We start from the raw sequence: 57671 nt of genomic DNA, 5'->3' as shown, positions 1-57671 counted from the left end.
CGGCCGTCGCGGTGCCCAGTGCGGCCCGCAGGATCGAGCTGGGCGCGGGCCGCGGGCGCCCGGCGCCCTGACGCCGTCCGGCTACGATCAGCCGACCGGTACCGGTGAGGGGAGCCGCCATGGAGGACCGTACGGGATCGCTGCGGGGCAGGACAGTGCTGGTCACGGGGGCGTCCAGCGGGATCGGGGCCGCCGCCGCCACGCTGTTCGCGGCCGAGGGGGCGGCGGTGGTGCTGATGGCCCGGCGCGAGGAGCGATTGCGCGCCCTGGCCGAGGAGATAGCCGCCGCCGGCGGCCGGGCCGCGGTGGCGGCGGGGGACGTGACCGTCCCGGCGGACGTGGACCGCGCGGTCGGCACCGCGGTGCGCGACTTCGGCGGGCTGGACGGGGCGTTCAACAACGCCGGCTGGGGGAGCATCGGCAGCGAGCTGCACGAGACGGACGACGCCGTCTTCGACCAGATCATGGACGTCAACGTGCGGGGCGTGTGGAACTGCCTGAAACGGGAGATCCCGGTCATGCTGCGGCAGGGCGGGGGCGGAGCGATCGTCAACACCTCCAGTACCGCCGGTGTGTTCGCCACCGGCGCGGTATCGCCTTATGTGGCCGCCAAGCACGCCGTGCTGGGTCTGACGCGGGCGGCCGCGGCCGAGTACGGTCAGCGGGGCATCCGGGTCAACGCGCTGGTGGTCGGCGCGACCCGCACCGAGCTGATGGAGGGTGCCATCGCCCGGGTGCCGCCTCTGGAGCAGGCCGCCGTGGCGCGGGCCGTCCAGCCCCGGTTCGCGGAACCGGAGGAGATCGCCCGGGCCGCCGCCTGGCTCCTCAGTGACCATGCCTCCTTCGTCACCGGCGCGGCGGTGCCCGTGGACGGCGGGTGCACCGCCGTGTGACACCGGCGCCCGGCCCGGTCAGCGGCACGGCCGGTCCCCGGCGGCCGCGCCGGCCGGTGCCCGCCGGGTGCCCGCCGCCCTTGGTCGCGTCACCGTGATCCTTCCCGGAGCGGGCCGGCAGGTGCCCAACGGGCGGCCCTGTTGGGCTCCTTGAAAAAAGAAACGCCATTATTATTATGGGCTTGGGGTCTCTGGAAACCGCTGTCCTCCGGAGGCCGTACCGGGCCGGTTCAGCGGCGCCGAGAAACCCGTTGACTCCCGGCCGCCTGAGGAGACGCGCCGCCGCACGACTTGGTGAGTGCCGCCGCCGCAAACGTCCGGCCAGGGACCGAACAGGGCATCGCTTCGCTCGCAGCAGCTTCTGGCTGCCATGGGGAAGGTACGGGGGCATGGAGATCGAGGTCCGGCATGCGCGTGTCGTCGAGATGATCAACGCGACGGGGAGCCTGTCGAAAGCCGCGATGAAGATCGGTATACCGCAGCCGAGCCTGTCGGCCCAGTTGCGCCGGATCGAGAAGGCCGTGGGAGGCAGCCTGTTCGTGCGCACCCGCAACGGCGTCATCCCCACCCCGCTCGGCGAGCGGGTGATCCCCAAGCTCGCCGCGCTGGCCGAGCAGGCCGACGCGGTGATCGCGGAGGCGGCCGTCGACACCTCGGGCACCCTGCGGTTCGGCACCGCGGAGTGGACGCCGCCGACCCTGCGGAGCGCGCTGCGCACGATGCTCCCCAAGATCGACATGCAGACCGAGACCATCCTGTCGGCGGACGCCGTCGACAAGGTGCAGCGCGGTGCGCTCGGCGCGGCGATGGTCTCCGGCATGGGCTCGGTCGCACCGGTGCGGCTGCGCGACCGCGACCTGGCCAAGGAGACCATCGTGCGCGATCCGGTCTGGCTGGCGCTGCCCGTCTCCCACCCGCTGGCGGACCACGCGGTGCTCAGCGCCTCCCAGTTGGACGGACTGTGGTGGATCGGCTATGCCCAGCAGCACTGGTTCTCTCCCGTCGAACGGCATCTGCTCGGCGCCCTCGGCCGGCGCGACCGCCGCGTCTCGCACTACGCGGGCGGCCATCACGAGGCCATGAGCTGGGTACGGCACGTGGGGGCGGCGGCGCTCACCCCGCTGACCGGGGCCACCTCCGACGTACGGGTCGTCCCGCTGGCCGACACCCAGTACACGGAGTTGACGCTGGTGTGGCACCGGGACGCCTTGAGCAGCGGTACCGCACGCCGGCTGGTGGAGATCATTCGCGGCTTCTACTACCACTATGCGCGGTCCTTCCCGAGCTACCGGTCGTGGCTGGGCGACCTGCCGGACGGGCCGCCGGAGGTCCCCGACCCGTCGTGCTGGATGCCGGCGGACAGTTCCTGCGTGTCGTGATCGGACCGCGGCGGCAGGCCGGGGGATTCACCTGCCGCCGCGGTGCTCCGGCGCGGACTCCCCCCGGACACCGGGGGGTTGCCGCACGGTAGGGGTCCGGCCGGGGGGTGGCCGGACCCCGGTCAGGGGGCGACCGCGGCTTCCACGGGCTTGGCCCGCAGCGCGACCGAGGTCGGGAAGAGGATCGTGGCGAAGGTGAGCGCCACGGCGGTCACCAGGATCGTCGGATAGATCCACCCGGGTCCGCTGGGCAGCACCGACCCGTCCAGGGCCATGCCGAACGGGACCAGTGAGCCGGCCGCGACCCCGGTGCCGAGCACGATGCCGACCAGGGCGGTCACCAGGGCCTCGACCGACATCATCCACATCACCTGGCTGCGGGTGGAGCCGATCAGCCGTTGCAGGGCGAACTCGCCCCGCCGCTCGGCGGTCGCCACGATCAGCGAGTTGACCAGCGCGATCACCGCGTAGCCGACCACGACCGAGGCCAGCAGATAGCTCGCCACCCGGCCGCTCTGGTCGCTCTCGGTGTGCGCCACGGTGGCTTCCTGACGGTCCACGACGGCCACCCCGGGCAGATCGCCGGCCGCCTTGCGCACCGCCGTCTTCAGCTCCTCGGTCGACACGCCCCGCTCGCCCTTGACCAGAATCTGCGGCAGCAGGCCGGTGGTGGTGCGGGGCAGCAGCGCGTCAGCGGGCACCATCGCGTAGCCGAAGCCGCGCGGCGGGTCGAACGATCCGACCACCGTCATCGTGCTCGCCTCGCCGTCGCCCCAGCGCAGGCGCACCTGGTCGCCGATGTGCTTGCCGCGGTCCTTGAGCACGTCCGTGGGCAGCACGATGCTGTCGCCGGTCAGCCGGGAGTAGTCGCCCTGAACCGTCGGGCGCCCGAGGGTCTGGCGGGCGCCGGCCGCCGTGACCCCTTGCAGGTCGATCCGGCTGGGCTCGACCTCGCGGGCCGTGGTCAGGTCGTCCTCGCCCTTGCCCGGCTTCACCACGGTCTCCAGGCGCGCCTCACTGGAGACCGAGGCGGACGCCCCGGAGACCTCCGGCAGCCCCGCGAGGGTGTCCACCAGCGAGGGCGGCAGCGCGCCGGAGGCGGAACTCACCACCGCGTCGGCCTTCAGCCCCTCGGCGAAGATCCGGCTGTTGGCGTCCTCCTGACTGGTCTGCAGATAGATCAGCGCCGTGGCCAGCCCGGTCGCCAGCATGATCGGGATGACCGCCGAGGCCAGCCGGACCTTGCGCACCGACGCGTTGAGCATCGCCAGCCGACCCGACAGCCCGGTGAACCAGCCGATGGGCCAGCGCAGCAGCGCCGCCAGCCAGCGGCACAGGCCCGGGGAGACCAGCGCGATCCCCACCGCCCACAGCATCGCGGCCGGCCCGGCGGTGCTCGCCGCGATCGGCCCGGTCATCACCGACGCGGTCACGATCGCCAGCGCGGTCGCGCCGCCCAGGAACAGGAACGCCAGGACGCCGCGGATCGGGCTCATCCAGCGGGTCTGCAGCGTCGCCTCGGCCATCGCCTCGGTCGGCCGGACCTTCGACACCCGGCGGGAGGCGATGAACGCGGCGGCCAGCGCCGCGAACAGGGTGGCGCCGAAGCCGGTGAGCCGCGGCACGAAACCCTGACTGAAGATCATCTCGCCGGGGATCAGGCCCTGGTCGACCAGGATGTCGTACATGAACCGGCCGAACGCCTGCCCGGGGGCGAGGGAGAGGGCGGCCGCGAGCACCGCGATGACGAACGTCTCGGCCATCACCATGCGGCGCAGTTGCCCCGGCGTGACCCCGGTGGTGCGCAGCAGCGCCATCTCCCGGCGGCGCTGCTGCATCAGCATGCCGACGGTGCTGCCCACCACGAAGATCGCGACCATGGTGGCCAGGCCGCCGAACGCGCCCGCGACCGGGATCAGGTTCTGCTTGCCGCTGATCGCGTCCGGGAACTCGGCGATCCCGCGGTCGTTGCCGTGCAGCACCTGGGCGCCGCGGCCGGCGACGGCCTTGTCGACCGCGGCCGCGAGCTTCACCGGGTCGGTGCCGGCGGCGGCGAGCACGCCGATGTCGTCGATCCGTCCGGGCCGGTCGTACAGCCTGGTGGCCTCGTCGTCGGTGAACAGCAGCGCCGCCCCGCCGGCCGTGCGGCTCTCGGCGACCCCGCTGACGGTGAAGTCGTGCGGGACGCCGCGCACCGACGCCGACAGCTTCGCGCCCGGCCGCAGGTCCAGCTTCCGCGCGGTGCCGCGGTCCACCACGACCTCGCCGGAGGCGGCCGGCTCGGCGCCGTCGACCAGCTTGTACGGTGCGAGCCGGGCGCTGGACCAGCCGTGGCCGAACGCCTCGGCGGGCCGGCCGGCCAGCGAGGTGATCGGCACCGACACGTCCGGTACGGCCGCGGTGACGCCGGGCACCCCGGCGACGGTGGCCACCAGGTCCTCGTCCAGCAGGACGCGTTCGGTCATCGGGTCGGTCGCGGTCCCGACCGCGTGGCCGGGGTAGTCCTGGTCGCCGGTCACCACCACGGGCGCCGCCGCGAGCCGCTGCGCCGCCACGTTGGCGCGGATGCCGGTCTCCATCAGACCGCCGCAGCCCTGGACCACCACGGCGCCGACGAACAGCGCGATCAGCGAGGCCAGGAAGCCGCCCTTGCGGTAGCGCAGGGTCTTGAGCGCGAGCCGCAGCATCAGATCACCCGCTCCGGGCGGGTGGGCTGCTGCCGGCGGGCCCAGGCGCCGAGCTGGGTCATCTGCCGGGCCACCTCCTGGACGGTGGGCCGCTCCAGTTCGGCGCTGACCCGGCCGTCCACCAGGAACACCACGCGGTCGGCGTGCGAGGCGACCACCGGGTCGTGGGTGACGACCACCGCGGTCTGCTCGCCGGTGTCGACCGCCGAGCGCAGCAGCCCCAGGATCTCCAGCGCGGTCTCGGTGTCCAGGGCGCCCGTGGGCTCGTCCCCGAACAGCAGGACCGGCTGGGTGACCAGGGCGCGGGCGATGGCCACGCGCTGCTGCTGGCCGCCGGACAGCTCGCCGGGGCGGTGCTTGCGGCGGGCGGTCAGTCCGGTGCGCTCGATGACCTCGTCGACCAGCCGGCGGTTGGGCCGCTTGCCGGCCAGGCGCAGCGGCAGCGTCACGTTGTCCACGACGTTGAGCGCGGGCAGCAGGTTGAAGCTCTGGAAGACGAACCCGATCCGGTTCCTGCGCAGCTTGGTCAGCGACCGTTCCTTCATGGTCGTCAGGTCCTCGCCCTCCAGCAGGACGCTGCCGGAGGTGGGCCGGTCCAGCAGGGCCGCGCAGTGCAGGAAGGTGCTCTTGCCGGAGCCGGAGGGACCCATCACGGCGGTGAAGGTGTGCCGCCGGAAGCCCAGCGTCACACCGGCCAGCGCCTCCACGCTGTTGCGGGAGCGTCCGTACACCTTGCGGACGTCCTGTAAGCGCAACAGCTCGTCCGAGGTCGGTCGCCCTTGCTTCGCACGCATGAAGATCTCCTAGGTCCTGGTAATTCCACCGGTTCGGGCCGACCGCGGATACGAATGCTCGGAAAATCGTGCGGAAAGCCGATCCGCCGGAAGCAAGGTCGCCGGCACGGAAATGACCCTAGCGAGCCGTGGTCCGTGCGGAACATGGGGCTAGCCCTACCTTTTCCGCGGTGGACAACCCGCCGATATGCGTCAGCCCCGTGTCAGCCGCTCGTCAGCCTCTTGTCAGCCATTTGTCAGGGACGTCTTCCGGCCTTCGGACATGACGAGGCTCCCGGTCCGGCGAGCCGAGACCACGGGTGCGTCTCGGCTCGCGGCACGGGAGCCTGGTCGGGCCCGGCCGGCTCAGTCCTCGACGGGGACGCCCTCGATGGCGTACAGCTCCGCCCCGCCCTGGAAGTACGGCATCTCCACCGCGCGGGTGAACCGGAAGCCGCTCGCGGTGAACAGGTCGCGCCACTCCTGCTCGGTGCGCTCCTTGCCGCCGTTCATCAGCATCATGGTCAGGTCCAGCATCCGGGCCAGCCCCGGCTCGTTGCCCGGCGGCACGATCCGCTCCAGGACGATCACCCGGCCGCCCGGCCGGATCGACTCCCGCATCCGGCGCAGCGCCCGCACGCTCTGCTCGTCGTCCATCGCGTGCAGCACACAACTGATCAGGTAGGCGTCGCCCTCGGGCAGTTCGTCGAAGGCGCTGCCCTCGCGCACCTCGACCCGGTCCTGGACGTCCGCCTCCTTGAAGTGCCGCATGGTGTGGTCGATCCCGGCGGGGATCTCCACCAGCACGCCCTTCATGCCGGGGTGCTCGTGCAGCACGGCGGCGAGCATCGAGCCGGTGCCGCCGCCGACGTCGACCAGGGTGTCGATGCCGTCGAAGGAGTACGTCCGGGGCAGCGGCAACTGCTCGGTCCAGGTGGCGGCGCCCATGCCCTTGCGGAACGCGTCGCCGGTGTCCCGGACCGTGTTGAGGTAGTCCCACAGCGGCATGCCGTACTCCATGTCGAACGCGCGCTCGCCGGTGCGCACGGCGTCGGCCAGCGCCCCGTAGGCCCGGTAGACCTCCCGGCCGTAGAACAGCACCAGGTCCTTGACCGAGTCCTCGGTGTCGCTGCGCAGGTACCCGGCGAGCGGGGTGATCGCGAACCGCCGGCCCTCCTCCTCGCGGAAGTACCCGGCGCCGGCCAGCGCGCGCAGCAGCCGGTACAGCGAGCCGGCGTCGGTGCCGGTCCGCTCGGCCAGCTCGTCGACGCCGAGCGGGCCGTCGGCCAGGTGGTCGGCCACCCGCAGTCGCGCGGCGCTGTACACCGCGGCGCTCAGCCAGCCCGCGTACATGTCCTCACGCACCCGAATGCTGCTGCTCACTTCGCTCATACCCCGTCCTCCGGGTTCTTCGGGATTCGCCTCGACCGGATGCGACGAGGCACTGGAAATACCGCCGCGCGGATACGGGCGTCAGCCGTTGTCGGCCGAGTGGCCGACCAGGTTGAGGAACACGTCGTCCAGCGTGGGCCTGCGCAGCACGAAGTCCGCGACGTCCACGCCCGCCTCGCGCAGCGCGACCGCGGCGGCGCCGACGCCCTGGGCGCCGTCGTTGAGCTGTACGGAGATCCGCCCGGTGACCTGGTCCACGGTGGGCGGCGCCTGGGCGATGGGGGTGAGCACGCGCACCGCCGACGCGGTGGCGGCGGCGGTCTCCCCGGGGCCGGCCGAGGCGACGAGCTGCACCTCCAGCCGGTCCTCGCCGACCTTGCGCTTGAGCTCCTCCGGGGTGCCGGCCGCGATGGTCCGGCCGGACTCGATCACGGCGACCTCGTCGGCCAGCCAGTCGGCCTCGTCCAGGTACTGGGTGGTCAGCAGCACCGTCATGCCGTCGTCGACCAGGGCGCGGACGGTGCTCCACAGCACGATCCGGCTGGCCGGGTCCAGGCCCACCGTCGGCTCGTCGAGGAAGAGCACCTCCGGCGAGCCGATCAGGCAGCTCGCCAGGTCCAGGCGCCGGCGCATACCGCCGGAGTAGGTGCCCGCCGGCCGGTCGGCGGCCTGGGTCAGTTCGAACCGGCGCACCAGCTCGTCCGCGCGGTCCCGGGCCACGGCGCGGCTCAGGTGCAGCAGCCGGCCGAACATCACCAGGTTCTCCCGGCCGGTGAGCAGTTCGTCGACCGCCGCGTACTGCCCGGCCAGCCCGATCCGCGAGCGCACCCGGGCCGGTTCGCGGGCCACGTCGTAGCCGGCCACCTCGGCCCGGCCGCCGCTGGGTTTCAGCAGCGTGGTGAGGATGCGCACCGCGGTCGTCTTGCCCGCCCCGTTGGGGCCGAGCAGGCCCAGCACGGTGCCCGCCGCCACCTCCAGGTCGATGCCGGCCAGCGCGGTCACCCCGCCGTAGTGCCGGGCGAGGCCCTCGGCCCTGATGGCGTGGGTCACCGCTGGGCCGCGCGTTCCCGCAGCGACCGGGGCCGCATGTCGCTCCAGTGCCGCTCGACGTACTCCAGCGCCTCGGCCCGGCCGCTCTCCGGGTGCACGACCGTCCAGCCGTCGGGCACCTCGGCGAAGGCCGGCCAGATCGAGTGCTGTTCCTCGGCGTTGGCCAGCACCAGGAACGTACCGTTCTCGTCGTCGAAAGGATTGCCGCTCATTTCCCCACTCCTTCTGTACGCGTCGTCACCGTTCTTCGGTCAAAGCGACCGGCAGTCCCAGATATCCGTAGACGAAATTGGAGAACAGCCGCCGCGGCTCGCCGCGGATTTCCACCGCGGCGACCTGGTCGCGCAATGCCTCCAGCACCGCGGAAACGTGCGCGCGGCCCAGGAACGCGCCGATGCAGTAATGCGGGCCGTGGCCGAAAGCGACGTGCCGGTTGGGCTTGCGGCCGAGGTCGAACCGCTGTGCGTCCGGGAAGACCTCCTCGTCGAAGTTGGCCGAGGAGTTCCACAGCGTCACCACGTCACCGGCCCGGATCACCCGGTCGCCCAGCGGTACGTCCTCCAGGGCCCGGCGGCCGAAGTGCATCGCGGGCGTCGTCCAGCGCAGCACCTCCTCGGTGGCCTCGGCGATGCTGACCTCGCCGGTCTTCAGCGCCCGCCACTGGTCGGGGTGTCCGGCCAGCGCGATCAGGGCGCCGATGGAGGACATCCGGCTGGACTCGTCGGCGCCGAGCACCAGGCTGTAGCAGTTGAAGACGATCTCGTCCTCGGTGAGCGGCTCGCCGTCCACCAGCCCGGTGGCCAGCGCGCTGACCACGTCCTCCCCCGGCGATCTGCGCCGCTCGCGGGCCAGTTCACCGAAGTACAGCAGGATCTCGTTGCGGGCCAGCCACTCCTCCAACTGCGAGTCCTGCTCGTCGTAGCGGGACAGGGTGCGGTTGTTCCACTCCACGAGCTTGCCGCGGTCGGCCACCGGGATGTCCATCAGGTCGCCGATGGTGTTGATCGGGATGTGGTCCGCGACATCGGTGGCGAAGTCCGCCTCGCCCCGGGCCACCACCTCGGCGATCAGCCGCTGGGTGCGGCGGCGCACCAGGTGGCCGACGTGCTCCAGGACACGCGGGGAGAACGACTTCAGCATCAGCTTGCGGGTCTCGCGGTGCCGGGGCCCGTCGGTGACGGCGAGCATCTTGCCGGCCGCGGAGTCACCGCCCTGGAGCAGGGTGGAGAGCACATTGCCCTGCTCGGAGGTGAACCTGCGGTTGTCCTTGTAGACCGCCAGTACGTCCTCGTAGCGGGTGACGGCCCAGAAGCCGGGCCGGTCCTCGGCGGGCGGGTTCCAGTGCACCGGCGCCTCGGCGCGCAGGGTGCGCCACAGGGCGGGCAGGTCGGTGTCGATGAACGTGCGCGGGTCGGCCAGGTCCGGGAAGCGCGGGTCGGCCCGCTCGGCCGGGTGCGCGGTCATGACGGCTGCCTCGACATCGTCGGCTCCTTCGGTGGGACGGCTCAGCGGTTGCTGGAGCGGTAGCGGCGGATGCTGATCGTGCCGGTCACCGCCAGTACGGCGGCGAGGGAGAGCACGACCACGAGGGCGGAGTGGGTGGCGGCGAACCCGGAGACGTTCTGCGGGTTGCCCCACAGGTCGCGCACCGCGGTGACCACGGCGCTGACCGGGTTCCACTCGGCGATCGGGCGGACCAGCGCGGGCATCCGGTCGGGCGAGATGAACCCCGTGGACAGGAAGGAGAACACCACCGCGATGAGGCCGCCGACGGACTCGATGGTCTCCAGGTTGCGCCAGAGCAGGCCGAGCATGATGCCGACCCAGACCATGGCGTAGACGAACACGGCGGCCACCCCGAACCCGGCGAGCACGGAGAGCGGGTCGGTGTGCGGGCGCCAGCCCAGCAGCAGGCCGGCGAGGGTGACCACGGCGATGCCCAGCAGTCCCATCACCAGGTCGCCGAGCGAGTTGCCGACCAGGACGGTGGCCCGGGAGATCGGCAGCGAGCGCAGCCGGTCGACCAGGCCGCTGCGCAGGTCCAGCGCCACCGCCACCGCCGTCGGCGTGATGCCCGCCAGCCCGACCTGCATCAGCCCGCCGGCGAAGATGTACTCGGTGTACTCGCCGTTGCCGGGCGCCACCACCGAGTCGCCGAGCAGATAGCCGAAGGCCACCAGCACGATGATCGGGTTCATGATGATGCCGACCAGCCTGCCCGGCGCCCGGCGCAGTCTGCGCAGCCGCCGGGCCGCCACCGTCTCGATCTCGATCAGGGCCGAGGCCAGGGGGCGTTCCCGGACCGGCACCGCGTGCGCGGTCATCCCGCACCGCCTTTCGTCTGGGCCCCCGGACGTCCGGGTACGGCCTCGGGTTGCTGCTCGGGCATCAGGCGGCACCGTCCTTCAGCAGCCGGTTGATCACGGCCGCGAGCCATGCCTGCGGCGCCGGGTGCATGAGGTACTCGTGCCCGACGTCCACGGTGTGCTGGGTGAGCCGGCCGACGTACGGCCGCCAGCGGTCGGCCAGCGCCGCCTGCTGCGCGTCGTCGCGGTCGGCGGTGGCGGCCACCAGGTGCAGCTCGCCGTCGTAGGGCCGGGGCGCGAACTCCCGCAGCAGCGCCCCGTGCCGGTGGGACAGCGCCATGATCCGGCGTACGGTGTCCTCGCCGAGGGCGAGCAGCGGGTGGTCGTCGGCGCGCAGCACGTCCAGGACGTCGTCCGGGGTGAGCACCCGGCCGTCGAAGCGGGACCGGTCGTGGCCGATCACCTCCAGGACGTTCACCAGCATCTCCGACTCCGAGCGCTGCTCGGCCGCCCGGCCGTGCTCGGGGTAGCCGTCCAGGTCGACCACCAGGGCGACCTCCTGTCCCGCCGCCCGCAGCCGGACCGCCAGTTCCTGCACCACCAGGCCGCCGAACGACCAGCCGAACAGGTGGTAGGGGCCCTCGGGCTGGATCCGCCGGATCCGGGCGAGGTAGTCGCCGGCCAGTTCGCCCATGCTGACGGGCGGTTCGGCCGCGCCGGACAGGGCCGGTGACTGCAGGCCGTACACCGGGTGGCCGGCCGTCAGGCGCCGGGCCAGGCCGATGTACGGCAGCGCGAAGCCGACGCCGCTGTGCACGAAGAACAGCGGGGGCCGGTCGCCGTCCGGCCGGATGGGCAGCACCGGCGCGACCGGGTCGAAGTCCCCGGCGCCGGCGGCGTCCTCGAAGACGCGGCCCATCGCCTCGCCGCGCCAGGCCGCCGCCCGCTCGGGGGGCTGCCGCTCGGCCGCGACCGCGGCCAGGCCGGCCGCCGTGCGGTGGGTGAACAGGTCGGCGATGTCCAGCCGCAGCCCGGCCCGCACGGCACGGCCGATCAGCCCGGGAGCGAGCAGTGAGTGCCCGCCGAGGTCGAAGAAGTCGTCCAGGACCCCGACCCGGGGCAGGCCCAGCACCTCCGCGAACACCCCGCACAGCAGCTCCTCCAGCACCGTTTCCGGGCCGCGCCGGCCGGTGTCCGCCGCCTCCGGCGCCGGCAGCGCCGACCGGTCGACCTTGCCGTTGGGCGTCAGCGGCCAGGCGTCCAGCACGGTCAGCACCGACGGCCGCAGGTACTCCGGCAGCCAGGCGACCAGCGCGGCGCGCAGCTCCGCCGGGTCCGGGGCGGCGCCCGGTTCGGGCACCACGTAGCCGAGCAGCCGGGCCCGTTCGCCGTCGACCGTGACCAGGGCGTCCCGGACGCCGGGCAGGGCGCGCAGCGCGGTCTCGACCTCGCCCAGCTCGATCCGGTAGCCGCGGATCTTGACCTGGTGGTCGCGGCGGCCGACGTACTCCAGCAGGCCGTCGCGGCCCCAGCGGGCCAGGTCGCCGGTGCGGTACATGCGGGAGCCGGGCGGGCCGTACGGGTCGGCGGTGAACTGGTCGGCGGTCAGGCCGGGCCGGTCGTGGTAGCCGCGGGCGAGCCCGTCGCCGGCGATGTACAGCTCGCCCAGCACCCGGTCCGGTACCGGGCGCAGCGCGGTGTCCAGCACGTACACCCGGGTGTTGGCGATCGGCAGGCCGATCGGGGGTGCCCCGGTGCGGGCCGGGTCCAGCGCGGCGGACGTGGACCAGATGGTGGTCTCGGTGGGGCCGTAGACGTTGAGCACCGAGCGGGCCGCCGCGGCCAGGTCGGCGGCGAGCGGGGCGCTGACCGCCTCGCCGCCGGTGATCGCGCGGACGCCGCGCAGGGCGGTGGGGTCCGCGTCCAGCAGGGCCCGCCACAGGCTCGGGGTGGCCTGCATCACGTCGACGCGTTCGGCCGTGACCAGCGCCGCCAGCGCCTGTGCGTCGCGCACCGCCGCCCGGTCGGCGAGCACCACCTCGGCGCCCGACAGCAGCGGGACCAGCAGTTCCAGGTTGGCCATGTCGAAGCCGAACGTGGTGGTCGCCAGGAACCGCTCCCCCGGCTCGACGGCGAGCCGGCCGCGCATGTCGGCCAGCAGGTTGCGCAGCGCGCCGTGCGGCACGGTGACGCCCTTGGGGCGGCCGGTCGAGCCGGAGGTGTAGATGGTGTACGCCGCGTGCTCCGGCAGCAGCCCGGCGGGCTCGGCGGGGGCCGGCGCCGCCGGGGCGTCCGGCCGGTCCAGCTCCTGGGTGAGGAACCGGGCGACGTCGGTGTCGGGCAGCTCGGCGGAGGTCGCCGCGTCGGTGATCACCAGCAGCGGACGCGCGTCCTGGAGCATGTAGCGGATGCGCTCGGCCGGATGGTCGGGGTCCAGCGGCAGATAGGCCGCCCCGGCGCGGACCACCGCGAGCGCGGCGACCACCAGGTCGGCCACCCGGGGCAGCGCGACGCCGATCACCGTCTCCGGGCCGGCGCCCCGGGCGAGCAGCGCGGCGGCCAGCGCGCCCGCCCGCGCGTCCAGTTGGCGGTAGGTGAGGGCGTGGGTGCCGCAGCGCAGGGCCGGCCGGTCCGGGTGGTGGCGCACCGACTCGGCGAACAGGCCGGGCAGCAGCGCGTCCGGTACGGCGGCGCGGGTGGCGTTGCGCTCGACGAGGATGCGGCGGCGCTCCTCCGGTGCGAGCAGCGTGATCGCGCCCAGCCTCTCGTCCGGCCGGTCGGCGACCGCGCGCAGCAGCCCGGTCAGCCGTTCGGTCAGCTCCTCGGCCGAGGCCCGGGTGAACAGGTCGGCGCTGAAGACCAGGACGCCGGCGATGCCGTCCGGGTCGCCGTCCGCCCGCCGTTCGAACAGGTCGAAGGCGAGGTCCACCTTGGGCCGGGTGGTGCTGAGCGGCTCCTCGCGGGAGGTGAGGCCGGGCAGGTCCGCCGCCGGGGCGCCGTCGTCCGCGGTGAACTGCACCAGCACCTGGAACAGCGGGTGCCGGGCCAGCGACCGGGCCGGGTTCAGCTCCTCCACGAGGAACTCGAACGGCACGTCCTGGCGGGCGTAGGCGGCCAGGTCGGTCTCCCGGACCCGGTCCAGCAGCTCCGCGAAGCTCGGGTCGCCGCCGGTGTCGGTGCGCAGCACCAGGGTGTTGACGAAGAACCCGACCATCTCGTGCAGGCCCTCGTCGTCACGGCCGGCGACCGTGCTGCCCAGCGGGATGTCGGTGCCCGCCCCCAGCTTGGTGAGCAGGGCGGCGACGGCGGCCTGCAGGACCATGAACAGGGTGCTGTTGTGCCGCTGGGCCAGGTCGGCCAGCGCGCGGTGCAGATCGGCGCCGAGGTCGAAGCGGACCATGTCGCCGGTGTGGCCGGGGACCGCGGGCCGGGGGAAGTCGCGCGGCAGCTCCAGCTCATCCGGCAGGTCGGCCAGCACCTCGCGCCACTCGGCCAGTTGCGCGGAGAGCGGGCCGTCCGGGTCCCGTTCGGAGCCGAACAGGTCCCGCTGCCAGACCGCGAAGTCCGTGTACTGCAGCGGCTCCGGCGCCCAGCCCGGGTCCCGGCCCGCCAGCCGCGCGGTGTACGCCTCGGCGAACTGCCGCATCAGCGGCCCGGTCGACACCCCGTCCAGCGCGATGTGGTGGAAGACCGTCAGCGACACCGACTCGCCGTCGTCGAGCCGGTACAGGACGGCCCGTACCGGGCACTCGGTCTCCAGGTCGAAGCCGCGGTCGACCTCGCGGGCCAGCTCGGCGGCGAGCGCGGCGGCCGGCAGGTCCACCACCCGCAACCGGGGCCGGAAGCCGGGCCGGGGCACCTGGTGCGGGACCCCGTCGGCGTCCTGCGGGAAGACCGTGTGCAGGACCTGGTGGCGGGCCACCACGTCACCGAGGGCCGCCTCGAAGGCCGCCGGGTCGGGCACGCCCGAGTAGCGCACCGCCTTGGGCACGTTGTAAGTGCCGGTGCCGCCCTCGGACATGTGGTTGAGGAACCAGAGCCGGCGCTGCGCGAACGACAGCGGCCAGTGCTCCCCCTCGGCGAGCGGCGGCGCGGGCCGCAGCGGCGGCCGGTCGGTGCGCTCGGCCTCGGGCAGCAGCGCGGCCAGCGCGGCCGGGGTGCGGGCCTCGAACAGGGCGCGCACCGGCAGGCCGACGCCGGTCTCGGCGCGCAGCCGGCCCAGGGCGTAGATGGCCAGCAGCGAGTGCCCGCCCAGCTCGAAGAAATCGTCGTCGATGCCCAGGCCGGTCCGGCCGAGGACGTCCGCGAACACGGCGCACACCAGCCGCTCCATCGGGGTCCGCGGGGCCCGGCTCTCCCCGGCGGCCTCGGGCTCGGCCCCGCTCAGCGCGGCGCGGTCCAGCTTGCCGTCGGCGGTCAGCGGCAGCGCGTCCAGCGGGACCACCGCCGCCGGCACCATGTGGTCGGGCAGGACGGCGGCGAGGTCGGCCCGGACGACGGCGGGCTCCGGCAGCGGCGCGCCCGGGACCGGGACGACGTACCCGGACAGCCGGGTGCCGTCGGCGTCGCCGGTCACGCGCACCGCGGCCTCGCGGACGTAGGGCAGCGCGCGCAGCGCGGCCTCGATCTCGCCGGGTTCGACGCGGAAGCCGCGTACCTGGATCTGGTCGTGGCGCCGGCCGAGGAACTCCAGGTGGCCGTCGGCGCCCCAGCGGACCAGGTCGCCGGTGCGGTGCAGGCGGCGGCCGTCCGCCGCGTCCGGGTCGGCCACGAACGCGGTCGCGGTCGGCGCGGGCAGGCCCGGGTAGCCGATGCCGACCCCGGGGCCGCCGACGTAGAGGTCGCCGGGCACGCCGGTGGGGACCGGGCGCAGGTCGGGGCCGAGGACGTGCAGCGTGGTGTTGCGCGCGGGCCGGCCGACCGGCACCCGGCGGTTGGCCGGCAGCGGGGCGCGGAGCACGGCGTGGGCGACGTCGCCGGCGTACTCGGCCAGGCCGTAGCGGTTGAGCAGCGGCACGTGCGGGAACCGGGTCAGCCAGCGGTCGCACAGGTCGCGCGGCAGGGCCTCGCCGGTGACCGCCAGCAGGCGCAGGGCCCCGGGGTCGGTTCCCGCGCCGTCGCTCTCCCAGGCGTCGAGCGCGGCCGACAGCAGGGACGGGAGCACCTCCAGTACGGTGACGCCCTCGGCCCGTACGGTCTCGAACAGGGCGCGCGGCCCGCGGGCGGCGGCCGGGCCGGCGGCCTGGACGGCGGCGCCGGCCAGCAGCGGTGCCAGCGTCTGCCCCACCGAGGTGTCGGAGCTGACCGGCGCGTGGTGCAGGACCCGGTCCGCCGGGGTCAGCCGCAGCGCCTCGGCCCGGGCCAGCAGGCGGTCGACCATGCCCGCGCGGTGCACGGCGACCGCCTTGGGCCGGCCGGTCGCGCCGGAGGTCATGACGACGTACGCCAGCGCCTGCGGGAGGTCCGTGTCCGGCGCGAGATCGGCGAGGTCGTCGGTCTGCTGCCCGAGCGGTACGGCTTCGGCCAGGACGCCGTGGTCGGCGGCCAGTTCGGTGAGGAGGTCGTCGGCGAGCACGCGGTGGGCGTCGTCGACGACCAGGTGCTCCGCCCCGCAGTCCAGCAGGGTGCCGAGCAGGGCGTCCCGGCCGGCCGTGCCGTCCAGCGGTACGTAGGCCCGGCCGGCGCCCAGCACGCCCAGGACGGCGGCGAGGTGACCGGCGCCGCGGTCGGTGAGCACGGCCACCGGTCCCTCGCCGGCCAGCCCGCGGGACACCGCGCTGGCCCGGCCGGCCAGGGCGGCGTAGCTGGTGACGGTGCCGTCCGGGTCGATCACCGCGGGGGCCTCGGGCCGGGCCGCGGCCTGGGCGCGGACGCGGGCCACCACGCCCTGGTAGGGCTCCGCGGTGACCGGGCCGCTGCCCAGCGCGCGCAGGTGGGCGCGCTCCGCCTCGGGCAGCGCGCACAGGAAGCTGAGCGGGGCGTGCGGGTCGGCGGCCGTCGCGGCCAGCAGGGCCAGGAACCGGTCGACGGTGCGCTGGGCGGTGGCGCGGGCGTACAGCTCGGTGCGGTACTCCAGGACGCCGACCATGGAGTCGGGTTCGCCGTCGCGGAAGCGCTGGTCGAGCAGGAGCGAGAGGTCGAACTTGGCGCGGCGCAGCGGGACCGGCTCGACCGCCCCGAACAGCTCGGCCGCGTCCGCGGTGGTGTCCTCCCGGCTGGTCAGGGTGAGCAGGTACTGGAACAGCGGCTGCCGGGTGAGCGAGCGGCTGGGGTTGAGCGCCTCGACCAGATGCTCGAAGGGCAGGTCCTGGTGGGCGTAGGCGGCCAGGTCGGTCTCCCGGACCCGCTCGACGAGTTCGGCGAAGGTCGGGTCGCCGCTGGTGTCGGTGCGCAGCACCAGGGTGTTGACGAAGAACCCGATCAGGTCCTCCAGCGCCTCGTCGTCCCGGCCCGCGACCGGGGTGCCGACGGGGATGTCGGTGCCCGCGCCGAGCTGGGTGAGCAGCGCGGCGAAGGCGGCCTGGACCACCATGAAGAGGCTGGCGTCCAGGTCGGCCGCGAGCCGGGTCAGCTCGCGGTGCAGCGGCGCCGGGATCTCGAACGGCAGTTCCTCACCGGCGTACTCGGCGGTGGCGGGCCGCAGGTAGTCGGTCGCCACGTCCAGGGCCTCGGGGATGTCCTTGAGGGCCTTGCGCCAGTAGTCGAGCTGCCGGGCGGAGACGCTGTCCGGGTCCTCGGGGTCGCCGAGCAGGTCGCGCTGCCACACCGCGTAGTCGGCGTACTGCACGGGCAGCGGCGTCCACTCGGGGGCGTGCCCGCCGGTGCGGGCCTCATAGGCGGTGCACAGGTCCCGGACCAGCGGGGTGATCGAGCCGCCGTCGAAGGCGATGTGGTGGATGACCAGCAGCAGGACGTGCTCGCCGCCGTCGACCTCGTACAGCACGCAGCGCAGCGGGGTCCCGGTCAGGTCGATGCGGGTGTCCGCCTGGGCGGCGAGGGCCTCGTCCAGGTCGCCGGCCGCGATCGGCACGACGGTGACCGGCAGTTCGGGCAGCGGGTCCAGGACGCGCTGTACGGCGGTGCCGCCCACGTCGGCGTAGACGGTGCGCAGCACCTCGTGGCGGGCGGCCACGTCGGCGAGGGCGGTGCGCAGCGCGGGCCGGTCGGCGGCGGTGGAGAGCCGGATGGCGATCGGCACGTTGTAGAGGCCGGCCGCCTCCTCCTCCTGCAACCGGTCCAGGAACCACAGGCGTTGCTGGGCGAAGGACAGGGGGCCGGGGGCGCCGTCCTCGCGGGGGACCGCCGCCAGCGGCGGGCGGGCCGCCGCGGCGCCGCCGATGCGCAGCGCCAGGCCGGCCACGGTCGGGGCCTCGAACAGCGCCCGGATCGGCACCTCCAGGTTGAGCATCGAGCGCAGCCGGGCGATCACCTTGGTGGCCAGCAGCGAGTGTCCGCCCAGGACGAAGAAGTCGTCGTCGATGCCGACCGAGTCCACGCCCAGCACCCGGGCGAAGACGAACGCGAGGGTCTCCTCCAGCGGGGTGCGGGGGGTGCGGCCGGCCGGCCGGGCGACGGCGCCGGGCTCGGGCAGCGCGGCGCGGTCCACCTTGCCGTTCGGGGTCAGCGGCAGGGTCTCCAGGGCGACCAGCGCGGCGGGCACCATGTAGTCGGGCAGCGCCCCGGACACGTGCTCGCGCACCAGGTCCACGTCGGGCAGTTCGCCGCCGGGTACGGGGACGACGTAGCCCACCAGCCGGGCGCCGCCGGCGTCGGCGCCGAGCACCACGGAGGCGTCGCCGACCGCGGGAGCGTCGCGCAGCGCGGCCTCGACCTCGCCGAGTTCGATCCGGTAGCCGCGCAGCTTGACCTGGTCGTCGACCCGGCCGGCGTAGTGCAGCACGCCGTGCGGGTCCCAGCGGCCCAGGTCGCCGGTGCGGTACATCCGCTCCCCGGCCGGGTCGAACGGGGAGGCCACGAACCGGGCGGCGGTCAGGCCGGGGCGGTTGAGGTAGCCGCGGGCCAGGCCGCCGCTGACGTAGATCTCCCCGGTGACCCCGGCCGGGACCGGGCGCAGCGCGGAGTCCAGGAGGTAGACGCGGTGCGCGCCCAGCGGGCGGCCGATGGCCGGGCGTTCGGGTCCGTGCAGCGGGCCGGCGGCGGTGGCGGCGAGCACGGTCTCGGTCGGTCCGTAGCCGTTGAACATCCGGACGCTGTCCGACCAGCGGGTGACGACCTCCTTCTGGCACGCCTCGCCGGCCACCACCATGGTCAGGTCGGCGGGCAGGGTGCTGCCCTCGGGCAGGGCGGCGGCGACGGCGGGCGGGAAGGCCAGCAGGTTGACCCGCTGCGCGGCGATGAGGTCGACCAGCTCGGGGCCGGGCAGCCGGCTCAGTTCGTCGGTGAGCACCAGGGTGCCGCCGCCGAGCAGGGCCATCGACCACTCCCAGATGGAGGCGTCGAAGCTGGACGGGGCGAACTGGAGCATCCGGGTGCCCGGGGCCACGTCGAAGCGTTCGATCAGGTCGAAGACCATCTTGGTGAACCCGAGGTGGTCCACCACCACGCCCTTGGGCCGTCCGGTCGAGCCGGAGGTGTAGATGACGTAGGCGGCGTCGGCGGGCAGCAGCGGCCGGGTGCGGTCGGCGTCGGTGACGGTGCCCGCCGGGCGGGCGGCGACGCGGGCCGCCCGTGCGGGGTCGTCGACCAGGATGGTCTCCCCGTCGTGCGCGGGCAGCGCGGCGGCCAGTTCGGTGGTGGTGACGACCACGGCGGGCCGGGAGTCGCCGAGCATGAAGGCGATCCGGTCCGGCGGGTACTGCGGGTCGACCGGCAGGTAGGCGGCCCCGGCCTGCTGCGCCGCCAGCAGCGACACCAGCAGTTCGGGGGTGCGCGGCAGCACCAGCGCGACCACGGTGTCCGGGCCGGCGCCGCACGCGATCAGCTCGCGGGCGGTGCGGGCGGCCCGCGCGTCCAGTTCGGCGTAGCTCATGGTGCCGCCGGTCCAGCTCAGCGCCGGGGCGTCGGGGGCGGCGGCGACCCGCTCGGCGAACAGCGTCGGTACGTCGCACACCCGGCGTTCGGCGATCGCGCCCGCCCACGGCCCGGTGAGGTCGGCGCGCTCGGCGTCGGTGAGGGCGTCGAGGGTGCCCAGCGGCCGGTCGGCGTGGCCGGTCACGGTGCCCAGCAGGCCGATCAGCCGCTGCGCCACCCGGTCGGCGGCGGCCGGGGTGAACAGGTCGGGGCGGTAGGCGAGTTGGAGCCGGATGCGGGCGCCGGGGTGCACCAGCAGGGCCATCGAGTACTCGCCGGAGAGGTCGGCGCGGATGTCGTCCACGGCCAGACCGGGCACGATCGCGCTCAGCTCCGCGAGGTCCATCGGGTAGTTCTGGATGGTCACCGAGGTGTCCAGCAGCTTGCGGATGCCGGTCAGCCGCTGGATGTCGCCGAGGCCGAGGTGCTGGTGCTCGGCCAGGCCCATCTGCTGGTCCTGCACCTCGGCGGCCACCTCGGCGAAGGTCCGGTAGGGGTCCAGGCGCACCGGCACCGGCAGGGTGTTGACGAACATGCCGACCATCTCGTCCACCCCGGCCAGGCCGGCCGGGCGCCCGGACTGCACGCTGCCGAACACCACGTCCCGGCTGCCGGTGAGGCGGCCGATCAGCAGCGCCCAGCAGCAGTGCATGACGGTGCCCAGGGTGAGGTCGCTGCGGCGGGCGAAGTCGGTGAGCGCCCCGGTCAGCTCGGCGGGCAGGTCGAAGAAGAGGTGCTCGGGGCGGACCGGCGGGGTCTCCTCGCCGTGCGGTGCGACCAGGGTCCCCTCGGTGACGTTCGCCATCGCCGACCGCCAGGCCCGTTCGGCGGTGGGCAGGTCCCGGTCGCCGAGCCAGGTCAGGTAGTCCTGGTAGGGGCGGGGGGCGGGCAGCCCGGCCGGGCCCTCGCGGTATCCGGTGAGCAGTTCGCGCATCACGATCGGGGTGGACCAGCCGTCGGCCACGATGTGGTGGAAGGTCCACAGCAGGCGGTGCCGGTCCGGGGCGAGGCGGATCAGGGTGAACCGCATCAGCGGCGGCACCGCCAGGTCGACGCCGCGTTCCCGGTCGGCGGCGGCATACTCGGCCAGCTCCGCCTCGGACGCGCCGGTCATGTCCGTCTCGTACCAGGGCAGTTCGACCGACTCGGGGACGACCTGGAGCTGTTCGCCGGTGGCGCTGTAGCGGAAGCAGCAGCGCAGGTTGACGTGCCGGTCCAGCAGGCCCGCCGCGGCGGCGCGCAGCCTGCCGGGATCGAGCGGGCCGGTGAGGTCGGCGAGCACCTGGACGTGGTAGACGTCCAGTTCGTTCTTGTGCAGGCCGGCGTGGAAGAGCATGCCCTTCTGCAGCGGGGACAGCGACAGCACGTCCTGCAACGGGCCGAGGTCGGCCTCCAGGTGCTCGATCTCCCGCTGGGTGAGGGTGCCGACGGTCAGGTCGGACGGGGTGCGGCCGCCCGCGCCCGGGGTGGCGGTGTGCGCGGCCAGCAGGTCCAGCAGCCGCAGCCACTCGGCGGCCAGTGCGTCGCCGTCGGGCAGCAGGTCGGGCAGGTAGGCCCAGTCGGCGATCAGCCGGCCGTCGCACACGGTCACCGTCACGGTGACCACCTGGCCGGCCGGGGTGGCCGGGTCCGCGGCGGCGGTCACCGGGGCCGGCAGCTCGCCGTCGAACCGCAGTCTCACCTGCGGGGTACCGCGCCGGGCGAGGACCTGGCCGGTGCCCGGGTTGAGGTGGCGCAGCGGACCGTAGCCGCAGCCGCCGTCGGGCAGCGCCCGAAGCTGTTCCTTGACCCGCTTGACGGCGTCGTCCAGGTCCGGGTCGCCGGGGGCGAGGTCCTCCACGTACGGCACGGCGGCGTCCGCGCGGACCGGGAACCCGCTGGTGCAGCGGCCGACCGTGCGGCCCAGGTCCAGGTCGCCGGCCCGGCGTTCGCGGGGGTGTCCGTCGAGTTCGACGAGGACGGCGGTGCGGCCCGCGTCGGCCTCGCCGCGGTGGGCGGAGCAGGCCAGTGCCAGGGCGGTGAGCAGCGCGTCCTCGGGGCCGGCGTGGAAGGCCGCGGGCAGCGCGGACAGCAGCGCGGCGCTGGTCCCGACGGACACCTCCTGGCGCAGGTGGCGCAGGGCGCCCGTGGTGTGCCGGGCCGGGTCCAGTACGGCGTCGGGCAGCAACTGGGCGTCGGCGTCGAGCTGTTCCGTCCACAGCGGCAGCTCCCGCACCCGGCGGGCGGCGCGCGCCTGCCCGGCCAGTTCGGCCGCCCAGGTCCGGTACGCGGTCGGCGCCTCGCCGGCTACCGGCAGGCGTCCGGCGACGGCGTCGCGGCACCCGGCGAGCAGGTCGTCCACGAGGATCCGCCAGGAGGCGGCGTCCACGGCCAGTTCGTGCGCCAGCACCAGCACGCGCCGCCCGGTGAGCACCACCTGCAGGGCGATGCCCTGGTCCAGCGCCAGCCGGTCCCGGGCGGCGGCGGCCAGCGCGGCCGGGTCGGCGTCCGCGGCGGCCTCGGTGACCAGCAGTTCGGCGGGGACCGCCGCGGCCGGGCGCAGCTCCGCCGTCAGCAGGCCCTCGAACGGCTCGGTCAGGCAGAGCCGCAGCGCCTCGTGCCGGTCCAGCAGCGCCCGTACGGCCGCGGTCAGCGCGGCCAGGTCGGTGCCTTCCGGGGCGTCCACCAGCAGGTACCCGCCGAGCCGTGCGGCGGGGCCCGGCAGCGCTCCGGCCCGGTCGCGCAGGCGGTGCGCCGCGGGGGTCAGCTCGACATCGCGCACGTCGTACTCTCCGCCCGCGACGGCTGTCTCCGGCTGTGTCACGATGTCTCCCTAGCGTTGGGTCCGCAGTGGTCCACCAGGGCGCGCAGCGCCCGGAACCAGGTGTGCGCGATGTCCTCGGCGTCCGCGTCGTCGAACAGCCGGCCCGCCCAGAGCCAGTCGGCCACCAGGTGCGGCCCGTCCGGCCGGTCCTCGGTGACCGGGGTGACGGCCAGGACGTGCCGCAGGGGCATGTCGGTGCTGGTGGCGGTGGCGATCACGGCGCCGTCGCCGTCCAGTCGCCAGGCGCCCGTCCCGGTCCCGGCGGTGAACCGCCCCAGGTAGTTCAGGCCCAGCTCGGGCGGTGCGAACCGGGCCAGCGCCGCCTCCGTCTGGGCGTTGAGGTGGCGCAGCAGGCCGTAGCCCAGGCCGCGGTCGGGGAGGGCGTGGCTGCGGGCCGCGAGCCGCCGCAGCGCGGGGCCCGCGAACAGGTCCTCGGGGCCGGGTGCCGCGCCGTCCGCCGTCAGGTCCACCCGGACCGGGAAGACGCTGGTGAACCAGCCCACCGTACGGGCCAGATCCTCGTCGGCGAGCGGTTCGCGGCCGTGCCCCTCCAGCTCCACCAGGACCTGCCCGGCGCTGTCGCCCCGGCGGTGCCGCCAGTCGGTGACGGCGAGGCCCAGCGCGGTCAGCAGCACGTCGTTGACCTCGACGCCCAGGGCGGCCGGGAGGACGCCGAGCAGGGGCGCGGTGGTCTCCGGCGGCAGTTCCAGGCGCAGGCGGCGCGCGGTGGCGTAGGTGTCGCGCCCCGGGTCCAGCGGCCGGACGGCCAGCGGCGGGCCCGGGTCGCTCACCTGGTCCAGCCAGAGCGGGAACTCCGCGAGCCGGGACCGGGAGCGGGCGTTGCGGCCCAGGGTGCGGCACCACTGGCGGTAGGAGGTGCCGACGGGGGCGAGCGCGATCTCCTCGTCCGCCGCCGCGGCCTCCCACGCCTCGCGCAGGTCGGGCACGAGCACCCGCCAGGACACACCGTCCACGCACAGGTGGTTGACCAGCCAGAGCAGCCGGTCGGGGGTGCCGTCGGCGCCGCGCACCAGCACCGCCTGGGTGACCAGCCCGCGTTCGGGGTCCAGCCGGGCCTGGGCCGCCGCGGCGAGGGCCGGGACCGGCGCGGCGGCCGTCTCGGTGAGCACGTCGCCGGCCTTGACCGACCCGGGCGGCAGGGTCTCCATCAGCCACTGGCCGGGCACCGGGGCGCTCACCTGGGTGCGCAGCGCGTCGTGGTGGTCGAGGACGGCCTGGAGCGCGCGGCCGAGCCGGTCGGCGTCCACACCGGGCGGGATCTCGACGACGACGTACTGGCCGTAGCGGCGCACCGCCTCGGGCAGGCCGTCCCCGGCCAGCGGCGCGAGGTCGGCGCGGAGCTGGGCGGTGACCGGCGGCAGTTCGACCTCGCCGACGCCGTCCGCCGGGCGGGCCGGGGTCTGCCGGGCCGGTACCGCGGCGGCGGCGATGGCGGCCGGGGTCTTCAACTGGAAGATCTGCCGGGGGGTGACCAGCAGGCCCTCCCGGCCGATCCGGCCGGAGACCTGGATGGAGACGATGCTGTCCCCGCCCAGGTCGAAGAAGTTGTCGTCCGGGCCGATCGCGGGCAGGGCGAGCGCCTCGGCGAACAGGCGGCACAGCAGTTCCTCGCGCTCGGTCGCCGGTTTCCGGCCGGTGCCCGCCCGCGCCCCGCCGTTGGGGGCCGGTTCGGGCAGCGCCTTGCGGTCCACCTTGCCGTGCGCGGTCAGCGGCAGCGCCTCCAGCGGCACCAGCACGGACGGCACCATGTACTCGGGCAGCACCCCGGCGAGTTCCTCGCGCAGGGCCGCCGGGTCGGCGCCGGTGGCGTCCGCGGGCACCACGTAGCCGACCAGCCGCTGTCCGCCCAGGTCGCCGAGGACGGCCGCGGCGGCGTCCCGCACCCCGGGCAGGGCCTGCAGGGCGGCCTCCACCTCGGCCAGTTCGATGCGGTTGCCGCGCAGCTTGACCTGGTGGTCGCGGCGCTCGACGAACTCGAGCTGTCCGCCGGCCCGCCACACCACCCGGTCGCCGGTGCGGTACATCCGGGCGCCGCCGCCCGCGAAGGGGTCGGGCAGGAAGGCCGCCGCGGTCTTGGCCGGGTCGCCGAGGTAGCCGCGGCCGACGCCGTGGCCGCCGACGTACAGCTCGCCGATGGCGCCGCGGGGCAGCGGGGCCAGGTCGTCGCCCAGCACGTACAGCGCGGTGTTGCGGACCGCGCGGCCGATCGGGACCCGGTGCCGGGCGGGTGCGGCGGTGCCGTCCCCGGCGGTGAGCACGGCGTGCGTGACGTCGTCGGAGCACTCGGTGGGGCCGTAGGCGTTGATCACGGGCACCGCCGGTTCGCGTGCGAACCAGCGGCGGCACAGGTCGGCGGGCATCGCCTCGCCGGTGACCAGGAGGCGGCGCAGGGTGTGCAGGCGGGGGCCGTCGCCCAGGGCGTCCCAGGAGTCCAGCGCGGCGCGCAGCAGCGACGGCACCACCTCGACCACGGTGACGCCCTCGGCCACGGCCAGCGGGAAGAGCAGGTTGGGGTCGCCGGCCACCTCGCGGGAGACGATGCGCACCCGGCCGCCGGCCAGCAGGCCCGCCAGCATCTGCCAGACGGAGATGTCGAAGGTGAGCGGCGCGTTCATCAGCACCGTGTCGTCCGGGGTCAGGGCCAGGTCCTCGACCTTGGCGCGCAGGTGGTTGACCATGCCGCCGTGGTGCACCATCGCGCCCTTCGGCGTCCCGGTGGAGCCGGAGGTGAAGATGACGTACGCCAGTTCGTCCGGGTCCTCGGGCAGTGCGGCGAGGTCGGGGTCCTCGGTGTCGTCCAGCGGCACGACGCGGGTGCCGGTGCCGGCGGTGACCCGGGCGGCCAGGTCGCGGTGTGCGGCGTCCACCAGCAGCAGGCCGATCCCGTTCGCCGCGAGCAGCCCGGCGGTGCGCGCGACGGGGGCCCGGACGTCCAGCGGTACGTAGGCTCCGCCCGCGCCCCAGACGCCGAGCACACCGGCGACGAACGCGGCGCCCGGCCCGGCGAGCATCCCGACCAGCCCGGCGCCGGGCAGTCGCCGGGTCACCGCGTTGGCGCGGGCGGCGAGTTGGGCGTACGTGGTCCGGCGGGGCGCGTCGGGCGGGCCGTCGACCAGGGCGACCGCGTCGGGCTGCCGCGCGGCGAGCGCGCGGATCGTCCCGGCCACGCTCCGGTAGGGCTCCTCGCGGACCGGACCGGCGGACATCCGCCGGTAGTCGCCGGCCTCGGCGGGGTCGAACAGCGGCACCTCCCCGACGGGGGTGTGCGCCGGGGCGGCGGCGAACCGGTCGAGGAACGCGGCGAACCGGTCGAGGTGGTCGGTGACCTCGTCCGGGTCGTACAGGTCCGGGTTGCCGTTGACGCTGAGCCGCAGGTTCGCGCCGGGGTTGTCGACGGTGGTGACCATCAGGTCGCCGACCAGGCCGGTGGTGAGGTTCTCGACCGTCGCCGTGCAGGGGCCGAGGTCCAGCTCGGTCAGCAGCGGCAGCATGTTGACGAACGGGCCGACCGGCCACCGGTCGTCGGCCCGCAGCCCGAGGTCGCGGCGGACGGCGCCGACCCGGTAGCGCTGGTGGCGCAGCAGCCCGCCGAGGTCGGCGGCGGTCCGGCGGAGCAGCTCGGGGCGGCCCGCCGCCCGGTCGATCCGCACGCCCAGCGGCAGGAAGTTGGCGGTCATGCCGGGGATCTTCAGGGCGGCGGCGCTGGTGCGGGCGCTGGCCGCGACGGTCAGCGTGACCTCCGGGGCGCCGGTGACCCGGTGGGTGTAGAGGGCGGTCGCGGCCATCAGCAGCGCCCCGGTGCTCACCTTGGCGTCGGCGGCGGCGGCGCGTACGGTGCCGGAGACCCGTTCGTCGAGGACGCGGGTCCGGCGCAGGAAGGCGCGGGGCAGCGAGTCCACCGGCGAGCGGGTGGAGAGCGTGGCCGGTGCGGTGGGGCGGGGGAACCGGTCGCGCCAGTAGGCGCGGTCCCGCTCCTCGAACCGGGAGCCGAGGTAGGACTCCTCCTCCTCGATCAGCAGGCGCAGCGGCGGCAGCGCGCCCCGGTCGGTGCCGGTGCCGGTGGCCCGGCCGGCGTAGATCTCCGCGAACCGGCGCCAGTAGACGACGTGGCTGTAGCCGTCGCTGATCGCGTGGTGGATGCACAGGTAGAGCTGGGTGCGGGCGGGGCCCAGCTTCAGCACGGCCAGCCGCATCAGCGGGAAGTCGGCCAGGGTGAAGGGGCGCAGCAGGTCGGCGTCCATCCAGCGCCGGGCGGCGGCCTCGGGGTCCGCCTCGGCACAGAGGTCGTGCCAGGTCAGCGGCAGCTCGGGCAGCGGCTGGACGGACTGCCGGGGCAGCCCGTCGCGTTCCGTGAACCGGATGCGGGTGCACTCGGCCTCGTCCACGAGCTGCCGTACGGACGCCTCCAGCACGCCGGGGTCGACGGGGCCGCTGATGTCCACGCAGACACCGGAGTTGTAGGCGGGGGTGCCGCCGGAGAACTGCTCGTCGTACCAGATCTCCGCCTGGCCCGGCATCAGCGGGAACACCGTCCGCTGCTGCTGCGCTGAGGTCACGGCTGCCTCCTCGTGGTGGCGTTCCGCTCCACGGACGGCGCCAGCGCGCCGGTCCCGAAGTGCTCGGTCACCCATTCGTCGTCGTAGATGGTGTCCAGGTAGCGCTCGCCGAGGTCGGGCGCGATGGCGACGGCGGTGAGGTCCCCGTCCGGCGCGTGCTCCCCCAGCCAGCGCAGCGCGCCGGCCACCACGGTCCCGGTCGAGCCGCCGAACAGGAATCCGTTGCGCTGCATCGTCCGGCAGGCGCGTACGGTGTCCAGCTCGGCCACGAGGACCACCTCGTCGACGTAGGACCGGTCCAGCAGGGCGGGCCGCACCGCGGTGCCCAGGCCCGGGATCAGCCGGGGCGCGGGCGGGAACCCGAAGGTGATCGACCCTTCCGCGTCGATCACCACGATCCGCACCGACGGCTTCTCCTCGTGCAGGTAGCGGGCGCAGCCCATCAGCGTCCCGGTGGTGCCCGCGCCGACGAACAGCACGTCCAGTTCGGGGAACTGCTTGAGGATCTCCGGGCCGGTGGTGCGCGCGTGCGCCAGCCAGTTCGCCGGGTTGCTGTACTGGTCGAGCCAGACGTACCGGTCGTCGTCCTGGCACATCTGCTGGACGCGGGCGAGCCGGGCGCCGAGCAGGCCGGCCTCCGGGTGCGGTTCGGTGACCACGTGCACCTGGGCGCCGTGCGCCCGCATCAGCCGCTGGGCGCTCAGCGTGCAGCGGGCGTCGGTGACGCACACGAAGCCGTAGCCGCAGCTCGCGGCGACGATGCTCAGGGCGACGCCGAGGTTGCCCGAGGAGCTCTCCACGATGGTCTTGCCGGGGCCGAGCACGCCGGCCCGTTCGGCGGCGCCGATCATCTCCAGGGCCGCCTTCAGTTTGACCGAGCCCGCGAAGTTGAAGCCCTCGCACTTGAGGTAGAGGGACTGTCCGAACATGGGCCGCATGGCCACGTAGAGGTCCCCGACGTTGAACTCCTCGGGTCGGGTGATCACCGTCATCGCGTCTCCCGGAAGTCCGCCATTGTTTTTCCGCGCCCGGGAATTAGCCGTTGGCTCCGACCCCCGGAAATTATCGCCATCTGTCCCGAACCCCTACTCCCTGATTCGCGATTCTCGACGATGATTGCTGGCCGCGCTGACAGGGCGATGACGCAGCACTGACGGGCCTCTCTGACCAGGCAATATAGAGGGAATAAAGGCTTCCGCAGGGAGCATCCGCCGGTATTTGTTGACACTCGCAGATACCCGTGAGAAATTCAGCGAACGCCTCTGGAATAGGCGGTTCTCGCATTCAGCAAAACGAATGAGCCGGCGTCGTGCGACGGCGCGGAAAGGGTGAGCAGTGGTAGAGGATCACCGCATCAAGCGGGTCGTCGTCCTCGGTGGCGGAACGGCCGGGTGGATGTCCGCCTCGTACCTCGGCAAGGCGCTCGGTCCGGACGTGACCATCACGGTGCTGGAGGCGCCGCAGGTGGGCCGAATCGGCGTCGGCGAGGCGACGGTGCCGAACCTGCACAAGACGTTCTTCGACTTCCTCGGCTTCACCGAGGAAGAGTGGATGCGCGAGTGCAACGCCAGCTTCAAGATGGGCATCAAGTTCACCAACTGGCGCACCCCGGGTGAGGGGCAGGCGACCCCGCGCCCGCTGGGCGACGGAACGGACCACTTCTACCACCTGTTCGGCCTGCTGGCGAACTCGGACAACCTGCCGATCTCGCACCACTGGACGCAGCAGAAGCTGACCGGCCAGACCGACGAGCCGTTCGACTACGCCTGTTACCGCGAGCCCCCGGTCATGGACCGGAAGCTGTCGCCGCGGTTCATGGACGGCACCAAGTGGACCAACTACGCCTGGCACTTCGACGCCAACCTGGTCGCCGCCTTCCTGTGCCGGTTCGCGGTGCAGAAGCAGGGCGCGATCCACATCCAGGACAAGATGACCGGCGCCGAGGTCGACGAGCGCGGGTACATCACCTCGATCAAAACCGAGACCGGGCGGGTCATCGAGGGCGACCTGTTCATCGACTGCTCCGGGTTCCGCGCCCTGCTGATCAACGGCGTGATGCGCGAGCCGTTCCTGGACATGAGCGACCACCTGCTCAACGACAGCGCGGTGGCCACCGCCGTCGAGCACGACGACGAGGCCGAGGGCGTCGAGCCGTACACCGGCTCCATCGCCATGTCCTCGGGCTGGGCCTGGAAGATCCCCATGCTGGGCCGGTTCGGCACCGGGTACGTGTTCTCCAGCCGCTTCCAGTCGCGCGACGACGCCACCCTGGAGTTCTGCCGGATGTGGGGGCTCGACCCGGAGACCCAGCCGCTGAACCAGATCAAGTTCCGGGTCGGCCGCAACCGCCGCGCCTGGGTGCGCAACTGCGTCAGCATCGGCCTGGCCTCCTGCTTCGTGGAGCCGCTGGAGTCCACCGGCATCTACTTCACCTACGCGGCGCTGTACCAACTGGCGAAGCACTTCCCGGACAAGCGGTTCGACCCGATCCTGCAGCGCCGGTTCAACGCCGAGATCGAGACGATGTTCGACGACACCCGGGACTTCCTCCAGGCCCACTTCAGCTTCGCGCCGCGCAACGACACGGCGTTCTGGCGGGCCTGCAAGGACCTGGAGCTGTCCGACGACATCAAGGAGAAGATGGAGATGTACCGGGTGGGTCTCCCGGTGAACATGCCCATCACCGACGAGTCGACCTACTACGGCAACTTCGACGCCGAGTTCCGCAACTTCTGGAACAACAGCAACTACTACTGCATCTTCGCCGGCCTGGACCATCTGCCGGACCAGACGCTGCCGATGCTGGCGGCCCGGCCGGACATGATGGACCGCGCCCAGCCGGTGTTCGACGGCATCAAGGCCAAGCAGCGGGAGCTGCTGGACACCCTGCCGTCGACCTACGACTACCTGCGCAAGCTGCACGGCAGGACGAGTTAGCGGAAGGACACCGGCCGCGCGGCCGGTGCGCACCGAGGGCCAGGAGCCGGTCGGACGGCTCCTGGCCCTCGGTGTCGTCGGCCCGGGTCAGCGGGACGCGATGGGCCACCAGGTGATGTTCGTCCAGGGGGCGCAGTCGGAGGTGTCCGCGGTGCCCCGGCAGACCGTCACGTACCCGGTGGTGAGGTAGTCGTAGCGCTGCCGCGCGGCGACGGCGGCGGTCCCCGGGCCGCAGAGCTCGGCCCGCTTGGTGACCGGGCCGGCCGAGAAGTCGCGGAAGAAGCGGGTCCACACCGCGTAGCAGCCGCTGCCGGTGTTGGTGAGGGTGCCGCTGACCACGAGGTCCGGGGAGGACGGGTACTGGGTGGGCTCGGTCCACCGCTCCCCGGCGGCGCTCGCCGTGTCCAGGGACACCGACCAGGGGACGGTGGCCGCCGCCCGGGCCGGCGCGTCGGCGGCGACGGGACCGGCCGTCGCGGCCAGCAGACCCACGGCGGCCACGGCCGCGGCCGCCCAGATGCGGGTACGTGTCATGGTGATCGACTCCGTTCGTCTCGGAAGGGGCTCCCGGGACCGGCCCGGAAGCGGGTGTTCTCCGGAAGGGCCCGCGCGGCCGGGTGCCGTACCGGCCGGGGACCCGGGGCGGTACGCGGGGCGCGCGGGGCACCGCACGCCCGCCCCGCGCACGCGCCCGGCACCCCGCCCCGCATACGCGCCCGGCACCCCGGCCCGTGCGGGAGCGCGGTGCCGGGGTGCCGGTGCGGGCGTGCGGGCCGGTCAGGCGGGGCGGCCCAGCAGGGCGCAGCCCACCGTGCCGTCGCGGTCGATGCCGGTGACCAGGGCCAGGTCCCCGCGCTCCGGCCAGTACCGCTCGGCGGCCAGCGCCGCCGACATCTGCAGCGCCGCCGACGCGGCGAACGCGTCGCCCAGCAGCGGCCGGCAGCGCAGCCGGTGCGGCGCGTGCGCGCCGGTCACCTCGTCCAGGGCGGCGTCCTCCTGCTCCGCGTCCTCCCCCAGCGGCGCGACCAGCCGGATCCGGTCGGCGGTGGCGCCCGCCTTGGCCAGCGCGGCCCGTACGCAGGCGGCGAGTTCGGCCCCGGCCGTCCCGGGCTCCCCGGCCGCCCGGACGTGCGTCGCCTCGACCGTGGCCACCGGGACGCGCCCGGCCCGCGCCGCGTCGGCCGCCGGTTCCAGCAGCGCGACCACGCAGCCCTCGCCCAGCGCGGCGGCCGTACCGTCCGGTCCGCCCGCCGCCTCCACCAGCATCGCCCGCGCGGGCGAGTACTCCTCGGTGGCGCCGACCAGCAGCTTCCGGCAGTGCCCGCCGCGGAACAGCCGGGCCGCGTAGCCCAGCGCCAGCAGCCCGGCCAGCCGGCCGCCGGCGACGGTGGTGTTGGGGCCCTTGAGGCGGTGCCAGATCGCGCTCTGCCCGGCGGCCCGGTTGAGGAAGGTGTCCGGGAAGCGCAGCGCGTCCACGTGGTAGGGCCGGGACGCGGTGAGCGCCCCCTGGGTGAAGTCCACGGCGGCCTGCACATTGCCCTGGCCGACGCCGAGCACCAGCCCGATGGCCGCCGGGTCCTCGACGACCTCGGGGCCGAGTTCGCGCAGCAGCAGGTCGATGGCGGTCACGGCGAACGCCGTGGAGCGGGACATCGTACGGGTGCCCTTGCGCCCCAGGTGGTCCGCGGCCCGGAACTCCGGCACGGTCACGGCCGGGCGCCCGTCCCGTTCCGCCGCCGGGCGGCCGGACAACACCCCCTCGCGCAGGGCCTCGCGGCCCACCCCGTAGCCGGTCACGGCGGACCACCCCGACAGCACCAGGGCCGGCCGGCCGGTGTCCGCCGCGCCCGGGCCCAGCGGCCCGGTCGCCTCGATCGTCGTCGTCACGTCGTCTCCCGGTGCCGGCCGAGCAGCAGGACCACGTTGTTGCCGGCGAACGCGAGCGCGTTGTTCTGCACCACGTTCAGTTCGGCCGGGCGCGCGTGGTTGGGCACGCAGTCCAGCCCGCAGTCGGGGTCGGTGTGCTCGTGGTTGATGGTGGGCGGTACGAAGCCCTCGCGGACGGCGAGCGCGCAGGCGACCGCGGCCAGCGCGCTGGCCCCGCCCATCGCGTGCCCGATCATGCTCTTCACCGACACCGTCGGCGGCGGGTCGGCGAACACCTGGCGGATCGCGCCGGTCTCCACCACGTCGTTGGTCGGGGTGCCGGTGCCGTGCGCCGAGATCAGGTCCACGTCCTCGGGCTTGATTCCGGCGTTGCGGTGCGCCAGCCGGATGCACCGGGCCAGGCTGTCCTGGTCCGGGGCGACCGCGTGCTGGGCGTCGCAGTTGAGCCCGTAGCCGAGCACCTCGGCGTAGATCCGCGCCCCCCGGGCCCGCGCCGAGCGCAGCGTCTCCAGGGCCAGGATGCCGCTGCCCTCGCTGACCAGCAGGCCCTTGCGGTCCCGGTCGAAGGGCTGGCACTTCTCGGGGGCGATGGTGCCGAACCGGTAGAACCCGGTGAACGTCTTGCGGCACACGGCGTCCGCGCCGCCGCACAGCGCGAACTCCACGTCCCCGGCGCGCAGCGCGTCGAAGGCGCTGCCGATCGCGTAGTTGCCCGCCGCGCAGGCCGTGCCGAGCGTCATCGCCTCCACGTCGCGCAGCCCCAGTTCGCGGACCACGCCCGTGGCGAGCCGCCCCGGGTCGACACGCCCGGCCAGCGCGGGGTCGAGCGCCCCGGCGCCGCCGGCCAGGTGCTGCCCGGCCAGCGTGTCCAGGTCGTTGTTCTCGCCGTCGCTGGTGCCGACGGAGACGAGAACCCGGCGGCGCCGCAGCTCCGCGACGTCCAGCCCGGCGTCCGCGAGGGCCATCCGGGCGCCGGCGGCCGCGAACCGGGTGGCCCGGCCGGCCTCGGCCGGCTCCAGGCGCTCCAGCCACCGGCCCGGGTCGAACCCGGTCACCTCGCAGCCGACCGAGTGCGCGAAGCCGGTGGTGTCGAAGGCCGTGATGGGCTTGGCCCCGCTGCGCCCCTCGCGCAGCCCGGCGCAGAACTCGGCGGCCCCGGTGCCGATGCTGCTGACCACGCCCAGGCCGGTGATCACCACTCTTTCCCTGTCCCCGTCCGCGTTCACTTCGCCCTCCTCGCGTCGTGGAACCGGATCAGCGGTTCTCGGCGAGGGCCTCGCCCACCACCGCGTACACGTTCTCCAGGTCGTCCATCTGGTCGACCTTCCAGCCGTCCAGCTCGATGTCGAAGGTCCGCTCCAGCGTGGCGCCGAGGGCCACCAGCGCCATCGAGTCGGCGCCGTAGGCCCCGGTGAACGACCCGGTGGGGGTGATCTCCTCCGGTTCGACCTCCAGCACCTCGCACACCACGTCCTTGACGCGGGCGCGCGCCTCCTCGGGCAGGGCGGTCTCGGGCAGGGGTGCGGTCATGGCAGTGCCTCCTGTGAGGTGGGTCGGGGCGCGGACGGGATGCCGGGCCCCGCGGGTGCCGGTCCGGCCGCCGCTCAGCGGACGGCGGGTTCCGGGAGCACCGGGTGCCCGGCGCCGGCCGGCGCGCGTTCGCGGGCCGGGCCGAGCAGCGCGGGATCGGAGCGCAGGATCGCGAGCATCACCTCGCGCAGCAGCGCGCCCGGGTCGACGCCGAGCGAGCCTTGCAGCAGTGCCCTGCCCTCCTCGTACACGGCCAGGGCGTCCGCCTGGCGGTGGCAGCGGTACAGGGCCGTCATGAGCTGCGCGCGGAACCGCTCCTGCAACGGGTACGCGCGGACCGTCCGGGTCAGCTCCGGCACCAGCGCGGCGTGCCCGCCGAGCGCGAGGCCGGCCTCGAACCGGCCGTGCAGCGCGGTGATCCGGGCCTCCTCCAGGTGCGGTCGCACCGCGTCGGCGAGCGGCGCGCAGACATCGGCGAGCGCGGGGCCGCGCCACAGCGACAGCGCCGAGTCGAGCAGCGAGACGGCCCCCCGGTGGTCGCCCGCGGCCAGCGCCCGGTGCCCGCGCCGCGACCGGTCGGTGAACTCGGCCAGGTCGAACCAGGCGGACCCGGTCTCCATGAGGTAGCCCGGCGACCGGCGGGTGATCCGCGCGTGCGGTGCGAGCAGCTTCCGCAGCCGGGAGACGTAGGTGTAGATCTGGGCGTTCATGGTGGCGGGCGCCCGGTGGCCCCACAGGTGGTCGCCCAACTGCGAGTCGTAGACCACCTGGTCGCCGGCGAGCAGCAGGGCGCTCAGTACGGTGCGCGGCTTGGCGCCGGGCAGCGGCAGCGGGCGCCCCTCGTGCCGCGCCTCGACCTGCCCGAGAATTCGGTACTCCACGCACACCCCCGGCGTTCCGGCCCCGTCCCCGCAGAAGGGCTCGTCCGCGGAACCCTACGGAGCCCCGATGACACGCCGGTGACGGCGCACTGACGGCACACGGCCCCGGGTGCCGCCGCCGGTCCGGGCGTGCCGACGCGCCGGCCCGGCGCCGCGCGGGCGGCGGCGCCGGGCCGGTGGGGGCGTCGGGGTCAGCGGGCGGTGCGGGTGTGGACGTGCTCCACGAGCCGAGTCAGCGCGTCCGGGTCGGTGGTGGGCAGGACGCCGTGGCCGAGGTTGAAGACATGGCCCTCCAGGTCCGCCGCGGCGGTGAGGATCTCGTCGGTCTTGGCCTCGACGGCCGCGCGGGAGGAGAACAGGACGGCCGGGTCGAGGTTGCCCTGGAGCGCCTTGCCGGGGCCGACCCGGCGGGCCGCCTCGTCCAGCGGGACCCGCCAGTCGACGCCCACCACGTCCGCGCCGGCCTCGCCCATCAGGCCCAGGAGTTCGCCGGTGCCGACGCCGAAGTGGATGCGCGGCACGCCGTACCCGGCGACCGCCTCGAAGACCTTCGCGGAGGCGGGCATCACCGAGCGGCGGTAGTCGGCCGGAGCGAGCGCGCCGACCCAGGAGTCGAACAACTGGACGGCGCTGGCGCCCGCCTCGATCTGCACCTTCAGGAAGGCGGCCGTGATGTCGGCGAGGCGGTCCAGCAGGTCGGCCCAGAGCCGCGGGTCGCCGTACATCAGCGCCTTGGTGTTCTCGTGGTTGCGGGACGGGCCGCCCTCCACCAGATAGCTGGCCAGGGTGAAGGGGGCGCCCGCGAAGCCGATCAGCGGGGTGCCGCCCAGCTCGGCGGTGAGCAGGCCGATCGCCTCGGTGACGTAGGAGACGTCCTCGGGGGTCAGGTCGCGCAGCCGGGCCAGGTCGGCGCGGGTGCGGATCGGCCGCTCCACGACCGGGCCGACGCCGGGGCGGATGTCGAGGTCGACGCCGATGGCCTTGAGCGGGACGACGATGTCGCTGAAGTAGATCGCCGCGTCCACGCCGTGCCGGCGCACCGGCTGCAGGGTGATCTCGGTGACCAGATCCGGCCGCATGCAGGACTCCAGCATGGGGACGCCCTCGCGCACCTTGCGGTACTCCGGCAGCGAGCGCCCGGCCTGCCGCATGAACCACACCGGCGTGTGCGGCACCGGCTCACGCCTGCACGCCTTGAGGAAGGCGGAGTCGTACGTGGCTGTCGGCTGCTTGCCCGCGGGGCTCTGGTTGGCACTCACGACGGAAAGTCTCGCACGCCCCGCCCGCCGTCCCGGACCACGGGGGCGCACCCCGGCGGGCCCGCTCCGGCACGGGGTCCGGCCCGCGCGGCGCGTGATCCGGCCATCGCGCCCGCACGCGGGTGTCTCTCCCCGCGCCGGGGCCGCGTTCCGCTTAACCTTCCCGGCATGGCTGCGGCTCAGGGACGATTGTCGGACGGCGCTGACGGAATGGACGAACCCACGGAACCCAAGGAACGTACGGACAGCGCGGCGGGCGCCCGGCAGCAGGATCCGGTGCCGCCCCCGTTCCGGACCGCGGTGGAGGCGCTGCGCACCGCGAAGCTGCGGCCCCAGGTCGAGGTGGAGCCCACGCGCCCGCCGCAGCGGCTCGCGCCGCACGCGTACGCGCTGGAGGCCACGGTCGTCGACGGCGACCAGGATCTGGCCGACGGGCGGCTGGTGCTGCTGCACGACCCGGCCGGGCACGACGCCTGGCGGGGCACGTTCCGCCTGGTGACGCTGGTACGGGCGGAGCTGGAGCCGGAGATGGCCGCGGACCCGCTGCTGCCCGAGGTGTGCTGGTCCTGGCTGACCGGCGCGCTGCACGGCCGGAAGCTGGCGTTCGGCGAGCCCAGCGGCACGGTGACCCGGGCCTCCTCGCACTACTTCGGCGGGCTGTCCGCGCGCCCCGCCGCCTCGCAGATCGAGATCCGCGCCTCCTGGACGCCCCGGGAGGGGCTCGGCGGGGTCCCGGACACCGCCGCGCACCTGGCCGCGTGGTGCGATCTGCTGGCCCAGGTCGGCGGGTTGCCGCCGGCCGGTCCGGGCGACGCGTCGGTGGTGACGCTGCCGCAGCGGCGGGGGCCGCGGCCCCGGTAGTCGGGGGTCTCGGCAGGGGGAGTGCGGAGCGGTCCGCACTCCCCCTTTTTTCGTACCGGTTCGTCCCGTCACTTTGTCGATACGGCCACTTCCGGGCAGGTAGTGGTTCGAACCGAAACCGTTCGGTCTTCGAGTGATCGACCGCGTGTCCGAATTGCTCGGATTGTTACTCACCAGATAGTGATCATTCTCTAAAGGCGGACCCGATCGGTGCCGAAGACGACTGTGACCTTGAAAGCACGGTTCCCCCCGGCTTCTTCCCCATGAGCCGGCCCCCCGTCCCCGCACCCCAGGAGGCCTGGTGTCCGTTCTCCTCGAGCAGCCCGCAAGCCTGGTCGCCTACCGCCCGAACAAGCCGACCGCGATGGTGGTCGTGGCCGACCCGCGCGTCCGTTCCACCGTCACCCGCCATCTGTGGGCGCTCGGTGTGCGCGACGTCATCGAGGCTTCGTCCGTCGCGGAGGCTCGTCCCCGCATCGGCAACCCCCGCGACATCTGCGTCGCCGACGTCCACCTTCCCGACGGCTCCGGCCTCACCCTGCTGTCGGAGACCCGCGCCGCGGGCTGGCCCAACGGGCTCGCGCTGTCCGCCGCCGACGACATCGGCGCGGTGCGCAACGCCCTCGCCGGCGGCGTCAAGGGCTACGTCGTCACCGGCACCCGTACCAACGTCGGGCTCCCCACCCGGCCCGGTGCCGCCCCCATCGGTGCCGCCGCCGCCCGGCTGCACCGCCGCCCCCCGGGTGCCCCGAGTCACCCGGGCGGCTACCGCGAGCTGTCCGGCCGCGAGGTCGAGGTGCTGCGGCTGGTCGCGGAGGGCCAGTCGAACAAGGCGATCGGCGTCTCCATGGGCCTGTCCGCGCTGACCGTCAAGAGCCACCTCGCCCGCATCGCCCGCAAGCTGGGCACCGGCGACCGCGCCGGCATGGTCGCGGTGGCGCTGCGCACCGGCATCATCCACTGACCCGCCCCCTCCCGCCTCGCGTCCGCCCCTCCCCCGCGTCCCCCACCGCGGCGACCTGACTGGTTTACGACCCCCCGGAGCCCGCCGACGGAACGTTCCGTCGGCGGGTTCCGTCGATCCACGGATACTCTTGACAGGTGACCGACGCCCACGAAACCGCAGCAGACCGTTCACTGCGAACCACCGGAGGCGCCCCTCCGGACGAGGCCGGATCTTCTGCTACCGAGGCGCCGATCCCGCTGCTGGAGCCGCGCGAGGGGATTCCCCCGGTGATCGCGGACGCCGCCGCGCTCGCCGAGGCCGTCGCCGCCTTCGCGGCCGGCACCGGCCCCGTCGCCGTCGACGCCGAGCGGGCCTCCGGATACCGCTACGGCCAGCGCGCCTACTTGGTGCAGTTGCGCCGCGCGGGCGCCGGGACGGCCCTGATCGACCCGGTGGCCTGCCCCGACCTGTCCGGACTGGGCGAGGCGTTGAAGGACGCCGAGTGGGTGCTGCACGCCGCCACCCAGGACCTGCCCTGTCTGCGGGAGATAGGGATGGTGCCCACCAGGCTGTTCGACACCGAGCTGGCCGGGCGGCTCGCCGGGTTCCCGCGGGTCGGCCTCGGCGCGATGGTCGAGTCCGTCCTCGGCTACGTCCTGGAGAAGGGCCACTCCGCCGTCGACTGGTCCACCCGGCCGCTGCCCGAGCCCTGGCTGCGCTACGCCGCCCTCGACGTCGAGCTGCTGGTCGACCTGCGGGACGCGCTGGAGGCCGAGCTGGAGCGGCAGGGCAAGCTGGAGTGGGCCCGGCAGGAGTTCGACGCCATCGCCGCCGCCCCGCCCGCCGAGCCCCGCAAGGACCCCTGGCGCCGTACGTCGGGGATGCACAAGGTGCGCCGGCGGCGGCAACTGGCCGTGGTCCGGGAGCTGTGGGAGACCCGGGACCGCATCGCGCGCCGCCGGGACGTCTCCCCGGGCAAGGTGCTCGGCGACGCGGCCATCGTCGAGGCCGCGCTGGCGCTGCCGCCCAACGCCCACGCGCTGGCCGCGCTGAACGGCTTCGGGCGGGTCAACCGGCGGCAGTTGGAGCAGTGGCAGGCGGCGGTCGACCGGGCCAAGGCGCTGCCGGAGGCGCAGTTGCCGCCGCCCGGGCAGCCGGTGACCGGGCCCCCGCCGCCCCGGGCCTGGGCCGACAAGGACCCGGCCGCCGCGGCCCGGCTGTCGGCGGCCCGCGCCGCGGTGACGGCGCTGGCCGAGCGGCTGGCCATGCCGCAGGAGAACCTGATCACCCCGGACACCGTGCGCCGGGTCTGCTGGGAGCCGCCCCAGCCCGCCGACGCCGCGTCGGTGGCCGCCGCGCTGGCCCGGCACGGGGCCCGGCCCTGGCAGGTGGAGCAGGTCACGCCGGTCCTGGTGGCGGCGCTGACGGCGGACCCGGGCGCCTGACCGGAGCGGCCGCCCGGCCGGGACGAGCGGGACCGCTCCCGCCAGGACCGCCTCCCGGTGCGCCCCGGCGCGCCCCGGCGGGTCCCTCGCGGCGGACCCGCGGCGTCGAGATCACGCCAAGATCCCCGGGGGACCGCTGCGCCGCCCCGGTGACGGCCGTCGGGATGTGCGGAGGCGTCGGGGCAGGTCGCGCGCTCCCGCGCGCCCTTTCCAGGGACGCTCTACCCGGGCCTGTTCTCATGTGACCTGCGCCGCTGTACCCCATGAGACTGGGCAGCTACGTTACTGGTTAGTAGCATGGGTTGAGCAAGCGCTCAGCGTCCCGCACCCTGGAGGAGAGCCATCGTGCCTCGTACCGTCAGGGACGTCGTCTTCGTCGACGGCGTCCGCACCCCGTTCGGCAAGGCGGGCCCGAAGGGCATCTACCACGAGACCCGCGCCGACGACCTGGTCGTGAAGGCGATCCGGGAGCTGCTGCGCCGCAACCCGGGCCTGGACCCCAAGGAGATCGACGAGGTCGCCATCGCCGCCACCACGCAGATCGGCGACCAGGGCCTGACCATCGGCCGTACCGCCGGCATCCTCGCGGGCCTGCCCACCTCGGTGCCCGGCTACGCCATCGACCGGATGTGCGCGGGCGCCCTGACCGCGGTCACCACGGTGGCCGGCTCGGTGGCCTTCGGCGCGTACGACATCGCCATCGCGGGCGGTGTCGAGCACATGGGCCGCCACCCGATGGGCGAGGGCGTCGACCCCAACCCGCGGTTCGTCAGCGAGAAGCTGGTCGACGAGTCGGCCCTGTTCATGGGCATGACCGCGGAGAACCTGCACGACCGCTACCCGCACATCACCAAGCTGCGCGCCGACGAGTACGCGGTGCGCTCGCAGGAGAAGGCCGCCAAGGCGTACGCCAACGGCAAGATCCAGGCCGACCTGGTGCCGATCTCGGTGCGCCGCACCAACGAGGAGGCGGGCGAGACGGGCTGGGGCCTGGTCACCGCCGACGAGCCGATGCGTCCGGGCACCACGCTGGAGAACCTGGCGAACCTCAAGACGCCGTTCCGGGTGCACGGCCGGGTCACCGCGGGCAACGCGGCCGGTCTGAACGACGGCGCGACCGCCTCCCTGATCGCCGCCGAGGACTTCGCCCGCGAGCACGGCCTGCCGGTCAAGATGCGCCTGGTCTCCTACGCCTTCGCGGGCGTCGAGCCCGAGGTGATGGGCTACGGCCCGATCCCGGCCACCGAGAAGGCGCTGGCGCAGGCGGGCCTGTCGATCTCCGACATCGGCCTGTTCGAGATCAACGAGGCGTTCGCCGTGCAGGTCCTGGCCTTCCTGGACCACTACGGCATCGCGGACGACGACGAGCGCGTCAACCAGTACGGCGGCGCCATCGCCTTCGGCCACCCGCTGGCCTCCTCCGGTGTCCGGCTGATGACCCAGTTGGCCCGCCAGTTCGAGGAGCAGCCGCAGGTCCGCTACGGCCTCACCACCATGTGCGTCGGCTTCGGCATGGGCGCCACGGTCATCTGGGAGAACCCGCACTTCGAGGGGGACAAGTGAGCACCACCGCCGAGCTGCTGAAGGGCGCGGCCGACCTGTTCCCGGACGAGGTCGTCACCACCGCCCACGTACGCCACTTCGACCTGCCCCTCGGTGCCGGGCGCTTCGCGCTCATCACCCTGGACAACGGCCTGGACCACACCAAGCCGACCACCTTCGGCCCCCAGTCGCTGGCGAACCTCAACGCCGCCGTCGACCAGGTCGAACTGGAGGCCGCGGCCGGTGAGATCACCGGCATCGGCATCACCGGCAAGCCGTTCATCTTCGCCGTCGGCGCCGACCTCAAGGGCGTCGAGCTGCTGAAGCGGCACGAGGACGCGCTGGCCATCGGCAAGGGCGGCCACGACGTCTTCAAGCGGCTGTCGGGCCTGGCGGTGCCGACGTTCGCGTACTACAACGGCGCCGCGATGGGCGGCGGCGTCGAGGTCGGCCTGCACTGCACCTACCGCACGGTCTCCGCGGCCGTCCCGGCGTTCTCGCTGCCGGAGGTCTTCCTCGGCCTGGTCCCCGGCTGGGGCGGCTGCACCCTGCTGCCGAACCTGATCGGCGCCGACAAGGCCGTCACCGTCATCATCGAGAACAGCCTCAACCAGAACCGCCAGCTCAAGGGCGAGCAGGTCTACGAACTCGGCATCGCGGACGCGATCTTCGAGGGCGCCGACTTCCTGGAGCAGTCGCTGATCTGGACGGCGGCCGTCCTCAAGGGCGAGATCGCCGTCGAGCGCCCGGCCGTCGACCGCGGCGAGGCGTGGGACCAGGCCGTCGCGCGGGGCCGGTCCATCGCCGACTCCAAGGTGCACGGCGCCGCCCCGGCCGCCTACCGCGCCCTGGACATCATCGCCGCCGCGAAGAACGGCGACCTCCAGCAGGGCTACGACGCCGAGGACCGGGCCCTCGCCGACCTGATCATGGGCGGGGAACTGCGCGCCGGGCTCTACGCGTTCAACCTGGTGCAGAAGCGCGCCAAGCGCCCGGCCGGCGCCCCGGACAAGAACCTGGCCCGTCCGGTCACCAAGGTCGGCGTGGTCGGCGCCGGTCTGATGGCCTCCCAGCTCGCGCTGCTGTTCCTGCGCCGCCTGGAGGTGCCGGTCGTGCTGACCGACATCGACCAGGAGCGCGTCGACAAGGGCGTGGGCTATGTGCACGCCGAGATCGACAAGCTGCTCGGCAAGGGCCGGATCGGCCAGGACAAGGCCAACCGCCTCAAGGCGCTGGTGACCGGCGTGCTGGACAAGGCCGAGGGCTTCGCGGACGCCGACTTCGTCATCGAGGCGGTGTTCGAGGAGATCGGCGTCAAGCAGCAGGTGTTCGCGGAGGTCGAGGCGGTCGCCCCGGCGCACGCGATCCTCGCCACCAACACCTCCTCGCTGTCGGTCTCCGAGATGGCGTCGAAGCTGAAGCACCCCGAGCGGGTGGTCGGCTTCCACTTCTTCAACCCGGTCGCGGTGCTGCCGCTGCTGGAGATCGTCCGCGGTGAGCGCACCGACGACGCCTCGCTGGCCACGGCGTTCGCGGTGGCCAGGAAGCTGAAGAAGACGGCCGTGCTGGTCAAGGACGCCCCGGCGTTCGTCGTCAACCGCATCCTGACCCGCTTCATGGGCGAGATCCAGAACGTCATCGACGAGGGCACCCCGGTCGAGGTCGCGGAGAAGGCGGTGGAGCCGCTCGGCCTGCCGATGTCCCCGCTGGTCCTGCTCGAGCTGGTCGGCCCGGCGATCGGCCTGCACGTCTCCGAGACGCTGCACCGGGCGTTCCCGGACCGCTTCACCGTCTCCCCCAACCTCAAGGCGGTCGTCGAGGCGGGCAAGCGCGGCTTCTACGTCTACGACAGCGGCAAGCCCGAGCTGGACCCGGAGGTCGCCGCGCTGCTCAAGCAGGGCGACTCCGTCCTCACCGAGGAGCAGGTCCGCGCCCGGGTGCTGGACGCGGTGGCCCAGGAGATCGGGCTGATGCTGGACGAGGGCGTCGTCGCCGAGGCCCAGGACATCGACCTGTGCCTGATCACCGGCGCCGGCTGGCCCTTCCACCTGGGCGGCATCACGCCGTACCTGGACCGCGAGGGCGTCGCCGAGCGGGTGACCGGCAAGCGGTTCCTGGCCCCGGGCGTGGCGAGCGTCCCGGCGTAACCCCTGCCGGAACCGGGTGACGGGCCGCACGGCACACCGCCGTGCGGCCCGTCGGCGTACCGGTCAGAGCCGGACCGCCCGGGGGTGGCCGGCGGTCGCGCCCCGGGTGTCGAACAGCAGGTGGGCGCGGTCCGCGAGCAACCCGGGGTCGATCTCCCGGTGCAACTGGAGCAGGACCGTCAGGTCGGCCTCCCGCGCCGCGGCCAGGTAGTCGCCGGCCCGTTCGACGGGGGCACCGGCCACCGACCAGTGGGGGACGTGCGGATCGAAGTACACGAGGTCGGCGCCCCGGGCCCGCAGGTGCTCGGCGACGGCCAGGGCGGGGCTCTCCCGCCGGTCGGAGACATCGGGCTTGTAGGTGACGCCGAGCAGCAGCACCCGGGCGCCGCGCACGGCCTTGCCGGCGTCGTTGAGCAGCCCGGCGGCGCGGTCCACGACATGCCCCGGCATCCGCTGGTTGATCTCCTGCGCCAGCTCGGCGAACCGGAACGGGATGCCCAGCGACCGCACCTTGTACGCCAGGTAGGCGGGGTCGACGGGGATGCAGTGCCCGCCGACGCCGGGGCCGGGGTGGAAGGGGGCGAAGCCGAACGGCTTGGTGGCGGCGCAGCGGATCGCGTCCCACAGGTCGACGCCGAGTTCCCGGCAGAACATCGCCATCTCGTTGACCAGGGCGATGTTGACCTGCCGGTAGGTGTTCTCCAGCAGCTTGGCCATCTCGGCCTCCCGGGTGCCGCGGGCCTCGACCACGCGGGCGACGAACCGCTCGTACAGGGCGCGGGCGGCCTTGGCGCAGTCGGGGGTGATGCCGCCGACCACCTTGGGCGTGTTCTCCAGGCCGTGGGCGGGGTTGCCCGGGTCGATGCGCTCCGGGGAGAAGGCCAGGTGGAAGTCGGCGCCGGCCCGCAGTCCCCCGGCCTCCAGGCGGGGGCGGACCACCTCGTCGGTGGTGCCGGGGTAGGTCGTGGACTCCAGCACGACGAGGGTGCCGGGCCGCAGGTGGGCGGCGATGTCGTCGACGGCGCGGCGCACGGCGCCGAGGTCCGGGGCGCCGTGGGCGGTGAGCGGGGTCGGCACGCAGACCACCACGGCGGCGGCCCCGGCGATCACCTCGGGCCGGCCGACGGCCTCGAAGCCGCGGGCGCGCATCGCCCGGACCTCGGCGTCGGTGATGTCGTCCACGTGCGACCGGCCGGCGTTCAGGCCCTCGACGACGCGCGGGGCGCGGTCCAGGCCGGCGACCCGCAGCCCGGCCGCGGTGGCCGCGCGGGCCAGCGGCAGACCGACGTAACCGAGTCCCACGACGACGAGGTCCACGCCGGGGGCGGAGGACGGGCGCACCGGGTCCCTGCTCATCGAACACGACCTCACCGAAAGGGCGGATGTGCGGATACCCGGACAACCTTACGGTCGGCGGTGGGGGCGTCCGGCCAGCGCTCGTACGCGTGTCTCCCCGGGGGCGGGGGTCAGACCTCCTGCCAGGCGGTCAGGGCCAGGCCCGGTTCGTCCTTGCGGCGGGTCAGCAGGAGCCGGCCGGTCGACGGGGAGAGGGTGGCGGCGACCACCCGGCCGGCCGCGTCCTCGGCGAGCGCCACCTCGGCGTCGGCCGCCAGGTCCGGCCCGGACTCGGCCCACCAGGCACCGGCCTGCTCCGCCTCGGTCGGGTAGGCGGCGAAGGCGACCCGGCCGCTCGCCGAGCGCTGGGCGAGCAGCGTGCAGTCGTGGCCCTCGATGACACAGCGGACGGCGGCCACCGGGCCGGGTCCGGCGGCGGCGACCAGCGGGACGGGGTCGGTGCCGGGGCGCCAGGCGCACAGGCCGCCGGAGGCGTCGGTGTAGAAGAGGGTGGTGTGCTCGGGCGAGGTGGCCAGGGCGCGCAGGGTGCCGGGCCGGACCGGTGCGTCGACCGTCTCCGCGAGCACCGGCCGGGCGCCGGGCTTCTCCTGCCGCCAGTGCAGGAGCCCGCCGGGTGCCGCCGCGTACACCTCGACCAGGCCCGACTCGCCGGTCACGGCGGCCGGTGCGTCCTCGACCCGCTCGCCCCCCAGGCCGCGCCAGGGGTCCCAGCCGCCCTTCTCCTTCTGGGCCAGCATGCTCAAGCCGCCCCCGGTGGAGCGGACGAAGACATGGGCGCACCCCCGCGCGTCGACGGCGACGGCGGGGGTGCCGGTCCGCTTGCCCTTCTTGTCGGGGTGGCCGACCGGCTGCCAGTCCAGGGGGGCGAGCAGCGGCCGGTAGTGCGTGGAGTGCACGAGCCCGGACTGGCCGGAGCCGGTGGGCCGCCACGCGACGAGGTGGGCGTACCCGTCGGCGCCCCGCCCGGCCGTGAGGCCCGGACGCAGCTTCTGGTCGCCGCCGATCCTGCGGGGGGCCTCCCAGGGGCCGCCGGGCACCCGTTCGGCGCGGCACAGGACGGCGTCGCCGGACGGCAGATAGACGCAGAGGCGGCCGTCGCGGCCGCGCAGGAGCCAGTCGCCGTTCACCGGTTCACTCTAAGCGGGGCGGTCCGGCCGGCCCCGGGCGGGTGCGGCCGTGCGACCCTGACGGCATGGACGACAACACCCCCCTGCTCGTGATCGTCGATGCCGCCAACGTCGTCGGGTCGGTGCCCGACGGCTGGTGGCGGGACCGGCGCGGGGCCGCGGAGAAGCTGCGGGACCGGCTGGCGGCGGACGGGGTGCCGGGGCGCGGCGGTCCGCTGGAGCTGGTCCTGGTCGTGGAGGGCGCGGCGCGCGGGGTGGCCTCGGTGCCGGGGGTACGGGTGGAGGACGCGCCGGGCGCCGGGGACGACCACATGGTCGACCTGGTGGCGGCGGCCGGGGACCGCCGGGTCCTGGTGGTGACGGCCGACCGTGAACTTCGGCGCCGGGTGAGCGAGTTGGGCGCCGAGGTGACGGGTCCCCGGACGGTGCGGCCGGGGCGGGACGGGGCGGCGAGGGGCTGACCGCGCGGGCGGGCGCCCCACGGGGCCGGGGCCCTCAGTCCCGCCGTACCCGGACGTACAGCACCGCCCCGTCCACCGTCCCCGCCTCCTGGTACCGGGCGGCCAGCAGCCGGCGCAGGGTGGGCAGGTGCTCGGGGGCGTAGGGGGCGCCGCGGGAGTCGTCGACGATCAGGGCGGGCGGCCGGGCGGCCGTCTCCCGGCGGAAGACGGCCCAGGCGCCGGGGACCGCGTACCGCTCGCCGACCCGGGCGCCGGACCGGCCGCCGCTGTGGTTGGTGAGCAGGCCGGCGGTGAGGTAGCGGCTGGCGGGGGCGCGGCCGGCCAGCCAGTACGTCTCCGGGTGCATGCCCCAGAACAGCACCCGCTCGTCCGGCGCGGTGCGGCGCGCGGCGGTGTCCGCCAGGCGGCGGGCGTGGTCGAGTTCGCCGCGCGGCGCGAGCAGCCCCCAGGTGAGGAACAGCACGCAGCAGCAGGCCGCGCCGAGAACCGTACGGGCGGTGCGCGCCGGGGGCAGGGTGCGCAGCCCGGCCGTGGCCAGCAGGGTCAGCGGCGGCAGGAGCTGGAGGTAGTAGTGGCCGAAGAAGTGCAGGCCGGTGCCGACCGCCACCGCCGACGCGGCGAGCCACACCCACAGGTCGGCGCGGCCGGCCGCCCGGCGGACCAGCGGGGGCAGCAGCGCGGCGCAGCCGACGGCGAGGATCGCCGCGTTGCCGGCCGCCCGGGCCAGGACATGGGCGGGGGAACCCGAGAAGGAGGCGTAGGCGCCGGAGCCGGTGACCGTCCAGAACAGGAAGCCGGCCGGGTCGGTGAGCAGGGCGGCGGCCAGGACGGGGGGTGCGGCGCCCAGCGCCAGGCGCAGCACCGGGCCGCGGCGGGCGCCGCACCGCCACAGCACCGGCAGCAGCACCGCCGCGCCGGTCTGCTTGGCCAGGAAGGCGCAGGCGACGGCGGCCCCGGCGGCCCGCCAGCGGCGGCGGTCGGCGCACCACAGGGCCGCCGCCGTGCCCGGCAGTATGAACACCTCGAACGTGGCGGCCTGGGCGTCCTGCGGGTTCAGGCCGACGGAGACCAGCAGGTACAGCACCCCGGCGGTGCGGCCGGGCCCGTCGCCCCAGCGGCGGCGGGCCAGCGAGGCGAGCAGGGCGGCGGTGGCGCACTGGGCGAGGACGGCCAGCAGCCGTACGCAGAGCAGCGACTCGGAGCCGGTCAGCGCGAAGGCGCCCTGGTAGAGCCAGGGCACCAGTGGCGGCTTGCGGTCCACGACCGTCTCGTAGAGCCGGCCGCCCTGGGCCAGCAACCGGGACTGGACGGCGAGGTAGCCCTCGTCGGGGTTCCACAGCGGGCGGGCGAAGGACGGCAGCCGGGTCAGGCAGGCCAGCGCCGCCAGCGCGGGCAGCAGGCGCGCCCAGTACCGGTGCCCGGCCCGCCGGGCGGACACGGACGGTGACGGGGCGAGCGGCGGGGCGTGCATACCCGCACGTTAGCGGCGCCGGACGACTACTCCTTGTGAGGCTGGGCCTCGGCGCGGGCCAGTCCGCTGTGGGTGCGGCCGTAGAGGAAGTAGACGACGAAACCGATGGCCATCCAGACGGCGAACCGGACCCAGGTCTCGGCGGGCAGGTTGAACATCAGCCAGAGCGAGGCGCACACCGACACGATGGGCAGCACCGGCACCAGCGGGGTGCGGAAGGCGCGGGGCAGGTCGGGCCGGGTGTTGCGCAGGATGATCACGCTGATGGCGACGATGACGAACGCGAAGAGGGTGCCGATGTTCACCAGCTCGGCCAGTTCGCTCAGCGAGGTGAAGCACGCCACGATCGCGATGACGACGCCGAGCAGGATGGTCGGGCGGTAGGGCGTCTTGAACTTGGGGTGGACCCGGGAGAAGAAGCGGGGCAGCAGTCCGTCCCGGCTCATCGCGAAGAACACCCGGGTCTGGCCGAGCAGCAGGATCATGCAGACGGTGGTGAGGCCGACCGCGGCGCCGAAGCTGATCACGCCGGAGAAGAAGGGGTGCCCGGTCGCCTTGAACGCGTCGGCGAGCGGGGCGTCCACCGAGAGCTCGCTGTAGTGCTGCATGCCGGTGACGACGATGGACACCGCGACGTACAGGACGGTGCAGATGGCGAGCGAGCCGAGGATGCCGCGGGGCATGTCGCGCTGGGGGTTGCGGGTCTCCTCGGCGGCGGTGGCGACGATGTCGAAGCCGATGAAGGCGAAGAAGACCACGGAGGCGGCGGTGAAGATGCCCATCACGCCGAAGTTGGACGGGGCCCAGCCGAACATCAACTGGATGAGCGGGGAGTGCAGCCCGCCGCCCGCCTCCACGGGCTTGGACGCGGGGATGAACGGGTCGTAGTTGGCGCCCTTGATCAGGAAGGCGCCCGCGATGATGACGACGAGGACGACGGCGACCTTGATGGCGACGACGATGGAGGTGATCCGCGCGGAGAGCTTCATGCCGAGGACGAGGATGCCGGTGAGGGCCAGCACCAGGGCGGCGGCCAGGATGTCGAAGCCGAACCCGTCGGCGCCGTCCCGCCCGCCGAGCGCGGCCGGCATCTGCCAGCCCGCGTTGTCCAGCAGCGAGCGGATGTACCCGGACCAGCCGACGGCGACCACCGCCGTGCCGAGCGCGAACTCCAGTACCAGGTCCCAGCCGATGATCCAGGCGGGCAGCTCACCGAGCGAGGCGTAGGAGAAGGTGTACGCCGATCCGGCCACCGGGACGGTGGAGGCGAACTCGGCGTAGCAGAGCGCGGCCAGCGCGCAGACCACGCCGGCCACCACGAAGGCCAGGGCCGTGGCGGGGCCGGCGTTGTTCTTGGCGACGGTGCCGGTGAGGACGAAGATGCCGGTGCCGATGACGACACCGACGCCGAAGACGGTGAGATCGAGCGCGGACAGGGATTTCTTGAGCGCGTGCTCGGGCTCCTCTGTGTCGCGGATGGACTGCTCGACCTTCTTCGTCCGGAAGAACGTGCTGCTCACGGGACCTCCCACGCTGTGTCGTCCTCGACAGGATCGAGAGGGCGCGCAGAACGTGTGCCCGGCGCGGGCGGACATCACGCCGATGGGCCGGTTCCGCCACTTCAACGAGTGGCGGAACCGGCCCATTGGCGGCACCTCAGTCGCGGGCGGCCTCCACCGGTGCGGCGGCCCGGTCGTAGCGGCCGTCGAGCTTGGCGACCAGGCCGGTGACCTGGCGGGCGATGTCCGGCGCGGTCAGTCCGATCTCGGCGAGCACCTCGGCGCGGGAGGCGTGGTCGAGGAAGCGCGGCGGGATGCCGAAGTCGCGCAGCGGTACGTCGACGCCGGCGTCCCGCAGGGCCTGGGCGATGGCCGAGCCGACACCGCCGACCCGGGAGTTGTCCTCGACGGTGACGACCACGCGGTGCCGCTCGGCGAGCGGGGCCAGGGCCTCGTCGACGGGCTTGACCCAGCGCGGGTCGACGACGGTGGTGGAGATGCCCTGCCGCTCCAGCAGGCCGGCCACCTCCAGGCACATCGGGGCGAGCGCGCCGACGGAGACCAGCAGTACGTCGGGCCGGTCGGTGCCGGCCTCGCGCAGCACGTCCATGCCGCCGACCCGGCCGACGGCGGGGACGGCGGGGCCGACGGCGCCCTTGGAGAAGCGGACCACGGTCGGGGCGTCGTCCACGGCGACGGCCTCCCGCAACTGGGCGCGGACCTGGTCGGCGTCGCGCGGGGCGGCCAGCCGCAGACCGGGGACGACCTGGAGGATCGACATGTCCCACATGCCGTTGTGCGAGGCGCCGTCGGTGCCGGTGATGCCCGCCCGGTCCAGGACGAAGGTGACGCCGCACTTGTGCAGGGCCACGTCCATCAGGACCTGGTCGAAGGCCCGGTTGAGGAAGGTGGCGTAGACGGCGAAGACCGGGTGGAGTCCGCCGTGGGCGAGGCCGGCGGCGGAGACGGCGCCGTGCTGCTCGGCGATGCCGACGTCGTAGACCCGGTCGGGGAAGCGCTTGGCGAACCGGTCCAGGCCGACCGGCTGGAGCATGGCGGCGGTGATGGCGACGATGTCCGGGCGCTCCTCGCCGAGCCGGACCATCTCCTCGCCGAAGACGGAGGTCCAGTCGGCGCCGGAGGTGGAGATCGGCAGGCCGGTGTCGGGGTGGATCTTGCCGACGGCGTGGAAGCGGTCGGCCTCGTCGGCGAGGGCGGGCTGGTAGCCGCGGCCCTTCTCGGTGAGGCAGTGCACGATGACCGGGCCGCCGAACCGCTTGGCACGGGTCAGCGCGGACTCCAGGGCCTCGATGTCGTGGCCGTCGATGGGGCCGACGTACTTCAGGCCCAGGTCCTCGAACATGCCCTGCGGGGCGATGAAGTCCTTCAGGCCCTTCTTGGCGCCGTGCAGGGTGTCGTAGAGCGGGCGGCCGACCACCGGGGTGCGCTCCAGGACCTCCTTGGTGCGGGCCAGGAAGCGCTCGTAGCCGTCGGTGGTGCGCAGGGTCGCCAGGTGGTTGGCGAGGCCGCCGATGGTCGGCGCGTAGGAGCGCTCGTTGTCGTTGACGACGATGACCAGGGGGCGGTCCTTGGCGGCGGCGATGTTGTTCAGCGCCTCCCAGGCCATGCCGCCGGTCAGGGCGCCGTCGCCGATCACCGCGACGACGTGGTCGTCCCGGTTCAGGACCTGGTTGGCCTTGGCGATGCCGTCGGCCCAGCCGAGGACGGTGGAGGCGTGGGAGTTCTCGATGACGTCGTGCTCGGACTCCGCCTGCGAGGGGTAGCCGGACAGGCCGCCCTTCATCTTCAGCCGGGAGAAGTCCTGCCGGCCGGTGAGCAGTTTGTGCACGTAGGACTGGTGGCCGGTGTCCCAGAGCACCTTGTCCCTGGGCGACTCGAAGACCCGGTGCAGGGCGAGGGTCAGCTCCACCACACCGAGGTTGGGGCCGAGGTGGCCGCCGGTCTTGGAGACGGCGTCGACGAGGAAGGTCCGGATCTCCCCGGCCAGCTCCTGAAGCTCCTCCAGGCTGAGCCGGTCCAGATCGCGCGGTCCCCCGATGCGGGTCAGCAGCGGCACCCGTGCCTCCTTGCAGTAGAGCTGTTCGAGCTGTTGCCGGGCCTGTCGAGTCTAATGTTCCGCCCCGGCGGCGCGTGTCCGGGCGGTGCGTCGTACGTCACGCGTTCGGCTCCGCCCGGTCACCGGCGGTGCCACGGCACGGCTGTGCCCGGCACCGCCATTGGTGCCGGGCACAGGTCTCGGGAAACGGCGTGGTCAGGCGCGGCCCGCCGTCTTCTGGGTCTTGCGGGTCACCGCGTCGATGACGACGGTCACCAGCAGCACCCCACCGGTGATCATGTACTGGACCGGCGAGGCGACGCCCTGGAGGGCGAGGCCGTACTGGATCGAGATGATGACCATCACACCGAGCAGCGCGTTCCAGGTGCGGCCGCGGCCGCCGAACAGCGAGGTGCCGCCGATCACCGCCGCGGCGATCGCGTTCATCAGCAGGTCGCCGGCGCCGGCGCCCTGGTTGGCCGAGGCGATCTTGGAGGCGATGAAGAGACCGCCGAGGGCGGCGAAGGTGCCGGAGATCGCGAAGACCGAGATGCGCACGGCGGTCACGTTGATACCGGCGCGGCGGGACGCCTCGACGCTGCCGCCGAGCGCGAAGACCTTGCGGCCGTAGGCGGTGCGGCGCAGCACGAAGTCGGTGAGCAGCAGCACCAGGACGAAGATCAGCACGGCCAGCGGCAGGCCCTTGTACTGGTTGAAGACGATCGCCACGGCGAAGGCCAGGACCGCCAGCAGCACGGTCCGCGCGATGATCTCGCTCAGCGGCCGGGACGGCACGCCCACGGCCTCCCGGCGGCGGTTGCCGAAGTAGGCGCTGAGGAAGTAGCCGGCCGTCACCACGACCGCGAGCCCGTAGGCGGCGGCGACATCGGAGAAGTAGTAGCTGGTCAGCTTGGCGACGACGCCCTCGGAGTCGAGGTTGATGGTGCCGTTGTCGCCGAGCACCTGGAGCATGAAGCCGTTCCAGAACAGCAGGCCGGCCAGGGTGACCGCGAAGGCCGGGACGCCGATCTTGGCGAAGAAGAAGCCGTGCAGCGCGCCGGCCACCGTGCCGGTGAGGATGGCCAGCACGAACGCCAGCCACTCGTTCATGCCCTGGTTGACGGCGAGCACCGCGAAGACGGCGCCGGCGACACCGCTGACCGAGCCGACCGACAGGTCGATCTCGCCGAGCAGCAGCACGAAGACGATGCCGACGGCGATCATGCCGGTGCCGACCATGGCCACCGACATGTCGGAGAGGTTGCCGGCGGTGAGGAAGTTGGAGTTCAGGCTCTGGAAGATCAGCCAGATGACCACCAGGCCCACGACCACGGGTATGGACCCCAGGTCGCCGGACTTCATCTTCCGCTTGAACTCGCCGAGGTAGCCGGCGAAGCCCTGCTCGCGCACGAGCAGCCGGGGGTCGACGACGGTCACGGCGGCGGAGGCGGCCTCCGGGTTCTCCACGGCGCTCTCGTCGGCGGGCGTGGAGGTCTTGTCGATGCTCACTTCTGGACCTCCCCAGTGGTGCGCGCCGCACGGCGGGTCACGGCGTTGTCCGTGGCGCCGGTGATGGCGGAGATGATCTCTTCCTGCGAGGTCGACTTGACCTCGAAGACGCCGTTGTTGCGGCCGAGGCGCAGCACGGCGACCTTGTCGGCCACGGCCTTGACGTCGGCCATGTTGTGGCTGATGAGGATGACGGCGTGGCCGCGCTCGCGCAGCCGCTCGACCAGGTCGAGGACCTGGGCGGTCTGCTCGACGCCGAGGGCGGCGGTCGGCTCGTCGAGGATGACGAGCTTGGGCTCGCCCAGCATGGAGCGGGCGATGGCCACCACCTGGCGCTGACCGCCGGAGAGCGAGGCGATCGGGATGCGGACGCTGGGGATGCGGATGGACAGCGTGTCCAGCAGCTCGCGGGAGCGGCGCTCCATCTCCACCTCGTCCAGGACCCCGCGCTTGCGGATCTCCCGGCCCAGGTAGAGGTTGCCGACCACGTCGATGTTGTCGCACAGCGCGAGGTCCTGGTAGACGGTCGCGATGCCCAGGTTCTGGGCGTCGTGCGGCTTGTTGATCGTGACGGCCTTGCCGTCCCACTCGATGGCGCCTTCATCGATGGGGTGCACGCCGGCGATCGTCTTGACCAGCGTGGACTTTCCGGCGCCGTTGTCGCCCACCAGGGCGACCACTTCACCGGCGTGGACCTCAAGCTCGACGTCGGTGAGCGCCTGGACGGCACCGAATCGCTTGGAGACCCCGCGCAACGCCAGCACGGGCGTAGCGGACACGTGAACCATCTCCTTCGCCGCCTGACCCGGCGGAAGGTAGTGCAGAAAGTTGGGGGTGGGCGGGGGGTGCCCGCCGGTGTTCCGTCCGGCGCCCCGCCTAGCTTGCGGGGCTGATGTGTGCGGGGCGCCGGAGGAGCTGGTGCGGCCTGCTCCCGTACGGGTCATGGGTACGGGAGGCGGGGGCGGCCTTAGCTGAGCTTGATCTTGTCGCAGGCGGACTTGTACTTGCCGCCGCAGATCTCGTCGATGGTGTAGATGCCGTCCTTGACGACGGTGTCCTTGATGTTGTCCTGGGTCAGCGAGACGACCGGGACGAGGACGGACGGGACGCCCTTGGTGGTGGGGCTGTCGACCGTGTCCTTGGCGATGGAGTCGAGCGACTTGCCCTGGGCGAGGGCGACGGCCATCTCCGCGGCGACGTCCGCCTCCTGCGGGTAGGGCTTGTAGACGCTCATGTACTGCTCGCCGGTGACGATGCGCTGCACGCCGTTGAGCTCGGCGTCCTGGCCGGTGACCGGGATGTCGTCGATGCCGGCCGCCTTCAGGGCGGTGATGATGCCGCCCGCCATGCCGTCGTTGGCGGAGTAGACGCCGACGATCTTGTCCTTGCCGAGGGCGGAGATGGCGCCCTCCATGTTGGCGTTGGCGTTCTCCGGCTTCCACTCCTTGGTGTCGTACTCGCGGCCGATCTTGACCTTGCCGTCGAGCACGGAGTGGGCGCCGTCCTTGAACTGCTTGGCGTTCGGGTCGGTGGCCGAGCCGTTCATCATGACGATCTGGCCGTCCTTGGCCTTGTCGCCGAGGGCCTCCAGGAGGGCCTCGCCCTGGGTCTTGCCGACCGTCACGTTGTCGAACGAGGTGTAGGCGTCGATCGGGCCCTCGGCCAGGCGGTCGTAGGCCACGACCTTGATGCCGGCCTCCTTGGCCTTCTTCACCGAGCCCGCGATGGCCTTGGAGTCCACCGCGTCCACGATCAGCACGTCGACCTTGTTGGTCACCATCGTGTCGACCTGCTGGTTCTGCAGGCTGGCGTCCTGCTTGGCGTTGGCGTAGACGACCTTGCCCTTGTTGTTCGTCAGCTCCTTGACCTTCTTCTCGATCAAGGGCTTGTCGAACTTCTCGTAACGAGCGGTCTGGTTCTCCGGCAGCAGCAGGCCGACCTTGATGGCGTCGCCCTTCTTGGCGGCCGAGTCCGAGGACTTGTCGCCGTCGCCGGACTCCTTGGCGCTGCCACAGGCGGCGAGCGAGACGGCCATCGCGGTGGCGGCAACGGCTACGGCGGCACGACGCATACGCGTGTTCACTTCAGAAACCTCCCTGACGAGGCCGCGTCGTTGCGGCCGAGGTGGCTGGAAGTCAACTCGGCCGCACGTGCGACGTCAAGAAGTAAATCCTTAACGAGATGGCAACGGTGCCATCCGTTCTCTAAGTGAAGGCGGGGGTGGCGGTGGGCAGCGAGCCCGTCGCACTACCGTCGAGAAGGGTCGAATCGCCCATCTCGCTCAGCGCCAGGGCGAGCGCGCCGAGCACCTCGGCACGGCCGCCAAGTGCCCCGGGGAGCACGGAGAGTTGACGCGCCGCGCTGGGGATGGCGTACCGGCCCACGGACTCCCGGATGGGGCCCAGCACCAGCTCCCCCGCCTCCGCCAGATCGCCGCCGAGCACGACCCGGCTGGGGTTCAGCAGGTTGCAGAGATTGGCGACGCCGCTGCCGATGTGCCGGCCGACGTCGGCGATCACCCGGCGGCACCCGGGGTCGCCGTCCCGGGCCAGCCGGACCACGCCCTCCATGGTCAGCTCGGTGCCGTGGCTGGGCTGGAGCAGCGGCAGGACGTAGCGCGCCGCCGTGAAGGTCTCCAGGCAGCCGCGGTTGCCGCAGCGGCAGACCGGGCCGGCCTCGTCCAGGGTGATGTGCCCGATCTCGCCCGCCGTGCCGCCGGGCCCCCGGTAGATCTTCCCGGCGATCACCAGGCCGGCCCCGACACCGCTGGCGACCTTGATGTACGCCAGGTCCCGCACCCCCCGGCCGCTCCCCCAGACCAGCTCGCCCAGGGCGCCGAGGTTGGCGTCGTTGTCCACGTGCACCGGCACGCCGAGCCGCCCCCGCAGCTCCTCGGCGGGCCGGGTGCCGCCCCAGCCGGGCAGGATCGCGGTCGAGCCCAGCGTCCCGGACTCCACGTCGATCGGGCCGGGCACGCCCAGCCCCACCCCGGCCAGCTTGGCGGGGTCGACGCCGGTCACCTCGATCAGCCGTTTGACCAGTTCCTCGGCCCGGTCGAAGCCCTCGGTCGCGGAGGCGTCCACGTCCAGCGGCTCGGACTCCTCGGCCAGCACCTGGTGGGCGAGGTTGCCGACCGCGACCCGCAGATGGGTGTGGCCGAAGTCCACCCCGATCACGATGCCGGCGTCCCCGCTCAGCGAGACGCTGCGGGCCCGCCGGCCGCCCGCCGAGGTGGGCGTGACCTCGACCGTGCCGCCGTCCTTCAGCTCCCGCACGATGTTGGAGACGGTCGCCGCGGAGAGTCCCGTCGTCCTCGCGATCTCCGCCTGCGTCAGCGATCCGGCCAGCCGTACGGCTCGTACCACCCGCTCCAGGTTGGCTCGGTGCAGCGACGACTGCGACCCCGGAGTCTCCACGACGACCTCCTGCGCGCGGGACCGCTTCGATGAGGTCCCGTCCATGTCCAACTAGTGAACTCTAAGCTGAGCCGTTCGGGTCGCCTCCCGTCAAGAGGTTGAACCGCATCCGGGTACCCGGCTCCGGACAGCCGTGTGCCGCCCCCGAGGCATCGGGAGCGGCACACCGGGCCGGCGTCAAGGGGTTACTTCAAGGCACCCGCCGTCAGCCCCTGGACCACCTGCCGCTGGAAGATCACGTACGCCGCCAGCACCGGCAGCATCGCCATCACCAGGCCCGCGAAGAGGCCCGACCAGTCCCCCTTGTACCCCTGGCTGACGGCGAGCTGCACCAGGCCCTGGGTGAGGACGCGCTTGTCCGGGTCGGTGTTCAGCACCGTGGGCAGCATGTACTGGTTCCACTGCCCCAGGAAGTTGAAGATGCCGACGCTGATCAGGCCGGGCTTGGCCATCGGCAGCATGATCTGGAAGAACGTCCGGGTGTGCGAGGCCCCGTCCACGAACGCCGCCTCCGCGATCGAGGTCGGCAGGGTCCGGAAGAAGGCGGTCAGGAAGAACACCGTGAACGGCAGCGAGTAGGCGATGTAGACCAGGATCAGCCCGTGGATGGTGTTGAGCAGCCCCATGTTGTTCACCACGTAGAACAGCGGGACCAGCGCGAGCATGATCGGGAAGCTCATGCCGCCGACGAACAGGTAGTAGACGAACCGGTTGCCCGGGAAGTCGAAGCGGGCCAGTACGTAGGCCGCCATCGAGCCGAGCACCAGGGTGCCGATCAGCGAACCCCCCACCACCAGGACCGTGTTGAGGAAGTAGTCGCTCATGTTGGCCTCGGTCCAGGCCCGCGACCAGTTGTCGAAGTGCAGCTTGTCCGGCAGCGACCAGGGCGAGCGGAAGATCGAGGCGTCGTCCTTGAAGGAGGTCATCACCGCCCACACCAGCGGCAGCACGACCATGACCGCCCACAGGACGAGCATGCCGTGCGAGAACACGTTGAGGGTGGTGCCCTCCTTGGCCGGCCGTGCGGGGGCCGGCCGCTCCTTCACCGGAGCCGGAGCGGGAGCGTCGGTCGTCTTCATCCTCAGTACTCCAGCCGCTCGCGCCGGCCCAGCCTCATCACCAGCGCCGCGAAGGCCAGCGTGACGACGAGCAGGGCGACGCCGATGGTCGTGGCATAGGCGGCCTGGCCGTCACGGAACGCCTTCTGGTACACGTACAGGACCATGACGGTGGTCGAGTAGTCGGGGCCGCCCGGCCCGGTCGTCATGATCTGCACGACCGCGAAGGACTCGGCGCCCAGCGCCAGGATGCCCATGTAGACCCAGCCGGACTGCACGGTGTCCCACAGCAGCGGCAGGGTGACCCGGAAGAAGGTGACCGCCCGGCCCGCCCCGTCCAGCAGCGCGGCCTCGTACAGGTCGGCCGGGATGGAGGCCATGCCGGCCGAGAACAGCACCACGAAGAAGCCGACCGTGGACCACACCAGCACCCCCGTCACGCACCACAGCGCCAGGTCCGGGTCCCCCAGCCACAGCGGCTGCACCCCGTCCAGCCCGATGCCGCGCAGCAGGGAGTTGATCGCCCCGCTGTCCGGGTTGTACGCGAACTGGAACAGCAGGGCCACGATGGCGATGGAGAGCACCTGCGGGAAGAAGTAGACGATCTTGTAGAAGGCGGAGCCGCGGACCCCGGTGATCACCGGGCCGCCCCGGCGGTGCCGGCCGCCCACGTTGATCATGAACGACAGGAACAGCGCCAGGCCGAGCGTCACCAGGGGCACCAGCAGCGCGAACAGCACGCTGTGCCACAGCGACTTCCAGAAGATGTCGTCGTCGAGCATCCGCGAGTAGTTGTCGAAGCCGACCATCTTGAAGTCGGGGCTCAGCCCGGTCCAGTCCGTGAACGAGTAATAGATGGACTGGACGAACGGCCAGACGACGAAGAGCGCGTACACCCCCAGCGGCAGCGCCAGGAACCCCACGATGAACCGGTACTTGCCGTGCTGCATTGCTACCGACCCCGATCTGCGCGCGGTCCGCGCCACCGGGGCCCGGCCGGCCTGTCCGCGCCGGCCGGGCCCCGCCGGCGCTCCCTCACTGGTGCTTGTAGTGCTTGATCGACGAGTCCTTGGCGGCCTCGTCGGCGTACGCCTGGATCTTCTTGACGGCCTCGGCCGGGGTGAGCCGGCCGGCCATCATCTCGCCCAGGCCGCCGACGCCGATCTGCTCCTTCTGGAGCTTGACGTACCAGTCCTGGATGCGCGGGTTCACCACGTTGTCGCCGGCCAGGTCCAGGGCCTCGACGCCGGACTTCAGGCCGGGGGTCAGTTCGATGCCGTCGGTGCCGCCGTTGAACGCGGTCAGCGACTTCACCTTGGCGGTGAAGTTCTTCGAGGACGCCTCGCCGAGCATGATCCGCAACTGCTCCATGCCGCCGGTGCCGTTCTTCGCC

General features: G+C 73.5%; 38 protein-coding genes (2 of these 38 running past the window's edge). 10 read left to right on the top strand and 28 right to left on the bottom strand.

Annotation, left to right across the window (positions count from 1 at the left end; translation table 11 throughout):
* From IE316_RS19310 to IE316_RS19300, 3 genes are all read left to right on the top strand, one after another.
* Positions 1–71: the 3' end of a ScbR family autoregulator-binding transcription factor gene (locus tag IE316_RS19310; protein WP_190205653.1), read on the top strand. Its footprint begins 562 nt before the window's first position; only the last 71 of its 633 coding nucleotides appear in the window; its start codon lies beyond the left edge, outside the window; it ends in the stop codon at positions 69–71.
* 48 nt (positions 72–119) lie between these two features.
* Complete coding sequence (locus IE316_RS19305; protein WP_190205652.1) at positions 120–893, top strand: SDR family NAD(P)-dependent oxidoreductase; 774 nt, start codon at positions 120–122, stop codon at positions 891–893.
* Between the two features lie 389 nt (positions 894–1282).
* Positions 1283–2272, top strand: coding sequence for a LysR family transcriptional regulator (locus tag IE316_RS19300; RefSeq protein WP_190205651.1), 990 nt, complete (start codon positions 1283–1285; stop codon positions 2270–2272).
* Between the two features lie 122 nt (positions 2273–2394).
* Here IE316_RS19300 and IE316_RS19295 read toward each other — a convergent pair whose 3' ends face one another.
* From IE316_RS19295 to sbnA, 10 genes are all read right to left on the bottom strand, one after another.
* On the bottom strand, positions 2395–4959 hold the full coding sequence (locus IE316_RS19295; RefSeq protein WP_190205650.1) for an FtsX-like permease family protein: 2565 nt from the start codon (positions 4957–4959) through the stop codon (positions 2395–2397).
* Positions 4959–5753, bottom strand: coding sequence for an ABC transporter ATP-binding protein (locus tag IE316_RS19290; protein ID WP_190205649.1), 795 nt, complete (start codon positions 5751–5753; stop codon positions 4959–4961). Before IE316_RS19290 ends, IE316_RS19295 begins: the two co-directional genes overlap by 1 nt.
* Positions 5754–6098: 345 nt before the next feature.
* Positions 6099–7124, bottom strand: coding sequence for a methyltransferase (locus IE316_RS19285; protein WP_190205648.1), 1026 nt, complete (start codon positions 7122–7124; stop codon positions 6099–6101).
* 81 nt (positions 7125–7205) lie between these two features.
* On the bottom strand, positions 7206–8174 hold the full coding sequence (locus IE316_RS19280; protein ID WP_190205647.1) for an ATP-binding cassette domain-containing protein: 969 nt from the start codon (positions 8172–8174) through the stop codon (positions 7206–7208).
* Complete coding sequence (locus IE316_RS19275) at positions 8171–8386, bottom strand: MbtH family protein (RefSeq protein WP_190205646.1); 216 nt, start codon at positions 8384–8386, stop codon at positions 8171–8173. The genes IE316_RS19280 and IE316_RS19275 overlap by 4 nt, the downstream gene beginning before the upstream one ends.
* Positions 8387–8411: 25 nt before the next feature.
* Complete coding sequence (locus tag IE316_RS19270) at positions 8412–9638, bottom strand: cytochrome P450 (protein ID WP_190205645.1); 1227 nt, start codon at positions 9636–9638, stop codon at positions 8412–8414.
* 41 nt (positions 9639–9679) lie between these two features.
* Entirely contained in the window at positions 9680–10498 is an 819-nt protein-coding gene (locus IE316_RS19265) for an ABC transporter permease (RefSeq protein ID WP_190205644.1), read from the bottom strand.
* Positions 10499–10562: 64 nt separating this feature from the next.
* Complete coding sequence (locus IE316_RS19260; RefSeq protein ID WP_190205643.1) at positions 10563–22313, bottom strand: non-ribosomal peptide synthetase; 11751 nt, start codon at positions 22311–22313, stop codon at positions 10563–10565.
* A complete protein-coding gene (locus tag IE316_RS19255; protein ID WP_190205642.1) occupies positions 22310–26890 on the bottom strand; it encodes a non-ribosomal peptide synthetase in 4581 nt (1526 codons plus the stop codon). Before IE316_RS19255 ends, IE316_RS19260 begins: the two co-directional genes overlap by 4 nt.
* Positions 26887–27882 carry a 2,3-diaminopropionate biosynthesis protein SbnA gene (sbnA, locus tag IE316_RS19250; RefSeq protein ID WP_190205641.1) on the bottom strand — a complete coding sequence of 332 codons (996 nt, stop codon included), beginning with the start codon at positions 27880–27882 and terminating at the stop codon, positions 26887–26889. The genes IE316_RS19255 and sbnA overlap by 4 nt, the downstream gene beginning before the upstream one ends.
* A gap of 343 nt (positions 27883–28225) precedes the next feature.
* Between sbnA and IE316_RS19245 the strand changes: the two genes are divergently transcribed.
* Positions 28226–29827 (top strand): tryptophan halogenase family protein, encoded by a 1602-nt coding sequence (locus IE316_RS19245; protein ID WP_190205640.1) that lies wholly within the window; start codon positions 28226–28228, stop codon positions 29825–29827.
* An 87-nt stretch (positions 29828–29914) separates the two neighbouring features.
* On the opposite strand, the gene IE316_RS19240 is transcribed toward IE316_RS19245, so the two are convergent.
* The 6 genes from IE316_RS19240 to hemE all read right to left on the bottom strand — a co-directional run bounded on the left by IE316_RS19240 (position 29915) and on the right by hemE (position 35384).
* A complete protein-coding gene (locus tag IE316_RS19240) occupies positions 29915–30361 on the bottom strand; it encodes a hypothetical protein (protein WP_190205639.1) in 447 nt (148 codons plus the stop codon).
* A 243-nt stretch (positions 30362–30604) separates the two neighbouring features.
* Positions 30605–31714, bottom strand: a complete 1110-nt coding sequence (locus IE316_RS19235) for a beta-ketoacyl synthase N-terminal-like domain-containing protein (protein WP_229910464.1) — start codon at positions 31712–31714, stop codon at positions 30605–30607.
* Positions 31711–32940, bottom strand: a complete 1230-nt coding sequence (locus tag IE316_RS19230) for a beta-ketoacyl-[acyl-carrier-protein] synthase family protein (RefSeq protein ID WP_190205638.1) — start codon at positions 32938–32940, stop codon at positions 31711–31713. Before IE316_RS19230 ends, IE316_RS19235 begins: the two co-directional genes overlap by 4 nt.
* Positions 32941–32968: 28 nt before the next feature.
* A complete protein-coding gene (locus IE316_RS19225) occupies positions 32969–33244 on the bottom strand; it encodes an acyl carrier protein (protein WP_190205637.1) in 276 nt (91 codons plus the stop codon).
* 74 nt (positions 33245–33318) lie between these two features.
* Entirely contained in the window at positions 33319–34125 is an 807-nt protein-coding gene (locus IE316_RS19220) for an AfsR/SARP family transcriptional regulator (protein WP_190205636.1), read from the bottom strand.
* A gap of 191 nt (positions 34126–34316) precedes the next feature.
* Positions 34317–35384 (bottom strand): uroporphyrinogen decarboxylase, encoded by a 1068-nt coding sequence (hemE, locus tag IE316_RS19215; RefSeq protein WP_190205635.1) that lies wholly within the window; start codon positions 35382–35384, stop codon positions 34317–34319.
* Positions 35385–35552: 168 nt separating this feature from the next.
* Between hemE and IE316_RS19210 the strand changes: the two genes are divergently transcribed.
* The 5 genes from IE316_RS19210 (at position 35553) to IE316_RS19190 (ending at position 42325) form a co-directional block, all read left to right on the top strand.
* The gene (locus tag IE316_RS19210) at positions 35553–36245 is read left to right on the top strand and encodes a DUF3000 domain-containing protein (RefSeq protein ID WP_190205634.1); all 693 of its coding nucleotides are present in this window, start codon (positions 35553–35555) and stop codon (positions 36243–36245) included.
* A 301-nt stretch (positions 36246–36546) separates the two neighbouring features.
* Entirely contained in the window at positions 36547–37209 is a 663-nt protein-coding gene (locus IE316_RS19205; RefSeq protein ID WP_003972894.1) for a response regulator transcription factor, read from the top strand.
* A 137-nt stretch (positions 37210–37346) separates the two neighbouring features.
* Positions 37347–38636 carry a ribonuclease D gene (locus IE316_RS19200; protein WP_190205633.1) on the top strand — a complete coding sequence of 430 codons (1290 nt, stop codon included), beginning with the start codon at positions 37347–37349 and terminating at the stop codon, positions 38634–38636.
* A 345-nt stretch (positions 38637–38981) separates the two neighbouring features.
* On the top strand, positions 38982–40199 hold the full coding sequence (locus IE316_RS19195) for a thiolase family protein (protein ID WP_190205632.1): 1218 nt from the start codon (positions 38982–38984) through the stop codon (positions 40197–40199).
* Positions 40196–42325: a 3-hydroxyacyl-CoA dehydrogenase NAD-binding domain-containing protein gene (locus tag IE316_RS19190; protein ID WP_190205631.1), complete on the top strand. Its 2130-nt coding sequence runs from the start codon at positions 40196–40198 to the stop codon at positions 42323–42325. The genes IE316_RS19195 and IE316_RS19190 overlap by 4 nt, the downstream gene beginning before the upstream one ends.
* A gap of 63 nt (positions 42326–42388) precedes the next feature.
* Here the strand turns inward: IE316_RS19190 and IE316_RS19185 are convergent, their stop codons facing one another.
* Positions 42389–43681 (bottom strand): nucleotide sugar dehydrogenase, encoded by a 1293-nt coding sequence (locus IE316_RS19185; RefSeq protein WP_190205630.1) that lies wholly within the window; start codon positions 43679–43681, stop codon positions 42389–42391.
* 110 nt (positions 43682–43791) lie between these two features.
* Positions 43792–44808, bottom strand: coding sequence for a PLL family lectin (locus IE316_RS19180; protein WP_190205629.1), 1017 nt, complete (start codon positions 44806–44808; stop codon positions 43792–43794).
* A gap of 65 nt (positions 44809–44873) precedes the next feature.
* Between IE316_RS19180 and IE316_RS19175 the strand changes: the two genes are divergently transcribed.
* Complete coding sequence (locus IE316_RS19175; RefSeq protein WP_190205628.1) at positions 44874–45269, top strand: PIN domain-containing protein; 396 nt, start codon at positions 44874–44876, stop codon at positions 45267–45269.
* 34 nt (positions 45270–45303) lie between these two features.
* Here the strand turns inward: IE316_RS19175 and IE316_RS19170 are convergent, their stop codons facing one another.
* The 10 genes from IE316_RS19170 to ngcE form a co-directional block, all read right to left on the bottom strand.
* A complete protein-coding gene (locus IE316_RS19170) occupies positions 45304–46740 on the bottom strand; it encodes a glycosyltransferase family 39 protein (RefSeq protein ID WP_190205627.1) in 1437 nt (478 codons plus the stop codon).
* Between the two features lie 26 nt (positions 46741–46766).
* On the bottom strand, positions 46767–48260 hold the full coding sequence (locus tag IE316_RS19165; RefSeq protein ID WP_190205626.1) for an amino acid permease: 1494 nt from the start codon (positions 48258–48260) through the stop codon (positions 46767–46769).
* Between the two features lie 136 nt (positions 48261–48396).
* Positions 48397–50316 carry a 1-deoxy-D-xylulose-5-phosphate synthase gene (dxs, locus tag IE316_RS19160; RefSeq protein WP_190205625.1) on the bottom strand — a complete coding sequence of 640 codons (1920 nt, stop codon included), beginning with the start codon at positions 50314–50316 and terminating at the stop codon, positions 48397–48399.
* Positions 50317–50511: 195 nt separating this feature from the next.
* The gene (locus tag IE316_RS19155; protein ID WP_190205624.1) at positions 50512–51804 is read right to left on the bottom strand and encodes a sugar ABC transporter permease; all 1293 of its coding nucleotides are present in this window, start codon (positions 51802–51804) and stop codon (positions 50512–50514) included.
* The gene (locus IE316_RS19150) at positions 51801–52592 is read right to left on the bottom strand and encodes an ATP-binding cassette domain-containing protein (RefSeq protein WP_190205623.1); all 792 of its coding nucleotides are present in this window, start codon (positions 52590–52592) and stop codon (positions 51801–51803) included. Before IE316_RS19150 ends, IE316_RS19155 begins: the two co-directional genes overlap by 4 nt.
* Before the next feature lie 179 nt (positions 52593–52771).
* The gene (locus IE316_RS19145) at positions 52772–53875 is read right to left on the bottom strand and encodes an ABC transporter substrate-binding protein (protein ID WP_190205800.1); all 1104 of its coding nucleotides are present in this window, start codon (positions 53873–53875) and stop codon (positions 52772–52774) included.
* Between the two features lie 133 nt (positions 53876–54008).
* Positions 54009–55220 carry an ROK family transcriptional regulator gene (locus tag IE316_RS19140; protein ID WP_190205799.1) on the bottom strand — a complete coding sequence of 404 codons (1212 nt, stop codon included), beginning with the start codon at positions 55218–55220 and terminating at the stop codon, positions 54009–54011.
* A 185-nt stretch (positions 55221–55405) separates the two neighbouring features.
* Positions 55406–56299, bottom strand: a complete 894-nt coding sequence (locus tag IE316_RS19135; protein ID WP_190205622.1) for a carbohydrate ABC transporter permease — start codon at positions 56297–56299, stop codon at positions 55406–55408.
* A gap of 2 nt (positions 56300–56301) precedes the next feature.
* Complete coding sequence (locus IE316_RS19130; protein ID WP_190205621.1) at positions 56302–57228, bottom strand: carbohydrate ABC transporter permease; 927 nt, start codon at positions 57226–57228, stop codon at positions 56302–56304.
* 85 nt (positions 57229–57313) lie between these two features.
* Positions 57314–57671, bottom strand: partial view of an N-acetylglucosamine/diacetylchitobiose ABC transporter substrate-binding protein gene (gene ngcE / locus IE316_RS19125; RefSeq protein WP_190205620.1) — the end only. It continues 1109 nt past the right edge of the window; 358 of the gene's 1467 nt are visible here — the last part of the coding sequence; the start codon falls outside the window, past its right edge; its stop codon occupies positions 57314–57316.

The organism is Streptomyces fumanus (assembly GCF_014655295.1).
Taxonomy (GTDB): domain Bacteria; phylum Actinomycetota; class Actinomycetes; order Streptomycetales; family Streptomycetaceae; genus Streptomyces; species Streptomyces fumanus.
The sequence above is the reverse complement of the archived record's forward strand: the minus strand, read 5'-3'. Positions and strand labels throughout refer to the sequence as shown.

Bases quoted from the DNA above. Each gene is read 5' to 3' on its own strand.
- IE316_RS19295 (WP_190205650.1), bottom strand. From the start codon at position 4,959: ATGCTGCGGCTCGCGCTCAAGACCCTGCGCTACCGCAAGGGCGGCTTC.
- IE316_RS19170 (WP_190205627.1), bottom strand. From the start codon at position 46,740: ATGCACGCCCCGCCGCTCGCCCCGTCACCGTCCGTGTCCGCCCGGCGG.
- IE316_RS19135 (WP_190205622.1), bottom strand. From the start codon at position 56,299: ATGAAGACGACCGACGCTCCCGCTCCGGCTCCGGTGAAGGAGCGGCCG.
- IE316_RS19225 (WP_190205637.1), bottom strand. From the start codon at position 33,244: ATGACCGCACCCCTGCCCGAGACCGCCCTGCCCGAGGAGGCGCGCGCC.
- IE316_RS19305 (WP_190205652.1), top strand. From the start codon at position 120: ATGGAGGACCGTACGGGATCGCTGCGGGGCAGGACAGTGCTGGTCACG.
- IE316_RS19150 (WP_190205623.1), bottom strand. From the start codon at position 52,592: ATGGTTCACGTGTCCGCTACGCCCGTGCTGGCGTTGCGCGGGGTCTCC.
- sbnA (WP_190205641.1), bottom strand. From the start codon at position 27,882: ATGACGGTGATCACCCGACCCGAGGAGTTCAACGTCGGGGACCTCTAC.
- IE316_RS19275 (WP_190205646.1), bottom strand. From the start codon at position 8,386: ATGAGCGGCAATCCTTTCGACGACGAGAACGGTACGTTCCTGGTGCTG.
- IE316_RS19285 (WP_190205648.1), bottom strand. From the start codon at position 7,124: ATGAGCGAAGTGAGCAGCAGCATTCGGGTGCGTGAGGACATGTACGCG.
- IE316_RS19290 (WP_190205649.1), bottom strand. From the start codon at position 5,753: ATGCGTGCGAAGCAAGGGCGACCGACCTCGGACGAGCTGTTGCGCTTA.
- IE316_RS19145 (WP_190205800.1), bottom strand. From the start codon at position 53,875: ATGCGTCGTGCCGCCGTAGCCGTTGCCGCCACCGCGATGGCCGTCTCG.
- IE316_RS19185 (WP_190205630.1), bottom strand. From the start codon at position 43,681: ATGAGCAGGGACCCGGTGCGCCCGTCCTCCGCCCCCGGCGTGGACCTC.
- IE316_RS19175 (WP_190205628.1), top strand. From the start codon at position 44,874: ATGGACGACAACACCCCCCTGCTCGTGATCGTCGATGCCGCCAACGTC.
- IE316_RS19300 (WP_190205651.1), top strand. From the start codon at position 1,283: ATGGAGATCGAGGTCCGGCATGCGCGTGTCGTCGAGATGATCAACGCG.
- IE316_RS19265 (WP_190205644.1), bottom strand. From the start codon at position 10,498: ATGACCGCGCACGCGGTGCCGGTCCGGGAACGCCCCCTGGCCTCGGCC.
- IE316_RS19270 (WP_190205645.1), bottom strand. From the start codon at position 9,638: ATGACCGCGCACCCGGCCGAGCGGGCCGACCCGCGCTTCCCGGACCTG.
- IE316_RS19240 (WP_190205639.1), bottom strand. From the start codon at position 30,361: ATGACACGTACCCGCATCTGGGCGGCCGCGGCCGTGGCCGCCGTGGGT.
- IE316_RS19130 (WP_190205621.1), bottom strand. From the start codon at position 57,228: ATGCAGCACGGCAAGTACCGGTTCATCGTGGGGTTCCTGGCGCTGCCG.
- IE316_RS19210 (WP_190205634.1), top strand. From the start codon at position 35,553: ATGGCTGCGGCTCAGGGACGATTGTCGGACGGCGCTGACGGAATGGAC.